This is a genomic window from Streptomyces sp. NPDC046716 (assembly GCF_040645755.1).
In the GTDB taxonomy this organism is placed as follows: Bacteria; Actinomycetota; Actinomycetes; order Streptomycetales; family Streptomycetaceae; genus Streptomyces.
On the sequence record NZ_JBEYYU010000023.1, the window covers coordinates 1 to 57337 of the forward strand.

Here is a 57337-nt window from a genome sequence, read left to right on the forward strand (position 1 = left end):
CCTCCGCCTTGCATCTCGACGCACCAGACCCCGCTCACCAGCACAGAAATGCGCGGGCCGCCCGGCTGCGACCTGATCCGCCGGACAGGCCCTAGTTGCGACTCAGGGTGCGGGTCACCCCGGCCACCACCGCCGTGGTCAGGACCCAGCCGATCACCACGAGCGCGTACGCGAGCGACTGGGGCCCGACGGTGGCCCAGTGCCAGGCGTCGCGCTGGCCGAACCCGCCGATCGGGACGAGCAGGTCGAGGGTGTAGACGAGCGCGTGGAACGGCGGCCCCTCGCCCGCCTTGTTCGGCACCGGACGGTGGGTGCGGAAGACGAACCAGCCCGCGGCCGTGAGCAGCGCCAGCCAGAGCCCGGCGAGCCAGGGCCGGTAGCCGTAGCCGACGGTCGCGTCGAGGAGGTACCCCCACAGCCGGCCCGCCGGGCCGAGCGTCGCGCGGCGCTGCCGCTGCCGGTGCAGCAGCACCCGGCGTGCCTCGTCGTCATGGCCCAACCGGCGGTAGTTGACGCCCAGTTGCTCGTACGGCTGCGGGCAGTAGCCGTCGTCGCGGCGCAGCCAGGCCAGCCGGTTCGTCACGTCGTCGCGGCGGCGGGGCGCGGTGGACTCCAGCCAGTCGTACGTCAGCCCGTCCAGGCCGAGCGAGGGGGGCCAGGTCCCCGGGGTGTCCTGGATGCGGGTGAAGTGGGCGTTGCGGAGATTCACCGTGCCGCGCGGGGCGGTCGCGAAGCGCAGGTCGAGCGCCTCGGCGCGGGCGCCCACGCACATCAACGAGGAGCCCGTGCCGGTGAGTTCGGCTCCGTTGAGGGTCAGCAGGTCGTCTATCTGGGCGCCGCGCAGCCGTATCCGGCCGTCGGTGCTGAAGCCGTGCGACAGCCGAACCGTGGAGGCGGTCAGATTGTCCCCGTTGAACGCGACCGCGCCCGGCTCCCCGACCGTGATCCGCGCCCCGCGCATCCACAGCCCGCCCGGCAACTGCGCTCCGGGGAAGCCGACGGACCCCTCGGCCTCGAACCCGCCGTCGCAGAACACCCCGCCCTCCATCACCAGCCCGCCGGCCTCCAGCGCGACGCCCTCCGGGTGGATCAGACGGGCGCCGTCGAGCCGCAGTCCGCCCCCGATGTGCGCGTGCACCAGGTTCAGGGCGCCGTCGACCGTGGTGCCGCGCAGATCGACCCGCCCGCCGAAGCGGGCCGTCGGCGCCCGCAGTCCGGGCAGCCTGCTCCGGGTGATCGAGAGGGCGAGGGTGGACGCCGCCTCCAGGCTGACGGGTCCCTCGAACTCGCACTCCTCGAACCGCACGAGGGCCTTGATCTCGGTGCCGTCGAGGTTCAACGGGCCGGTGATGCGGGCCCGTTCGATCCGGACGGTGCCCGTCGCCTCCAGCAGTCTGTCCCGCAGGACGCCCGGATCAAGCCGCATGGCTGCCGGTGGGGCCGGTGCCCCCGGTGCGGTGGTGCCGTCGTGCCGCGATGGTCATGAGGGCCATCCTTCCAGCGGCGTCAGCTGCCGGGGGCCCCGACCGGCACGATCGCCCGCGCCCGGGGATGCGTGAGCGCCAGCACGCTCAGCCCGAACATCAGGACGCCCAGCGGGACATGGACCGACGGCACGTGCGCGACGCCGAGCACCACCTGCGCCGAGGCGAGCACGAGGAAGCCCGACGCGTGCAGGATCGGCCGGGGCGAACCGCCGCCCGGTCTCCAGGCGAGGACCGCGGCGAGGACGTAGAGCATCGACGCGGCGTACATCACGCGCGCCCCGACGCTGTGGATCACCTCGCCGTAGTGGGCGGTGAGCAGCAGTCCGGCGCTGACGGCCTGGACGAAGACCGTCGCGGTCTGCAGCGCGACGGCGACCCTGAGGAACGTGGTGCTGCGGCGGGCCGCCACCGGCCGGCTGCTCCGGCCGGCCTGGCCGACCCGGCTGATCTCGCTGACCATCACGCGTCCTTCTCTCTCCGGTTTCCCGGACTCCTGCCGCACGGCAGTCGATCTTCTGTACGGTCTCGATACGTCGACGACGCGGGTCCGTGAAAGGTCAGGCCAGGAGGGGGCGGTCGGGGTGGATGTGACACAGAGCACGGTCCTGGGGGAGCGGCGCCACCTGACGAATCTCACCTATCGGTTGCTCGGCTCGCTGACCGAGGCCGAGGACGCCGTGCAGGAGACGTACGCCCGCTGGTACGGGCTGTCGGAACAGCGGCGGGCGGCCGTCGAGAACCCCGGCGCGTGGCTGACGACGGTGGCCGGCCGGATCTGCCTCGATCAGCTGGGTTCGGCGCGGGTGCGGCGGGAGCGCTACGTCGGCGAGTGGATCCCCGAGCCGCTGCCGGACCGCGCCCACGCCACCGGCGCGGCCGGGGACGGCGACCCGGCGGACCGGATCACCCTCGACGAGTCGGTGAGCATGGCGTTCCTCGTCGTCCTGGAGTCGATGACCCCGGCCGAGCGGGTCGCGTTCGTGCTGCACGACGTCTTCCGGTACGCGTTCGCCGAGATCGCCGAGATCCTCGGGCGGACCCCGGCGGCCTGCCGGCAGCTGGCGTCCTCGGGGCGCGGCAGGATCCGGGCGGCCCGCACCGCGACCACCGGCCCCGACCGGCAGGCCGTACTCGTAGGGGACTTCAAACGGGCCTGGCAGGCCAAGGACATCGCCGCCCTCGTTGCACTCCTCGACCCCGACGCCACGATGGCCGCCGACGGCGGGGGTGTGGTCGCCGCCGCGCGGCACCCGGTCGTCGGCGGCGAGGAGATCGCCCGCTACCTGGCCCTCTTCGCGCGCAAGGCCACCGGACTCGTCCTGCGGGAGCGGACGGTCAACGGCACGCCGGGGCTGGTCGCCGAGGTCGACGGAGTCCCGGCGACGGTGGCCGCGTTCGACTGCGCGGACGGCCGGGTCACCCGCATCTGGGCGGTGCGCAACCCCGAGAAGCTGGGGGCGTGGGCCCGGCAGGCACAAAACGGATTGCCCGGATCCGACCCGGCCGGATAGGAAACTCCCATGCTGAAGGGCGACAAGATCGGGCTCAGGGCCCGGCACGAGGACGACATCCCGGTCCTGGAGGCCGAGCTCTACGCCCGGGTGGCCACCACGGCGCGGGCCGACACCCAACCGTGGCGCCCGCTCACGCCCGGCTCACCGCAGAGCCGGTTCCGGGTGGACGACGAGGATCCGCGGCACCTCGTGTTCTCCGTGGTGGAGCTGGACGGCGGCGCCCTCGTCGGCGGCGCGAACCTGTGGGGCATCGACCTACACCACCGGTCCGCGCACATCGGCCTCGGCCTGCTCCCGGCCGCCCGCGGCAAGGGCTACGGCACCGACGTGGTCGCGGCGCTGTGCCACTACGCGTTCGTCGTCCGCGGACTGCACCGGCTCCAGATCGAGACCCTGTCGGACAACACCCCGATGCTGCGCGCCGCCGAGCGCAACGGCTTCGTCCACGAGGGCGTCCTGCGCTCCTCGGCCTGGGTGATGGGCACGTTCCAGGACGACGTGGTGCTGGGCCTGCTCGCGGGGGAGTGGCGGGACAGCCCTCGGCGGTAGGGGTCACGGCCGCAACGACGGACGTCGCGGCGCCTCCTCCGCCTCGGGCGCCCCGGCCTTCGGCACCTGCGCCCCCGCCCCGAACATCCACCGCGACAGCGCCACCCGGAGCCGCTGCACGGCCCGCACCCGACGGCGTACTCCGTGCTCGTCCGTGTCGGGGAGGGCCTCCAGCGCGGCGGGCTGCTCGTGCTGGGTCAGGCGGTGCAACTCGCCCCGGGACAGCGGCTCGTGGACCTCCACGTACTCCCCGTGCGGCAGCCGCTTGATCCGGCCCGTCTCACGGCCGTGCAGCACCTTGTCCCGGTCCCGCCGCTGCAGCCCGAGACAGATCCGCCGGGTCACGACGTAGGCGAGGACCGGACCGGCGAACAGCGCCACCCGCGCGGTCCAGGTGATGGCGTTCACCGAGAGATGGAAGTGCGTGGCCCACAGGTCGTTGCCGCCGGCCGCCATCGCGACGAGGAAACCGGTCAGCCAGGCCACCCCGAGCGCGGTCCGCACCGGACGGTTGCGCGGCCGGTCCAGCAGATGGTGCTCGCGGCGGTCGCCCGTGATCCACGCCTCCACGAACGGATACACCCCGATGAGGACCAGCCACAGCGGGAACGCGAGGAACGGGACGAGGACGCCGAGGGCGAGGGTGTGCCCGCCGAGCACGATCTCCCACCCCGGCATCACCCGCACGAGCCCCTCGGCGAACCCCAGGTACCAGTCGGGCTGCGCGCCCGTCGACACCTGGTCGGGGCGGTAGGGCCCGTACACCCAGACAGGGTTGACGGTCGCGACGGCGGCGATCGCCGCCACCACACCGAAGACCAGGAAGAAGAAGCCGCCCGCCTTGGCCACGTAGACCGGGAAGAACGGCTGGCCCACCACATTGCGCTCGGTCTTTCCCGGGCCGGGGAACTGGGTGTGCTTGTGGTAGAAGACCAGGATCAGATGGGTGACGACGAGCGCCGCCATGATGCCCGGCAGCAGCAGCACGTGGATCGAGTAGAAGCGGGCCACGATGTCATGGCCCGGGAACTCGCCGCCGAAGAGGAAGAACGACAGATACGTCCCGACGACCGGGACGGCCAGGGTCATGCCCTCGATGAGCCGCATCCCCGCCCCGGACAGCAGATCGTCGGGCAGCGAGTACCCCAGCAGCCCCTCGAACAGCGCGAGGAACAGCAGCAGCCAGCCGAACAGCCAGTTCAGCTCGCGCGGCTTGCGGAACGACCCCGTGAAGAAGTGCCGCATCATGTGCACGAACATCGCCGCCACGAAGATCAGCGCGGCCCAGTGGTGGATCTGCCGGATCAGCAGCCCGCCGCGCACGTCGAAGCTGATGTCGAGCGTCGAGGAGTACGCCTCCGACATGCGTACGCCGCTCAGCGGCAGGTAACTCCCGTGGTACTCCACCTCGTTCATCGACGGATGGAAGAACAGGGTCAGATAGACGCCGGTCAGAATCAGGATGACGAAGGTGTAGAGGCAGACCTCGCCCAGCAGGAACGACCAGTGGTCGGGGAAGACCTTGCGCAGATACTTGCGGCCGAGACCGTAGACGCCGAGCCGGCCGTCGGCCCAGTCCGCGACGCGCTCGCCCGCCGCCGTGTCCCTCGTGTCCCTGCTTCCGCTCATCGTGAACCTCCCATGGGTGCTCACGAGAACGACGGGACGGCCGCTCCGTTCGTGACATCGCGGCGGCCTCCTGTGACGTGTCACACAGGGAGCCGGTCGAGGTCACGGACGGAGCGGCCGTCCGGGCCCGCCGTACAGGTGGTTCAGGCGCTCTTGATGGCGGAGATGTCGAAGTTCAGCTTGATCTTGTCGGAGACGAGGACGCCGCCGGTCTCCAGCGCCGCGTTCCAGGTCAGGCCCCACTCCGAGCGCAGGATCTCGGCCTTGCCCTCGAAGCCGACGCGCTCGTTGCCGAACGGGTCCTTCGCCGAGCCGTTGAACTCCAGGTCGATGGAGAGCGGCTTCGTGGTGCCGAGGATCGTGAGGTCGCCGGTGATGCGGTAGTCGTCGCCGCCCAGCGACTCGGCGGACGTCGAGCGGAACGTCATCGTCGGGAACTCGTCGATCTTGAAGAAGTCGGCGCTCTTCAGGTGGCCGTCGCGGTCGGCGCTGCCGGTGTCGATGCTGGCCATCTGCACGTCGAAGTTCGCGGTGGACTTGGCCGGGTCCGAGCCGTCGAGGTGCAGCTCGCCGGTGAAGTCGGTGAAGCTGCCCTTCACGTTCGTCACCATCGCGTGCCGGGCGACGAAGCCGAGCGTGGTGTGCGCGGGGTCGACCGTGTAGTCGCCCGTGACGGCGCTCAGGTCCGGGCCGGCCGGCGCGGCGGCAGCGGTGGTGTCGGTGGTCTCGTTCTTGCGGCCGAAGATGCCCATGACGTGCTCCTTGGGGACGGGCGGCACGGGGTGCCGACGTGATGTTGAAGGTTGAACTATCAACTGAGGACGACTGTAGCGCGATGATGTTCAACTTTCAACATCAAACGCAGTGTGTCGCTCCGGTGACACACGGGTGAGTGACCGATAGGAAAGTCCCGTTGACGCTTTGTGCCACCTTGTAGAGCCAAACGTCTCCATTGTGCGAGAAAGGCGGGGTTTGCGCGTGCTGCGGACGGGCGAGGCGACGGAACTCCAGGGCGGACTGCGGGTCGGGCCCGTCGAGGCCGGACGGTGGAGTTCCGGGAAGCCGCCGGGTGTGCTGCGCGCCCTCGCCGTCTTCGCGGCGGTCCGCGCCACCGGAGTCGTCCTGCTGGTCCTCACCGACCTGAACGGCGGACGCCCGGCCACCCGGACGCTCGCCCACGCCTGGGACGCCGTCTGGTACCTGCACATCGCCGAACACGGTTACGGCACCCGCGAATACCTCTCCACGTTCGGGACCGTGCAGACCGACTTCGCGTTCTTCCCGCTCTTCCCGCTGCTGACCCGAGGAGCGGACGCCGTCCTGCCGGGCGGCGCGGGGCCGGCCGCACTCCTCGTCGCCTGGGCCGCCGCCCTCGCCGCGGCCTGGGGCGTCTACGCCGTCGGCCACCGTCTGTACGGCACGGCGACGGCCACATTCCTCGTCGTCCTGTGGGCGCTGCTGCCCCAGGCGGTCGTCCTCACCCTCGCCTACAGCGAATCGCTGTTCGCCGCGCTCGCCGCCTGGGCGCTGTACGCCCTGCTCGCCCGGAACTGGTGGCTCGCCGGCGCCCTGGCCGTCCTCGCGGGCCTGACCCGGCCCACCGGGCTCGCCGTCGCCGCCGCGGTCGTGGTCACCGCCGCGTGCGAACTCGTCCGGAGCCGCGGGCGCGGGCGCGGTCCCTGGGTCGCGGCGCTGCTCGCCCCCGCGGGGTGGCTCGGCTACGTGCTGTGGGTCGGGGCGCGCACGGGGGACCTGCTGCACGGCTATTTCACCGTGCAGGACGCCTGGAAGTCGGGGCTCGACCTCGGTGTGAGCTCGCTGCGCTTTCTGCGGGTGCTGTTCCTGTACGGCGGCAAGGTCGTCTATCCGGTGTCCGTGCTGCTCGTCGCCGCCGCCGTGGTGCTGTTCTGCCTGCTCTGTCTCGACCGCTCGCCCCGGGCGGCCCTGCCGCTGCTGGTCTTCAGCGGGGTCCTGGTCCTGATGGTGCTGCTGCTCGGCGGCCCCTTCGCCTCCAAGCCGCGCTTCGTGCTGCCCGCCTTTCCGCTGCTCATTCCGGTGGCCCGGACCATGGCGCGGGGCTGGCGGCGGCGCCGGGCGCAGGTTCTTGTGGTGGCGAGCGCGCTGGCCTGTGCGGCGCTGCCGTACGGGGTGTGGGTGGCGGCGGTGGTGAAAACCCCGCTGTGAGCTGCGGCGGCGCGTCCTTCGTCTGCGGCTTCCGTCGTGGCTGGCCGCGCAGTTCCCCGCGCCCCTGAGCCATGCGCTGACGCGCAGCCTCCCCTGGAGACTGCGGCCCCGCCGCACCTCCCCGACGGGCGCCACACGAGACGCACCTCTCTCGATGAGGTCCGGACGGGGCGCGCTTCTCTGCCGGGGTCCGGACGGGGCGCGCTTCTCTGCCGGGGTCCGGACGGGGCGCGCTTCTCTGCCGGGGTCCGGACGGGGCGCGCTTCTCTGCCCGGGTCCGGACGGGGCGCGCCTCTCTGTCGAGGTCCGCACGGGGCGCGCCTCTCTCGATGAGATGGCGCACGAAGTGCGCATCTCAGGGGCGCGGGGAACTGCGCGACCAGCCACGACGGTGGCGCGCGTGACGTACGACCCGGGGGCGCGGGGAACTGCGCGAGAAGCGGCCGCCGGCCGTCAGCCGGCGTACGACCCAGGGGCGCGGGGAACTGCGCGACCAGCCACGACGAAAGCCGCGCCCGACCGCGGATCAGCGCCCGGCGAGCCGCTCCATCAGGGCCGCACCCCGGGACAACAACTCCCGCTCATCGGCGCTGAGTTCAGCCTCGATCGCCTGCGCGAGCCACCCCGCCCGACGCCCCCGCTCCGCATCCAGCGCGGCGCGCCCCGCCTCGGTCAGCTCCACCAGTGACTTGCGTCCGTCGGTGGGGTGCGCGCGGCGGGTGACGAGCCCCTGCTCCGTCAGCAGCCCGACGGCACGGGCCATCGACTGCGGCCTGACCCGCTGATCGGCGGCGAGATCGCTGGTGGTCATGGCGCCGTCGCGGTCCAGCACGCCGAGCACGGCGACCTGGCCGTGCGGAATCAGGTCCTCGTGCTTCACGCGCCGGGTGAGCCGGCCCATCGCGGTACGCAGATCGGCGGCGACGGCGGCGGATTCCGGGGCAGACATGAGCGCACTTTACCCGGCGGTATCCAGCGAAACTGCGCACCTCACCTGCGCAGCGCAGCTGTTCAGCACAACTGTTCAGCACGGCTGTGCAGCAGAACTGAACAGCAAGGCTGTATAGTTTTGCTCCGTCGCGGCACGCGCCACCGTCGTCGCAGCAGGGCCGCGGCACGCAGCAACGGGAAGGACCTCCCATGCCCGAGATCGTCTCCGTCACCGCCCTCGCCGTCCTCGACAGCCGCGGCAACCCCACCGTCGAGGCCGACGTCACCCTGGCCGACGGATCGAGCGGACGCGCGACCGTCCCCTCCGGCGCCTCCACCGGCGCCCGCGAAGCCGTCGAACTGCGCGACGGCGACCCGCACCGCTGGCACGGCAAGGGCGTCGACCGCGCCGTCTCCCACGTCGAGGGCGAGATCGCCCGGGCCGTCGTCGGCCGGGACGCCGACGACCAGGCGGGCCTGGACGCCGCCCTGATCGCCCTCGACGGCACCCCCGCCAAGTCCCGGCTCGGCGCCAACGCCCTGCTGGGCGTCTCCCTCGCCGCCGCCAAGGCCGCCGCGGCCGCGCACCGGCTGCCGCTCTACCGCCACCTCGGCGGCGCCGACGCCCACCTGCTCCCGCTGCCGATGATGAACATCGTCAACGGCGGTGCCCACGCCGACAATCCGCTGGACTTCCAGGAGTTCATGATCGCGCCGATCGGCGCCCCGACCTTCGCCGAAGCCGTCCGGATGGGCTCCGAGGTCTTCCACACCCTGCGCCGCGACCTGCTCGCCGCCGGGCACTCCACGGGCGTCGGCGACGAGGGCGGTTTCGCGCCCGCGCTGCGCACCGCCGAGGAGGCGCTCGACTTCGTCATGGCGGCGATCGAGCGCAGCGGGTACCGGCCCGGCACGGACCTCGGCCTGATCATGGACCCGGCGTCGTCGGAGTTCCACCGCGACGGCGTCTACGCCTACCGGGGCGAGGGCGTCGACCGCACCACGGCCCAGCAGGTCGACTACCTGACCGGACTCATCGACGCGTACCCGATCCTGTCCATCGAGGACCCGATGGCCGAGGACGACCTCGACGGCTGGCGCGAGCTGACCGCCCGCGTGGGCGACCGCTGCCAGCTCACCGGCGACGACGTGTTCTGCACCAACCCCGAGCTGCTGCGCGAGGGCATCCGTACCGGGGTCGGCAACGCCGTCCTGGTCAAGGTCAATCAGATCGGGACGTTGACGGAGGCGCTGGAGACGGTGGACATCGCCCACCGGGCGGGCTGGAAGGCCGTGATGTCGCACCGCTCCGGCGAGACCGAGGACACGACCATCGCCGATCTGGCGGTGGCGACGGGCTGCGGCCAGATCAAGACCGGTTCCCTGTCCCGCTCCGACCGCACGGCCAAGTACAACCGCCTGATCCGCATCGAACGCGAACTGGGCGACGCCGCCAAGTACTGAAGCCCCGCCAGGGGCGCGGGGAACCGCGCGAGAAGCCCCACCGGGCCGCGGGCAAGCCTCCTACGGGGCTTGGACTAAAGGAGTCGGACAGTTGGACTCTCAACTCCGATACCCCATGGACCCGTTGACCCGGAGGGCACCCCGCGGATACCCAGAACGACATGCCCCCAAGATCCCGAGCCCCCTACGCCCTGGCCCTCGCGGCCGTACTCGGAGCCACCCTCACCCCGGTGGCGAGCGCCACCGCGGCGGAGCCGAACGGCACCGTCCTCACCAGCGCCCGGCTCAAAGTGACCGTCGCCGAGGACTTCCCCCGCGTCCTGTCCTACGAGAACCGGGCCGACGGCGCCCGCCTCCTCGGCAGCACCCGGCCCGTCACCGAGGTCACCCTCAACGGCAAGGCGTACGCCACCGAGGTCCGGGCCGCGCCGAAGGTCACCGGGTCCACGGCCGCGTACACGCTCGCCTTCCCCGACCTGCCCGGCGTGGAGATCGACGCCACCCTCGGGGTCTCCGGCCGGACGACGACCTTCCGGATCACGGCGGTCCGCGACACGGCAGGCTTCCGGGTCGGGACCATCGACATCCCGGGGCAGGACCTCGTCTCGGTCGGCAGCGCGGACGGCGGCGCCGAGACGGCGTTCACCAAGCTGGACGCGGACTCCACCCGCACTGCGGACGTCTTCGGCGAGGTCGGTGCAGACACCCCGGCCGAGACCTCCGCGACGGGCGCCTCCTACGCGATCGTCAACACCGGGCGGCTGGCCGCCGCGGTCGAGTCGAACTCCGCGTACGACAAGCCGAGCGGCGCGACCGGCGGCGACGACGCCCGGTTCTGGCACCAGGCCCGCAAGGACGCCGACGGCTCCACCCGCGTCGGCGTCTGGTCCGGGCAGTGGACGTACCGGGGCGCCGGGTCGCCGACCCACGCCACCGGCGACGACCTCCCCTGGGCGAAGGTCGTCGTCACCCCCGACGCCAACGGCGACGACACCGTCGACTGGCAGGACGGCGCCGTCGCCTTCCGCTCCATCGGCATCGAGCCGCAGGGTGGCGAGGACACCGCGGACCGGGTCATCACCCACATCCCCTTCAACTTCGCCAGCCAGGCCCAGCACCCCTTCCTGCGCACCCTCGACGACGTCAAGCGGATCTCCCTCGCCACCGACGACCTGGGCCAGTTCGCCCTGCTCAAGGGGTACGCGTCCGAGGGCCACGACTCCGCGCACCCCGACTACGGCGGCAACACCAACCAGCGCGCGGGCGGCCTGAAGGACCTCAACAAGCTGCTCAAGGCGGGCAAGAAGTACGGCGCCGAGTTCGGCGTCCACGTCAACGCCACCGAGGCGTACCCGGTGGCCAAGCACTTCAAGGACGACCTGATCGACCCGAAGTCGCCCGGCTGGAACTGGCTCGACCAGAGCTACTACATCGACCAGCGCCGCGACATCGACAGCGGCGACCTCGCCGCCCGCTTCCAGCAACTGCGCGACGAGACCGACAAGAACCTCACCACGGTCTACGTCGACGTGTACTACACCCACGGCTGGATCGCCGAGCAGACCGCGAAGGCGATCAACGGCCAGGGCTGGAACCTGGCCACCGAGTGGGCCGACAAGTTCGAGCGGCAGTCCCTGTGGTCGCACTGGGCCAACGACCTCGACTACGGCGGAGCCACCAACAAGGGCCTCAACTCGAAGATCATCCGGTTCATCCGCAACAGCGAGAAGGACGTCTGGAACAACGACCCCGTCCTCGGCCAGAGCGCGCTGGTCGACTTCGAGGGCTGGACCGGCGAGAACGACTGGAACGACTTCTACGCCAACGTCTGGCAGCGCGACCTGCCCGCCAAGTACCTCCAGCACCAGCAGATCACCCGCTGGGACGGCGACGACATCACCTTCACCGGCGGCCTGCGCGGCACGGTGGAGGACGGCCGGCGCACCTTCTACGACCACGGCCGCAAGGTCCTCGACGGCGACCGTTATCTGCTCCCGTGGAGTGGCGGGAAGAAGCTGTACCACTACAACAAGCAGGGCGGCAGCAGCAGTTGGGCCGTGGCTCCCGGCACGTACACCGTCTACAAGCTCACCGACAACGGCCGGGTGAAGACCGGCACCGTCCGCACCGGCACGGACGGAAAGCTCACCCTCGAGGCGGAAGCGGGACAGCCGTACGTCCTCTATCCGGCCAAGGACACCCCGCGCGCCGCCGACCCCGCCTGGGGCGAGGGCACCGGCATCACCGACCCCGGCTTCAACGACGCCCGCCTCCGCGGCTGGGACACGACCGGTTCCGTCGCCCGCGACACCGACGGCAACGGCCGCAACAGCGCCGCCCTCACCGGCAAGGGCGCCGCGTCCGTCGCCCAGCGGATCACCGGACTCGCCCCCGGCGAGCGCTACACGGCCTCCGCCTGGACCGAGATCGAGCCGGGCGCCTCCCGGCACACGACCCTGAGCGCGGGCGGCGCGTCCACCGCGCTCGACCGGTCCACCCTGCCGAACACCATGGCGGCCAGCGACTGGCACGGCACGAACATGCAGCGGATGAAGGTCAACTTCACGGCGGACCGCAAGGGTTCGGCGACCCTGCGCGTCGCCGCGGCCGCCGACGACGGCGCCGCCACGGTCCGCGTCGACGACGTACGGGTCGTGCGCAACGCCCCGACGACCGAGCCCGGCACCGTCGTGCACGAGGACTTCGAGGACGTCGACCAGGGCTGGGGTCCCTTCGACAAGGGCGACGCGGGCGGCGTCACCGACCCGCGCACCCACATCGCCCAGGAGAACGCCCCGTACACCCAGGCCGGCTGGAACGGAAAGCTCGTCGACGACGTCATCGGCGGCGGCGAGTCCCTGAAGTCGCACGAGGAGAACGACGGCGTCGTCTACCGCACCTCACCGGCGTCCGTGCCCATGAAGGACGGGCACGCCTACAAGGTCGACTTCGCCTACCAGTCCAGCCACGCCGGCGCCTACCGGTGGATCAGCGGCTACGACCGGGGCGACGACGCCGTCGAGACCGCCGCCGAACCGATCGGGCAGCAGCGCACCACCGGCCGCTTCACCACCACGGTCACCGCCGGCTGCGGCGACACCTGGACCGGACTGCGCAAGCTGCCCGGCGCCCCGGAAGGCGCCGACTTCGTCCTCGACGACTTCACCGTGACCGACCTCGGCCCGGCGAAGGAACCGGCCGCCTGCGGCACCCTCGCGCTCAAGGCGGGGGACACCCTCGAACCGGGCCGGGCGAACAAGGTCCAGGCCACCCTCACCAACTACGAGAAGGACCGGATCGAGGACGCGTCCGTCACCCTCGACCTGCCGGAGGGCTGGAAGGCCGAACCCGCGGGGAAGATCACCCTCGACCCGGTCGCCCCCGGCGCCCGCGCCACCGCGACCTGGCAGGTGACGCCGCCGGTCGACGCCGAGTACCGGCCGTACGAGCTGACGGCGCGGGCGGCGTACTCGGTCGCGGGTACCGCCAGAAAGCTCACCGCGGGCACCTCGGTCCGCACCCTTCCGCCGCCGCCCACCACGGACACGTACGCGAGCGACCTGGACTGGACCTCGGCGGAGAACGGCTGGGGGCCGGTCGAGAAGGACCAGTCCGTCGGTGAACAGGGCCAGGGCGACGGCACCCCGCTGAAGATCGGCGGCACCGCGTACGCCAAGGGCCTCGGCACCCACGCACCCGCCGAGGTCCGCTACTACCTCGGCGGGCGGTGCGGCTCCTTCACGGCCGAGGTCGGCGTCGACGACGTACAGACCACCCGCGGAAGTGTGAAATTCTCGGTGGCGGCCGACGGCACGGAGAAGGTCGCCTCACCCGTCCTCAAGGCCGCCGACCCGGCCTGGTCCCTGTCGGCCGACGTCACCGGCGCCCAGTACGTCGACCTGATCGTCTCCGACGGCGGCGACGGCAACGGCAACGACCACGCCGACTGGGGAGCCGCCCGCTTCCATTGCGACGGGTGAAAACCTGGGTGAACAGTTGAGACGGTCCCGCCCGCCCGCACGGCGACGTGACCGGTCTCTCACCGCACCCCTTTGTGTGATCTCTACAACGGGACGGGGCCCTGAGCAGTAACTTCGGCTGCATCGAGGTCAGGTTCTGTTCGGGGCTACCAGGAAAACGGGCCGGAGACTGTACAGAGTCGACGGCCCGTTTCCTTGGTCGGCTTCGTATGGTCACTACATGACCGTTTTGGACGACACCGCCTCGAACCCCGGGGACGAGCCCACCGACGCCCGCGGGCGCACGGCCGAGCTGCACGCGATCCGCGCACAGGCCCTGGCCGGTCCCAGCGACAAGGCGACCGAGGCCCAGCACGCGAAGGGCAAGCTGACCGCGCGCGAGCGCATCGAGCTGCTCCTGGACGAGGGTTCGTTCAACGAGGTCGAGCAGCTGCGCCGGCACCGCGCGGTCGGCTTCGGCCTGGAGGCCAAGAAGCCCTACACCGACGGTGTCATCACCGGCTGGGGCACGGTCGAGGGCCGTACGGTCTTCGTCTACGCGCACGACTTCCGGATCTTCGGCGGCGCCCTGGGCGAGGCCCACGCCACCAAGATCCACAAGATCATGGACATGGCCATCGCGGCCGGCGCCCCGCTGGTCTCCCTGAACGACGGCGCGGGCGCCCGTATCCAGGAGGGCGTCTCCGCGCTCGCCGGGTACGGCGGCATCTTCCAGCGCAACACCAAGGCGTCCGGTGTCATCCCGCAGATCAGCGTGATGCTCGGCCCGTGCGCGGGCGGCGCGGCCTACAGCCCCGCCCTCACCGACTTCGTGTTCATGGTCCGCGAGACCTCGCAGATGTTCATCACCGGCCCGGACGTCGTCAAGGCGGTCACCGGTGAGGAGATCACCCAGAACGGGCTCGGCGGCGCCGACGTCCACGCCGAGACCTCCGGTGTGTGCCACTTCGCCTACGACGACGAAGAGACCTGCATCGCCGAGGTCCGCTACCTGATCTCGATGCTCCCGCAGAACAACCGGGAGAACCCGCCGACCGTGGAGTCCGACGACCCGGCGGACCGCCGCTCGGACGTCCTGCTCGACCTGGTCCCGGCCGACGGCAACCGCCCGTACGACATGACCAAGGTCATCGAGGAGCTCGTCGACGACGGCGACTACCTGGAGGTCCACGAGCGCTGGGCGCGCAACATCATCTGCGCCCTGGCCCGGCTCGACGGCCAGGTCGTCGGCATCGTCGCCAACCAGCCGCAGGCGCTCGCGGGCGTCCTGGACATCGAGGCGTCGGAAAAAGCTGCCCGATTCGTGCAGATGTGCGACGCTTTCAATATCCCGATCGTGACCCTCCTCGACGTCCCGGGGTTCCTCCCCGGTGTCGACCAGGAGCACGGCGGGATCATCCGCCACGGCGCGAAGCTGCTGTACGCGTACTGCAACGCCACCGTCCCGAGGATCTCGCTGATTCTCCGCAAGGCGTACGGAGGTGCCTACATCGTCATGGACTCCCAGTCCATCGGCGCCGACCTCACCTACGCCTGGCCCACGAACGAGATCGCGGTCATGGGCGCCGAGGGCGCGGCCAACGTGATCTTCCGTCGGCAGATCGCCGACGCCGAGGACCCCGAGGCCATGCGCCAGAAGATGGTCAAGGAGTACAAGGCCGAGCTGATGCACCCGTACTACGCGGCCGAGCGCGGTCTGGTCGACGACGTCATCGACCCCGCCGAGACCCGCGAGGTGCTCGTCAAGTCCCTGGCCATGCTGCGCACCAAGCACGCCGACCTGCCGTCCCGCAAGCACGGCAACCCGCCGCAGTAGCGGCCCCCAGCCCTAGGAGACCTGCCCCATGTCCATGCCCGACATCCGCGTAGAGAAGGGCAACGCCGCGCCCGAAGAGGTCGCGGCCATCACCGCCCTCCTGGTCGCCCGCGCCGCCGCCCAGCCGTCCGCGCCGGAGGCGGCCCGCCAGTCGCGCGCCGGCTGGCGCCGTCTGGAGCGCCAGCACGGCTTCCGCGCCCCGCACTCCTGGCAGGGCTGACCGGCTCTTCCGGTCCGCAGACAAGGCGTGAGCCCCGTCCTTCGAGGACGGGGCTCACGCCTTTGCCGTGTCGTACCCGGGATCAGTCGAACTCGCCCTGCAGCGCCCCGAGTTTGAAGGCCTCCCACTCATGGGCGGTGAAGCGCAGGACGGGCCCGTGCGGGGCCGCCGGGTTGCGCATGGCCACCGCGCCGTCCCCGAGGGAGGCGACCTCCACCGGGGCGCGGGAGGCGTCTCCAGGAGCTCTCAGCCATGTGGCGCCGGAGAGATCGAGAGCATAGAGACGTTTTTTCTCGATATCCAGATCCACCCGAGTACTCACAGCGGCAGAACTCCTGAGTTGACGCTTGAAATGAATGCGTCCCAGGAAGGTGAATCGAAGACGATCGCGCCGAACTCGCGGTGTTTCGTGTCGCGGACCGCGCGGCGGTCCCCGGTGAGTTTCGCGTGCTCCACGCAGCCGTTGGACGCGCCGCTGAACGTGCTTTTGTGCCAGGCCGCCGACCCGATCTCGCGGAGCGAGGCGGTGGGTGCGGAAGTGGGGGACATCATGATTCGCTCTCTTGCTTGATTCGGTCACTGAGGTACCGGCGGGACTGTGCCGGAGAAAGCGCGGCCGCCGTCAGGTCGTCCCACGCCTTGGTGTAAGTCTCCACGTCAGGTCGCTGCTCAAGGAGCGTGCCGCCGGTCATGTGCTCCAGCCATGCCACTTGTACGGGCGGTTCGCCGCGCATGGTGAAGAGCGTGTAAGGAGCGTACTGGGAGAGCGGAAGAGTGATGTCCAATGGCAGGATCTGAATGGTGACATTGGGCGACTCACCGGTCTCCATGAGGTGTTCGAACTGCTCACGGATCAGGGCCCGCGGACCGGGTATGCGGTGCAGCGCGGGCATGTCTATGACCACCCTCAAACGGAATTCATTGGTTCCGCCGAGCAGATCCTTGCGTCTCATCCGAGTCTTCACAAGGGGTTCCACGTAATCCGTGTCGGCCGCCGCGGTGAATATCTCGCGCATATATGCCTCGGTCTGCAGGAGACCTGGGATAACCGAAGGCTCGAAGGAGCGGACCAGCGAGGAATCAGCCTCCAGGGTGAGGTAGTCGCGCAGGTCGTCACTCAACAGGGGCCCCTGGCCGGACCACCAGTCGACCTTGTGAATGTCCCGGGCCAGCCGCTTGAGGTTGGTCCGCTGGTGCTCGTCCGTGACGGCGTACAGGTTGAGCAGGGTCGTCAGGTCGAGCTGGCGGATGCCGCGTTTGCCGGTCTCGATCTGGCTGATCTTCGGCTGCCCGCACTCCAGTGCCTGGGCGGCGTCGTTGACCTTCAGGCCGGCTTCAGTGCGCAGCCGCCGCAGTTCGGCTCCGAGCCGGCGGCTGCGCATCGTGGGCATCTCGCTCTGGGACATGGCCACATGATGTCCCGCCCCCTCGGGCCACACAACTGTCATATGCAATCCCATCGCATCGGCAAGGTACTCGCACGTAATACTTGCCTAGGGCATAGTTTCGGCGCCATGCTGGACACGCAACGCCCTTTGTCCGCAAGCGAGTTGACCGCCGATGAACCCCCGGAGGGGTAATGCCGGACCAGCCGACGGATGAGATCGAGCTGATGGACATGCTCGATCGGCCGTGCGCGATCCGTATGGAGTACAGCCCGCACCGTCTGGAGCAGATCCGCAGAATCGTGGGCGCCCGCCTGCGCTGCTGGGGTCTGCACAAGCTCGTGCACGACACCTCGTTCGTGGCGACGGAGCTGTGCAGCAATGTGCGGCACTGCGACGACAGCACCTTCGACTTCGTCATCAGCCGGACCGCCGACGGCGTGCGTGTCGAGGTGGCGGACACGTCCCCGGAGATGGTTCCGGTGCCCACGGAGCCCCCGGACTTCTTCCAGACCGGAGGGCGGGGCCTGTTCCTGGTCGCCGCCCACGCCTCGGCCTTCGGCATGACGCCGACGTCCACCGGCAAGGTGGTCTGGGCCGAGCTGGGCCTCGGGGACGTGGACGCGGGCGGCTGCGACTGACGCGGGGGCCGGTTCGCCGGACCCCCGCAGGAGACCGGGTGTCGCCCTGGCCGTCGTCCTCACGGACGGCGGTGAGGGTGGCACCCTTCTGCATCTGTGCGTGGTCATTCGTATCCTCTGTGTGGTCGGTCGCGGACGTGCGTGGGTGCCGCCTCCGGCGCGGACCGCGGGGGCGGCCGGGACGGACGGGCGGGCACGGACGGGCGGGACCCGACGGGCGGGACCGGAACGGGGCGCAGGCGGCCCGCTGAGCGGGCGGCGCGGGGCCACGGTGCTGTCCCGCACGGAAGGCGGCCGTGGAACGGGCCCTGCTCCGCGAGGGGTTCACGGTGGCGGGGGCCGGCGGCGGCTGCCGTGCTGCGCCGGGGGCCTGGGCGCCGGGTCCGCGCGGGGCGGACGTCGTAGAAGGGGCTCGGCGCACCGGTTGGGCGGCCTGGGAGCCCGGAGGGCGGTCGGGGGCGTCGCCGGGGCAGGGGCGGCGCGGGACCGTGCGGTGCGCGGGCGAGGAGTGGGGTCCGGCCGCGCGGGAAGCGCTAGGTGTGCGCGGTCTCCGTCACGAGACCGGAGAGCTTGCGGATGCCGCGATGGGCGGCGGTGCGGACGGCGCCGACGCGCTTGCCGAGGATGTCGGCCGCGCGCTTGGCGTCGAGTCCGACGACGGCCAGCAGGATCACCGCCTCGGCCTGCTGCCGGGGCAGCTGGGCCACGAGGGCGAGGGCGCGCTCGGTGCCCAGGGTGTCCAGGGCCTGCGTCGGGGTGTCGTCGGGCGCGGGTCGCTCCTGGACCGTGCTCAGGTCGTTCGGGGCCTCCGGCCGGCGCTTGTGCCAGCGGACGTGGTCCAGCGCCCTGTTGCGCACGATCCGGCTGCACCAGCCGTGGAAGCCGGCTCCGTCACCCCGGAACTTGTGCAGGTCCCGGGCGATCTGCAGCCAGCTGTCCGACAGGACGTCCTCGGCCTCCGTCGCGCCCACCAGGGCCCGTGCGTAGGCGAGGAGCCGTGGATGCAGCGTCTGGTAAACGGTGCGAAAGGCCCGTTCGTCCCCCTTCTGCGCCTGCTGGACCGCGTCGTGCAGGAGGCAGCACTCCGCTTCGCGGATGGTCTGCGCCGCCCCCTGCCCGGTACTCGGAGGCCGTTCGGATCGCGCGACCGCGGCACCTGATCTGGTGACCGCGACGCCCGAATAGGACAAGCTCATCGGATGGCTCCGCTTCCTGCTCAGTTCGCCCTGAGGCGGGCGGGCGCCATACATCGTCCCGCCCCCATGAGGTGAGCGCGAGAGCGCGCGAAAACATCACAGCGGCAGGTATGTAGATTCGGTCAGTTGTGCGCTGGGGACATCTCGACTGAACTCCACCTATAACCAAAGGTGTTACTGCGTGTACTCAGTGCTATCAGGGGCGAGACGCATGTGACGACCGCACGGAAGAGGCTGTGAACGCTCGTGCAGCATGGCCGAGAAGCAGAGGAAAGCCTCCGAAAAGCCGCAACGCCCCGCTGGGGACGAACCCAGCGGGGCGAAGGTACCGGCGTGGTCGCCGTCGGGCTAGCGCAGCCGCGCCATGAGCGCGTGCTCGACGAGCGTGATCAGCGTCGACTTGGCGTCCGCGCGGTGCCGGGCGTCCGTCGTGATGATCGGGGTGTCCGGGCCGATCTGCAGCGCCTCGCGCACCTCGTCCGGGTTGTACGGCTGACTGCCGTCGAAGCCGTTGAGGGCGATGACGAAGGGCAGGCCGGAGTTCTCGAAGTAGTCGACGGCGGGGAAGCAGTCGGCGAGGCGGCGGGTGTCGACGAGGACGACGGCGCCGATGGCGCCGCGGACCAGGTCGTCCCACATGAACCAGAAGCGGTCCTGGCCCGGGGTGCCGAACAGGTACAGGATCAGGTCCTGGTCGAGCGTGATGCGGCCGAAGTCCATGGCGACCGTGGTGGTCGTCTTGCCGCCGGTGTGTGTCAGGTCGTCGATCCCCGCACTCGCCGAGGTCATCACGGCTTCGGTGCGCAGCGGGTTGATCTCCGACACGGCGCCGACGAAGGTCGTCTTGCCGACGCCGAATCCGCCCGCCACCACGATCTTCGCGGACGTGGTGGAACGACTTGGAGTTGCCGGCCCTCCGCTAGAGCTTGCGAAGTCCACTGAGCACCCTTTCGAGCAATGTCACGTCTGGCTGACCGCCGGCGCTCTCGTCGCCGCCGGGCTGATGGATGGCGACCAGGCCCGCCTCCGCGAGGTCCGCGACGAGAATCCTGGCCACGCCGAGAGGGATCGTGAGGAGGGCCGAGATTTCGGCCACCGACTTGATCTCCCGGCACAGGGTGCAGATCCGCTGATGCTCGGGCAGTTGGCCCTGCAACTGGTGCGGCTGCGCGGTGGTGTGCACCAGCGCCTCGATGGCGAGCTGGTATCGCGGCCTGGTGCGGCCGCCCGTCATGGCGTACGGGCGCACCAGGGGGTTGTTCTTCGCAGGGGGTGCGGGATTCGCGTCGGGGCGCGGCTGCGGCTGCACGGGCTGGATGCGCGGCGCCGACGGCTGGTCGTAGGGACCGGGCTGTCGGGTCGGCCGGGCGTTGCTCGGCGCAGAGGGGAAGTTGTACCGGTTCTGCGACCCGTCGCCACGGTCAGCGCCGCGACCGTGGCCGCGCCCGCCCGTGCCGGCCTGGCCCTGGGCAGGGCCGTAGGGCGGCCAGTTGGCCGACGAACCGCTCGGCGGTGTTGCTGAACCAGACACGTACTTCCTCCTCCGACTGCGCTGGGCACCATCACTGTGGAGCCGCGTCCCGAAACCTTACGGCCACGAGGCGCGAAAACGCACCGCCTGTCTGTTAGTTGAGAAGGCTTCCCTGAAGCTCCGCACGCAGGTCGGGCGTGAGAACCGTGCCCGCGCGGTCGACAAGAAGGGCCATTTCGTACCCGACGAGGCCGATGTCCGCCTCCGGGTGTGCGAGGACGGCGAGCGAGGAACCATCGGAAATGGACATGAGGAAGAGGAATCCTCGCTCCATCTCCACAACTGTCTGGTTCACCGCGCCGCCCTCGAAGATGCGGGACGCGCCCGCGGTCAACGAGGTCAGACCCGACGCGACCGCCGCCAGCTGGTCGGCACGGTCGCGGGGGAACCCTTCGGACATCGCCAGAAGGAGTCCGTCGGCGGAGACCACCACCGTGTGGGACACCCCGGGGGTGTTGTCCACGAAGTTGGTGATCAACCAGTTCAGGTTCTGTGCCGCCTGGCTCATCGGGCTCACACTAACGCTCCTGGTTGTAGGTGCTGTCAGGCCCATCGGGATACCCGCTGACCTGGCCGTTCGTATCACTGTTGCCTTCACTGCGGCCCCGCTGCACACCACGGCGCAGGTTGCTCAGCCTGCCCCGTACGTCCTCGGGGGCGCGGGAGATCTGGGGACCGCCCTGGGGTGTCGCCTCCGCGGTTCCCTCGACCAGGTTGGCCTTGGGTACCCGGCGCGGAAGACCGGAGGAGGTGACTCCGCCCGCCTTCGGACGCTTCAGCGCCTCCGCCCGCTCCCACCGCTCGTCGTTGGACGAGCGCCAGGTGTCACTGTCGCCGTCACCGGTGTCCGGTGCCGGGGTTTCCTCGCGCTGGGGGGCGCTGGATCCGCGGCGCGGCAGACCGGCGTCGGTCATGTCGTGCGCGACGGAGGGGGAGGGACCGGCCTGGGTCGCGGGAGTGTGCGGGTCGAAGCCTACGCTGTCCCGCTCCGCCGCGGCAGGGTCCTGCGCGGATTCCGCTTCCGGGGCGTAGGAGGCGTGGAAACCGTCCTGGTAGCCCTCCTGGACCGGCCATTCGGGCTGCCGCTGCTGCTCCTGGAAGGCGCTGAAGGTGCTCGGCTGCGCCTCCGCATAGCCGCCCTGCGAGCCGTAGTCCGGCTCGTAGCCGCCCTGCTGGGCGGTGGGGTGGCCGGGCTGGCCCGGTGCGGAGTAGTCGTAGCCGGACTGCTGCACATCGTCGTACCCGCCCTGCGGCTGGCCGTCGTAGCCCGTCTGGTGCGGCTCGTCGTACGGGACCTGCTGCTGGTTGTCGTACCCGAACTGCTGACCGTCGTACGAGTTCTGTTCGGGATAGCCGGGCTGCCGCTGGTCCTGCTGCGGCTGTACCTCGTCGCGGAACAGCGGGCGTTCGGTGTCCTCGGCGTACTCGGTGCCCTGCGTCTGGGCCTCGAGCGCCGCCCGGCGCTCCTCGCGCATCAGGGAGCGGCCGACCGGGTCCAGCTCGCGGGCGTCGTCCGGGACGTCGTAACGGCTGTCGTCGAAGCCGAGTTCGGCGGCGGTGCGCAGCGGCGCCTTCTCGAAGGCCGGCTGCTGCGGGATCATCGTGGAGACGGTGAAGTCGCCGCCGCCGTTCTGCTGGTGGTCGCCGCCACCGCCGTGCGTGATCACGTCCGGGAGCATCACCAGCGAGGTGGTGCCCGCCTGCTCGCCCGAGGGGCGCAGCTGGACGCGGATGCTGTGCCGGTCGGACAGCCGGCCGACCACGAAGAGGCCCATGCGCTGGGAGATCGCGGCGTCCACGGTCGGCGGGTTGGCCAGCTTGTGGTTGATGTCCGCGAAGTCCTCGGCGGTGAGGCCGATGCCCTTGTCGTGGATCTCGATCATGATGCGGCCGTCGGGGAGACGGGTCGCGGTGACGCGGACCTTCGTCTGCGGGGAGGAGAACGAGGTCGCGTTCTCCAGCAGCTCGGCGAGCAGGTGCACGAGGTCGGTGACCGCGCGGCCGTGGATGTCGGCCTCCGGCACGCCCTGGAGCTCGATGCGCTCGTACTGCTCCACCTCGGAGGTGGCGGCGCGCAGCACGTCGACCAGCGGGACCGGCTGGTCCCAGCGGCGGCCGGGCTCCTCGCCGGCGAGGACCAGGAGGTTCTCGCCGTTGCGGCGCATACGGGTCGCGAGGTGGTCCAGGCGGAAGAGGCTCTCCAGCTGGTCCGGGTCGGCCTCGTTGTTCTCCAGGTCGGTGATGAGGGTCAGCTGGCCCTCGATGAGCGACTGGTTGCGGCGCGACAGGTTGGTGAAGATCGCGTTGATGTTGCCGCGCAGGAGGGCCTGCTCGGCGGCCAGCCGGACCGCCTCGCGGTGCACCTGGTCGAAGGCGCGGGCGACCTCGCCGATCTCGTCGGTGGTGGTGATCGGGATCGGCTGGACGCGGGTGTCCACGCGGCCCGGCTCGGTGCGCGACAGCTGGTCGACGAGCGACGGCAGCCGCTGCTCGGCCACGTCGAAGGCGGCGGAGCGCAGCCGGCGCATCGAGCGGGACATCTGGCGGGCCATGAGCCCGGCGATGAGGAACGCGGCGAGGACGGCGAGCACGGTGGCGCCCGCGGTGATGTACGCGTCGCGCTGGGCGTCGTCGGCGATGCCGGAGGCGTCGGTCACGGCCCGGTCGATCAGCTCGTTCTCGACCTGGGTGTAGCCGTCGAACTTGCTGGTGGTGGCGAACTGCCAGGTCTCGGGGGTCACGCCCTTCGCGGCGAGCGCCGACGGGGTCTGGCCCTGGGCGACCGCGGCGACCATGCCGTCGTAGACGCTGCCGTCCTTGCTGGGCAGCTTCGTCGGCAGCTTCTTGCCGGCGGCGGCCGCCTTCTGGACGAGCGCCGGGTACTCCTTGACGCCCTCGGCGGCCTTCTCCTTGAAGACCTGCTTCAGCTTGGCCACGTCCGCGGGCTCGGCGCCGGAGACGAACTCCTGCGTCGCGATGCCCTCGAGGTACGTGTACGAGTTGAAGGAGACGACCTGGCGCTGGAAGGTCGCCCTGTCGGTGCTGGGGCGCACCAGCAGGTGCATGCCGATGGAGCGGTTGAGCGACTCGGCGGCCTTGGCCAGCTGGATCGCGTAGACGGTCCGGCCGTACGCGGTCACGTTGCTGTTGCCGAGGTTCAGCTCGTTGGCGACTTCCATGAGGTAGTGCTGGACGGAGACATAGCCCTCCTCCGTCTTCACCGGGTCCATGTCGCGGCCGTACGCCTTCTTGCGCAGGACGGCGAGCTGCGGCTCGGCCTTCTCGATGAGACCGAGGCGCCGCTGGAGACCGGCGTTGTCGGGGGCGCCCCTGACCTCCTCGGCGAACGCGTTCTTGGCGTCGTCCGTGGCGGCGTAGAGCTTCTTCACGGTCGCGGAGTCGCGCTCGCCCGAGAGGATGGGCTCGGCCGACAGGTCGCGCTCGTTGAGCAGGGCCTGTCCGTACGCGGCGGCGGCCTTGACGATCTTGGCCGTCTTCTCCGCGTCCTGTGCCTCGTTCAGGGTGTCGATCTTGCCCTTGACCTGGAAGCCGCCCATGACGAGGGCGACCAGTACGGGTATGAGCAGAATCGCGTTCAGCTTGGTGGGCACCCGCCAGTTGCGCGGGGACATCCGGCCGCCGGACGGGGCCGGCGCCACGGTCTCGGCCACGGGGGCGGCCGGCGCCGCTGTGCGCGGCGGCGGGGTGAAGTTGCCCCGTGCCCCCGACGTGGGCTCGGGACTGCTCTTGCTTCGCCTCACTCGACCAACAACCTCTCGGCGTCGGCACCTACGTTGTGCCGCGGTATGTCTCCAGGCCCGTTCCTACTGGGCAGTTCAGCGCATTCCAGCACGTCAGGAGGCGCACTTCCAAACAGTCGGAAGCGGAACCTCCACGTGATGCATGCCCCAGATAAAACGGTCATAAAGAGCGAGCCCCGCCAAAAGGCGGGGCTCTTGTGAGCGCAGTGGAACCGGGTGTGCGCGACCCGTGTCGGGACCCCTGGAATTCTCTGTCGAAACGTTATGAACGCAGAGGCCCCGCGTGTCAAAGGCCACAGGGGCCTCTGGAGGGCCTACGACAACTACCGTATGGATCCAGTCACTTGATGGCTGGTTTTCGGCCGTTCCCGGCTACTTCAGCCGGGCCATCAGCGCGTGCTCCACGAGCGTGATCAGCGCACTCTTTGCATCCGCACGGTGTCGCGCGTCGGTGGTGATGATCGGGGAGTCGGGCCCGATCTGCAGCGCCTCACGGACCTCGTCGGGCGTGTAGGGCTGGTGTCCGTCGAAGCCGTTGAGGGCGATGACGAAGGGCAGGCCGGAGTTCTCGAAGTAGTCGACGGCGGGGAAGCAGTCGGCGAGGCGGCGGGTGTCGACGAGGACGACGGCGCCGATGGCGCCGCGGACCAGGTCGTCCCACATGAACCAGAAGCGGTCCTGGCCCGGGGTGCCGAACAGGTACAGGATCAGGTCCTGGTCGAGCGTGATGCGGCCGAAGTCCATGGCGACCGTGGTGGTCGTCTTGCCGCCGGTGTGCGTCAGATCGTCGATACCGGCGCTGGCCGAGGTCATCACGGCCTCGGTGCGCAGCGGATTGATCTCGGAGACCGCACCCACGAAGGTGGTCTTGCCGACGCCGAAGCCGCCCGCCACCACGATCTTCGCCGATGTGGTGGGACGGGGGTCCGCGCCGAGCGCGCCGTCAGAGCTTGCGAAGTCCACTGAGCACCCTTTCGAGCAGAGTCACGTCCGGCGCACCGCCGTTGGCCTCGTCGCCACCCGGCTGGTGGATGGCGACGAGCCCGGCCTCCGCGAGGTCCGCGACGAGGATCCGGGCCACACCGAGCGGCATCGACAGCAGGGCCGACACCTCGGCCACCGACTTGACCTCGCGGCACAGGTGGCAGATGCGCTGGTGCTCGGGGAGCAGGGTCACCAGCTGCGCCGGGTCGGCGCTGGTGGAGACGAGCGCCTCGATGGCGAGCTGGTAGCGCGGCCTGGTCCGGCCGCCGGTCATCGCGTAGGGGCGGACCAGCGGCTGGTCGCCCTCATGTCCGTATCCGGCATGTGCGGCACTGCCGTACGGATCGTGAGGAGCGGTGGGCGGGGTCATGGATCCTCCGGGCGGGACGGCGGGGTCGGGGCCTGCCGTCTGAGGGTGGGCCGGTGGGGGAGTTGTGACGGCCGGACGGGGGTTACGTAACTGCTGTGGCATTCGGGGCTGGTGGTGCGTAAGACTTGGTGCGTGGCCGGGGTTACCGGCCGTCACACGGGCCCTGGGTCGGTCAGTGCAGCAGGGTGCCCTGCAGCTCGGCGCGGAGGTCCGGGGTGAGGACGGCGCCCGCGCGGTCGACGAGGAGCGCCATCTCGTACCCGACGAGGCCGATGTCGCACTCGGGATGCGCGAGCACGGCCAGCGACGAGCCGTCCGAGACGGACATGATGAAGAGAAAGCCGCGCTCCATCTCCACGACCGTCTGATTCACAGGCCCGCCCTCGAAGATTCTCGAGGCCCCGGCCGTCAGCGAGGTCAACCCCGATGCGACGGCCGCCAGTTGGTCCGCGCGGTCGCGCGGGAACCCTTCCGACATCGCGAGCAGCAGACCGTCCGCGGACACCACCACCGTGTGCGAGACACCCGGGGTGTTGTCCACGAAGTTGGTGATCAACCAGTTCAGGTTCTGTGCCGCCTGGCTCATCTGGCTCAACTAACGCTCCTGCTGGTGAGTGGGGCGAGGGTAGCTGCCGGTCTGGCCGCTGTTTCCGGCCTGCCGGCCCTGCTGGATGCCCCGACGGAGATTGGTCAGCCGTCCGCGCACGTCGTCGGGCGCGCGAGAGACCTGGGGTCCGGCCTGGTGCTGCTGCTGTTCCTGGGCCGTGCCCGCCACGAGGTTCGCCCGCGGGACACGACGCGGCAGACCCGAGACGGTGACGCCGCCCGCCGCGGGCTTGCGGACCCGCTCGGCCTGACGCATCAGTTCGTCGTTCGGGGACTGACGCCAGTTCGCCTGGTCCTGTCCGGCGTCGGGCGCGACCGGCGCGGCCGACGTGGGCTCGGGGGCCCGCGCCCGCAGGCGCTGCGGCTCGGCGGGGGCCTGCGGCTGGGACGGCGCGGCGGACTGCTGCGGACCACCGCGCTGCGGGAGCTGCTGCCCCTGCCGCGGCTGCTGGTCCTGCGGCCTGGACTGCTGCGGCGCCTGCTGTGCTTGCTGGGCCTGCTGCTGGCCGTGGAACCAGTTGGTCTCCAGGGTGTCGTACAGCGGCGTACGACCGTCGCCCGGCTGGTCCGCCGGCGGCAGGTAACCCTGCTGCTGCGCGGGCTGCGCCGGGACGCCCTGGTTGCCGAGGTCCTGGTTGCCGTAGTCGCCGCGCTGGCGCGGGGCGGCCGGGCGCTCGAACTGGCCGGTGCTCGCGGGGTCCTGCGGACGCTCGTACTGGCCGGTGTCGTACTGACCCGTCCGGCCGGTGTCGTACTGGCCCGTCTCGAACTGACCCGGCTGGAACTGGCCGGTCTGGAACTGGCCCGTCGGTGCCGGCTGGTCCTGACGTCCCTGCCGGCCGTTGTCGCGGAAGGCGCCGAAGTCCTGGCCGTTGTCGTACGAGCCGCCGTTGTACGAGCCGCCGTTGTTCTGCGGGGCGCCACCGTTCGGGGCGCCGCCGAACACGTCCGCGCGGACGAACTGGCCGGTGCCCTGGCCCGGGTGCTGGTCCTGGCCCTGCGGCTCGTCCTGGATCCGGGGGAACTGCGTGGTCGAGTCGACGGAGCCGATGGAGTCGGTCTCCTCGTGCCCACGGGGCGCGTCGAGGTTCGGCTGCGCGTTCTCGTCGCTCCAGCTCGGCACGCGGGGCTGCGGGTTGCCACCCGGCAGCTCGGCGCGCGGGCCGCCGCGCGGGGGCAGCACGGGGCGTCCGCCCCGGCCCTGGCCCTGACCGCGGCCCTGGTCGCCGGGGGCGCTGTGGGTGCGCTGCTGCGGCGGGACGGGAGCCGGCGCGTTGAAGGCTCCGGTGTTCTGCGGGTCGTTCTGCTGGGCGCGCACGGGCTGCGGGGCCTGGGGCGACTGGGGTGCCTGAGGCATCTGCGGGGCCTGGGGAGCCTGGGGACCGCCGTCGCGCGCGGGCAGCGCCGCACGTGGACCGCCCTGGCCCGCGCCGACCTGCGGCCGCGACGCACCGGGGCCGGCACCGAGCCGGCCCGCGGCGCCACCGCCGGGACCGCCCGCACCGGGACCACCGGGACCACCGGAACCGCCCGGACCGACACCGCGGCGCGCGGCGGCGACACCGGCCGCGGCCTGCGCGGCGGCGGGACCGCCGGAGACACCCGGGCCACCGGGCTTGCCGGGAAGCTTCTTGCCGCCCTGGGCGACGTCGACGGGCAGCATGACCAGCGCGGTCGTACCGCCGGAGTCCGACGGACGGAGCTGGATGCGGATGCCGTGACGCTGCGACAGACGGCCGACCACGAACAGACCCATGCGGCGCGAGACCGAGACGTCCACGGTGGGCGGCGACGCGAGCCGCTCGTTGATCGCGGCGAGGTCCTCGGGGGAGAGGCCGATGCCGGTGTCGTGGATCTCGATCAGGACGCGGCCGTCGGGCAGCGCGTGACCGGTGACCTTGACCTTGGTCTGCGGCGACGAGAACGACGTCGCGTTCTCCAGCAGCTCGGCGAGCAGGTGCACGAGGTCGTTGACGACGCGGCCGGCGACGTCCGTGGCGGGCACGGAGGCCAGCTCGATGCGCTCGTACTGCTCCACCTCGGACGCGGCGGCACGCAGCACGTCGACGAGCGGCACGGGCCGCGTCCACCGGCGCCCCGGCTCCTCACCGGCGAGAACGAGGAGGTTCTCACCGTTACGGCGCATGCGGGTCGCGAGGTGGTCGAGCTTGAAGAGCGAGGAGAGCTGGTCCGGGTCGGCCTCGCGCGACTCCAGCTCGGAGATGAGCGAGAGCTGGCGCTGGATAAGACCCTGGGACCGGCGCGAGAGGTTGGTGAACATCGCGTTGACGTTGCCCCGCAGGAGGGCCTGCTCGGCGGCCAGACGCACGGCCTCGCGGTGCACGTCGTCGAAGGCCGCGGCCACCTGGCCGATCTCGTCCCGGGAGTGCACACCGACCGACTCGACGGAGGTGTCGACGTCCTGCGGGTCCGCCTCGGACAGCTGCGCGACCAGCTCGGGCAGCCGCTCCTGGGCCACCTTGGTCGCGGTGTCCTGGAGCCGGCGCAGCGAGCGGATCATGGACCGGGCCACGACGAACGCGCCGACGAGCGAGACGCCGAGCACGAGCAGGATCAGCGCACCGTTGATGATCGCCTGGCGCTCGGAGGCGCTGCGCAGCTCGCGGGCCTGCTGCTCCATCTCGTTGAGCAGCGTCGTCTCGATGGTCGACATCTTCGTGATGCGCGAGGAGTCCGCGTCGTACCAGTCCTTGTACGACCGCTTGTCCTGCGTCTTGATGCCGTCGGTACGGGTGAAGACCCGCTCCGCGTAGTTGTCCGCCGCCTTGATGGTGGCGTCGCTGTCCGTGAGCGGCTTGAGCAGCTCCTCCGCGGCGACCTCGCCGTACACCGTGCGGAAGGAGACGAGCGCGTTGTCCTGGTCGTCCATCGCGGCCTGACCGTAGAGCCGGTCGGTGTCGGTCAGGGTGCCGAACGTCTTGCCGTTCTCCGGCAGGGCGGCCGCGATGATGGCGCGCTGCTCGGAGGCGTACTCCTTGGCGTTGGAGAACGCGGCCAGCGAACGCGTGCGGTCGATCATCTCCGGGCTGCTGGTCGCCTGGGCCATGTCGGTGGAGAGCGAGAGCAGGTTGTCGATGATGCGGCTGTAAGCCTCGACGGTCTGCGAGGTCGGCCGCCCCTTGGCGAAGGCGTCGGCGCGGATCTCCTTCAGCCCGTTGAGCTGCTTGGCGATCTGCACCGCGTGGTCGCGGACGCCCTTGAGGCTCGACTCGTCGTCGCCGTCGACGGCGTACGTCCCGTCGAGGAAGGCGGTCCTGGAGCGGTCGGTCTCCTGACGCGCCTGCTTGACGTCGTAGTTGGTCGAGGCGGCCTTGGGGTCGTTGGCCAGCGGGCCCGCCGACTGGTCGCGCTCGGTCTGCAGCGCGGAGGCCAGGTCGGAGGCCTGCTTCGTCATCTCGGTCAACAACTTCATGTTGTCGAGCTGATCGATGTCGTTCAGGGACTCGGCGATACGCAGCGCGCCGAGCGAGGTGGCCGCGACCACGGGCAGGGCCAGCAGCGACACAAGGCGGGTCGAGATGCGCCAGTTGCGCAGTGCCACCCGGGAGCCGGGTCCCGTGGGCGCCTTGGGCTTGGCCTGCGGCTCCGTGGGCGCGGCGGGCTTGCCCGTCGTGGCGGAGCGCGTCTCGCGCTCACCGACGTCGACGGACGCCGTGCGTCCCGGGTTCTGGGCGTGCGGGGGCTGGGAACCGCCGGCTATCGGGCCGGTCCCGCCGCGCGGCTCCGGCTCCGCCGCAGCGCTGCCATCCCTGTTCTTACGTCCCTGCACTAGCGTCGCAACCTCTGGACCAGGCGCCTCGCCCGCGAGGACGGACAAGACGGTGTCGGCGTAGTTCGAGGGGCGACCTGAACGCCCCCCAGTTGGTCGTGAGTGACCGGCGCTGGTTCCCCCTACCCCGCCGCAGTCCGGCGCGGTCTCGCGCCCGGTGCGCCGGTTCGATCCCGCGACGGTCCCGGGAATTCCAGCACAGTGCAGGATCTCCAACAAGGCCCGAGGGAACCGGCCTACCCGCAGTGACCGCATGTGCAGGGAGGATCACCAGATGTAGAAGATGATCTAGGAGAAACCGGGCATCATCGGGCGTTTCACTTACGGCCGGGGGGTGTCCCAGTCGCCATGATCGGCAGCGGAATGGTGGCTTCAGGCACGCAATGTCCGTTTCCCATACAAGGATTGACGGGTCGAAGTGTCCCTTTTGCCTACCTGCTCGTGAGCAAACTCACACGAGCTCGATCGCAACTTCCCGGCTTTCGACGGGAATCAGATGTTTAGCCTGACGCTTTACAGGGATGGCCCGCCCGACAACCGAGAAGGTTCCTGAGCACAGTCATGAAGACGACGATGATCTCCCTCAACCTCGCCAACCCGCGCCGCACGACGCTGGCGCACCTCAAGGACGCCGACGAGATCCAGGCAGCGCCGGCCGTCCCGGAACACTCGGCGACGCTCCCCACGAACACGGCGAACCCCCGGCGCACGATCCTGATGGTCGCCCCGGAGATCACCCCGGCCGCCTGACGCGCCCCGCGGGGCCCCACCGCGTTAGCCTGGACCGGTCACATCCCACCCGGGCCCAACGCAAGCAAAAGGGGCGCAGCCACCCGTGCGCATCGCCAGATTCTCCATCGACGGGAACGTCGCCTTCGGCGCGGTCGAAGGCGACAGTCCACCCGGGACGACCGAGGGGCTCGTCCTCGACATCATCAAGGGCATCCCGTTCGCGGACTTCGAGCTCTCCGGCACGAAGGTCCCGGTCAGCAAGGTCCGGCTGCTGCCCCCGGTGCTCCCGAACAAGGTGATCGCCTTCGGCCGCAACTACGCGGAGCACGCGAAGGAACTGGGCAACGAGGTCCCGGACGCACCCTTCGCCTTCTTCAAGCCGTCGACCTCGGTCATCGGCCCGGGCGACGAGATCCAGTACCCGGGCTTCTCCCAGGAACTGCACCACGAGGCCGAGCTGGCCGTGGTCATCGGCCGGATGTGCCGCGAGGTCCCGCGCGAGCGCGTGAAGGACGTCGTCTTCGGCTACACGGCCGCCAACGACGTGACCGCGCGCGACGTCCAGAAGCGCGAGAAGCAGTGGGCCCGCGCCAAGGGCTTCGACACGTCCTGCCCGCTGGGCCCCTGGGTCGAGACGGACCTCTCCCTCGCCCAGGCCTCCGACCTCACGATCCAGTGCACGGTCAACGGCACGCAGCGCCAGCTCGGACGTACCTCCGACATGATCACGTCCATCGAGGACCTGATCGTCAACATCTCCGAGGCCATGACGCTCCTGCCGGGCGACGTCATCCTCACGGGCACCCCGGAAGGGGTCGGCCCCCTGAACGTCGGCGACGAGGTCGCCGTCACCATCGAAGGCATCGGCACTCTCACCAACAAGGTTGTCAAGCGTGGCTAGCGCAGCAGCGTCTCCCGTTCGTGTCCGTTTCTGTCCCTCGCCCACCGGTAACCCGCACGTGGGCCTGGTCCGCACCGCCCTGTTCAACTGGGCCTTCGCGCGCCACAACCAGGGCACCCTGGTCTTCCGCATCGAGGACACCGACGCGGCCCGCGACAGCGAGGAGTCGTACGAGCAGCTGCTCGAGGCGATGCGCTGGCTCGGCTTCGACTGGGACGAGGGCCCCGAGGTCGGCGGCCCGCACGCCCCGTACCGGCAGTCGCAGCGCATGGACATCTACAAGGACGTCGCCGACAAGCTGCTCGCCGCCGGCAAGGCCTACCCCTGCTACTGCTCCACGGAGGAGCTGGACGCCCGCCGCGACGCCGCCCGCGCCGCCGGCAAGCCGTCCGGCTACGACGGCCACTGCCGCGACCTCTCGGCCGAGCAGAAGGCGGCCTACGAGGCGGAGGGCCGCAAGCCGATCGTCCGCTTCCGGATGCCCGACAAGACGATCACGTTCACGGACCTGGTCCGCGGCGACATCTCGTACGAGCCGGAGAACGTGCCGGACTACGGCATCGTCCGCGCGAACGGCGCGCCGCTGTACACGCTCGTCAACCCGGTCGACGACGCCCTGATGGAGATCACCCACGTCCTGCGCGGCGAGGACCTGCTCTCCTCCACCCCGCGGCAGATCGCCCTCTTCGAGGCGCTGACCGAGCTGGGCCTGGCGAAGGCCACGCCGCTCTTCGGTCACCTGCCGTACGTGATGGGCGAGGGCAACAAGAAGCTCAGCAAGCGCGACCCGCAGAGCTCCCTGAACCTCTACCGTGAGCGCGGCTTCCTCCCCGAGGGCCTGCTCAACTACCTCTCGCTGCTCGGCTGGTCCCTCTCGGCGGACCGCGACATCTTCTCGATCGACGAGATGGTGGCGGCCTTCGACGTGAAGGACGTCCAGCCGAACCCGGCCCGCTTCGACCTCAAGAAGTGCGAGTCGATCAACGGCGACCACATCCGCCTGCTCGACCCCAAGGAATTCGCGGCGCGCTGCGAGCCGTGGCTGAAGGCGCCGTTCGCGCCGTGGGCCCCCGAGGACTTCGACGAGGCGAAGTGGGCGGCGATCGCCCCCCACGCCCAGACCCGCCTCAAGGTCCTCTCCGAGATCACGGACAACGTCGACTTCCTCTTCCTCGCCGAGCCCGCCACGGACGAGGCGAGCTGGACGAAGGCGATGAAGGAGGGCTCCGACGCCCTGCTCGTCACCGCCCGCGAGAAGCTCGAGGCGGCCGACTGGACGTCCCCCGAGTCCCTCAAGGAGGCGGTCCTGGCCGCCGGCGAGGCCCACGGCCTCAAGCTCGGCAAGGCCCAGGCCCCGGTCCGCGTCGCCGTCACCGGCCGCACCGTCGGCCTGCCCCTCTTCGAGTCCCTGGAGATCCTGGGCAAGGACACCACGCTGACCCGCATCGACGCGGCGCTGGCCAAGCTCACCGCGTAAGCGTCTGCACGTCCGAGGGGCGGCACCCGGTCGATCCGGGGCCGCCCCTCCGGCGTTGTCGGTACCGGGCACTACGGTGCAGACGTCACCCGTCACCTCCTGCCACGCCATCCCGGAGAGCCGCCACCATGCCGATGCCCGCTCGCGACTACGCGCGCTACTTCACCGCCGGTCACACCTTCACCCTGACGTCGGGCCTGGTCGGCACGGTCGACGTGCGGACCGCCGGAGAGCTGTGGCTGCCCTCGGGGCGGGTCGTCGCGGGCGATCCGTTCATCGCGCTCGGCTCCGGCGAGTGCGAGCCCTTCGCGGTCTCGGTGGCACCCGGCCGCTACCGGGTCGACGCGGCGGTCGCCACCCTCGTCACCCCCGGCGAGCCGCCGTCCGACCGGCCGCACGAGCGGGTGGCCGCGGCCCGCCTCGTCATACGCGACGAGCCCGCCGTGACCTGGGAGCACGCCCTGCAGCCCGGCCAGGACACGTCCGACCTCGCCGACGACGAGTACTTCGGCTACGGAGTGGACGCCGGCACCGGCTGCTTCTACGACGTCGAGTCCGACGCCTCGTTCCCCGAGTGCGAGGGCGACGAGGGTCCGCTCTGGGACGCCTTCGAGGAGTGCGATCACGCGCCCGGGCCCTACCTGGTCACCTCGCCCTCCACAGGCCACACGGTGGCCGCGTTCGGCTCCGGCTGGGGCGACGGCGCCTACCCCACCTGGATCGGCCGCACCGCGAGCGGTGAGGTGGCCTGCTTCGTCACGGACTTCTTCGTGATCGAGGAGCCGAACGGCGACTGATCGACGTACGTTCGTCCCATGCCGCTGACTGCGCCCTCGCCCTCACCGATCAAGGCGGTCGTCTGGGACATCGACGACACGATCTTCGACTACGCGACCGCCGACACGGTCGGTATGCGCGGCCACCTCACCGCCGAGGGCCTGCTGGCCGACCACGGCAGCGCCGAGCAGGCCCTCACCCGCTGGAAGGCCCTGACGCGCGAGCACTGGGCGCGCTTCGAGGCGGGCGAGACGGACTGGGAGAGCCAGCGCAGGGACCGGGTGCGCGCCTTCGTGGGGCGCACGCTGACGGACCCGGAGGCGGACGCCTGGTTCACCCGCTACCTGGGCCACTACGAGGCGGCCTGGGCGCTCTTCCCCGACACCGTGCCGGCCCTCGACGCCCTCGCCGGCACCCACCGCCACGCGGTGCTCTCCAACTCCTCGCTGCACAACCAGGACCGCAAGCTCCGCGTCCTCGGCGTCCGCGACCGCTTCGAGGCGGTGCTCTGCGCGGCAGAACTGGGCGTCGCGAAACCGGAGCCCGCCGCCTTCCACGCCGTCTGCGCGGAGCTGTCCCTGGACCCGCACGAGGTCGCGTACGTCGGCGACCAGCCGGACACCGACGCCAGGGGAGCGGTCGAGGCGGGCCTCACCGGCATCTGGTTGGACCGCGCGGAACAGGGCGGCCGACCCGAACTCACCCGCATCACCGGCCTCGACCAGCTGGCTCCGCTGCTGGTCGGCGATACCCGTTTTGGAGCGCCGGACACCTTCGGGTAATGTTCTTCCTGCGCCGAGGGGAGCGGGCCGAAAGCCCCGAACCCCACAAGCGCAAGCCGAGCAAAGTCCCCCAGGGGATGGCGTCACGGTGGCCTATGGTGTAATTGGCAGCACGACGGTTTCTGGTTCCGTTAGTCTAGGTTCGAGTCCTGGTAGGCCAGCTCGCAGAGCTCATCTGCAACCGTGGATTCCAGATCCACAAAGCCCCCGTTGTGTAGCGGCCTAGCACGCTGCCCTCTCAAGGCAGTAGCGCCGGTTCGAATCCGGTCGGGGGTACAGATCCTTCCCGCGAGGACGGCTATGGGTAGCTCCCGCCGACCTTGATGCAGGATCGCTAGGGCCCCCGTTGTGTAGCGGCCTAGCACGCCGCCCTCTCAAGGCGGTAGCGCCGGTTCGAATCCGGTCGGGGGTACTGGTCTAAACCAATATGGTCTAAACCACCATGGCCTATGGTGTAATTGGCAACACTACGGTTTCTGGTACCGTCATTCTAGGTTCGAGTCCTGGTAGGCCAGCTCGCAGAGCTCATCTGCACCCGCGGATCTGATCCGCAAGGCCCCCGTTGTGTAGCGGCCTAGCACGCCGCCCTCTCAAGGCGGTAGCGCCGGTTCGAATCCGGTCGGGGGTACAAGACGAAGAGGCCCTTCCCGAGTGCGGGAAGGGCCTCTTGTCGTTCGACCGTCGTACCGCCCGGGGGAGTTGGGGCCCCGTGGACACAACTCCGGCCGGTCGCTGCGGCGTTGAAGCGACCGGCCGGGGATGAGCGGAAGGGGCGGGGGAGTCGGGGATCAGCCCGTGCGGCGCAGGGCCTCGGAGAGGCGGCCCGCGGCGTCGATGACGGCCTGGGCGTGCATCCGGCCCGGATGGCGCGTCAGGCGCTCGATCGGACCGGAGACCGAGACGGCGGCCACCACCCGGTTCGACGGGCCGCGCACCGGCGCCGAGACGGACGCGACGCCCGGCTCGCGCTCGCCGATCGACTGGGCCCAGCCACGGCGTCGTACGCCCGACAGGGCCGTCGCCGTGAAGCGGGCTCCCTGGAGGCCCCGGTGCAGACGCTCCGGCTCCTCCCAGGCCATCAGGATCTGCGCGGAGGACCCTGCCTTCATGGTGAGGGTCGAGCCGACCGGCACCGTGTCCCGCAGGCCGGACAGCCGCTCCGCCGCGGCGACGCAGATGCGCATGTCGCCCTGGCGGCGATAGAGCTGGGCGCTCTCGCCCGTCACGTCCCGCAGATGTGTGAGCACCGGACCCGCCGTCGCCAGCAGGCGGTCCTCGCCGGCCGCCGCCGCGAGCTCCGCGAGGCGCGGGCCGAGAATGAAACGGCCCTGCATGTCGCGCGCCACCATGCGGTGGTGCTCCAGGGCCACCGCCAGGCGATGGGCTGTGGGTCTTGCCAATCCGGTGGCCGCGACAAGGCCAGCTAGGGTCGCGGGTCCGGACTCCAGGGCGCCCAGGACAAGGGCTGCCTTGTCCAGAACGCCGACGCCGCTACTGTTGTCCATGCGTCGATACTCCCGTCTCACTCTGTGAAACGCAAGTTCAATTTCCCGTGGAACTTGCCACTCTGGATGTCACACCGGCCCGCTGACCAAGTGGGCCCGGCCGCTGACGTCCGGTACGAGGGGTACGGATGTCGGCGATCCCCGAATCTCTAGTTGGGCCGGCTCACACTCGCCGGCCGGAGGGAAAGCGATGGGTAGGACACTCGCGGAGAAGGTCTGGGACGACCACGTCGTCCGGCGCGCCGAGGGCGAGCCCGACCTCCTCTTCATCGATCTGCACCTGCTGCACGAGGTGACCAGCCCGCAGGCCTTCGACGGTCTGCGCAAGACCGGTCGCCAGGTGCGGCGGCTCGACCTCACCATCGCCACCGAGGATCACAACACCCCGACCCTCGACATCGACAAGCCGATCGCCGACCCGGTCTCGCGCGTGCAGCTGGAGACGCTGCGCAAGAACGCCGCCGAGTTCGGGGTGCGCCTGCACTCCCTGGGCGACGTCGAGCAGGGCGTCGTGCACGTCGTGGGCCCGCAGCTGGGCCTGACGCAGCCGGGTATGACGGTCGTCTGCGGCGACTCGCACACGTCCACGCACGGCGCCTTCGGCGGCCTGGCGTTCGGCATCGGCACCTCGCAGGTCGAGCACGTGCTCGCCACGCAGACGCTGCCGATGGCGCGCCCGAAGACCATGGCCATCACGGTCGACGGCGAACTGCCCGAGGGCGTCACCGCCAAGGACCTGATCCTCGCCATCATCGCGAAGATCGGCACGGGCGGCGGCCAGGGCTACGTCCTGGAGTACCGCGGCTCCGCCATCGAGAAGCTGTCGATGGAAGCCCGCATGACCATCTGCAACATGTCGATCGAGGCCGGCGCCCGCGCGGGCATGATCGCCCCGGACGCGACCACGTTCGCCTATCTGGAGGGCCGCGAGCACGCCCCCAAGGGCGAGGACTGGGACGCCGCGGTCGCGTACTGGAAGACGCTGCGCACGGACGACGACGCGGTCTTCGACGCCGAGGTCTTCATCAAGGCCGACGAGCTGTCCCCGTTCGTCACCTGGGGCACCAACCCGGGCCAGGGCGCGCCCCTTTCGGCGAACGTCCCCGACCCGGCTTCGTACGAAGACGCTTCGGAGCGCCTCGCCGCCGAAAAGGCCCTGGAGTACATGGGGTTGGAGGCCGGGCAGGCGCTGCGCGACGTCAAGGTCGACACCGTCTTCGTAGGCTCGTGCACCAATGGCCGTATCGAGGACCTGCGGGCCGTCGCCGACATCGTCAAGGGCCGCAAAGTCGCCGACGGCGTACGGATGCTGGTCGTCCCGGGCTCGGCCCGGGTCGGTCTCGAGGCCGCTGCCGAGGGCCTGGACCAGGTCTTCAAGGACGCCGGCGCCGAATGGCGGTACGCGGGCTGTTCCATGTGCCTGGGCATGAACCCGGACCAACTCGCCCCCGGCGAGCGCTCCGCGTCCACCTCCAACCGCAACTTCGAGGGCCGGCAGGGCAAGGGCGGCCGCACCCACCTGGTCTCGCCCCAGGTCGCCGCCGCCACCGCCGTGCTGGGCCACCTCGCCTCCCCGGCGGACCTCTCGGATGCGCCCGCCGACCGTACGCCCGCTGGAGTCTGATCAGTCATGGAAGCATTCACCAAGCACACCGGCCGGGCCGTCCCGCTGCGCCGCTCGAACGTCGACACCGACCAGATCATCCCTGCTCACTGGCTCAAGAAGGTGACGCGGGACGGGTTCGAGGACGGGCTGTTCGAGGCCTGGCGCAAGGACTCGGAGTTCGTGCTCAACAAACCGGAGCGCGAGGGCGCCACGGTGCTGGTCGCCGGTCCCGACTTCGGTACGGGTTCGTCGCGTGAGCACGCCGTGTGGGCGCTGCAGAACTACGGCTTCAAGACCGTGATCTCCGCCCGGTTCGCGGACATCTTCCGCGGCAACTCCCTCAAGAACGGTCTGCTCACCGTCGTTCTGGACCAGAAGGTCGTGGACGCGCTGTGGGAGCTCGTGGAGAGCGACCCGCAGGCCGAGATCACGGTCGACCTGGAGGAGCGGGAAGTTCGGGCGGAGGGCATCACCGCCTCCTTCGAGCTGGACGAGAATTCCCGCTGGCGGCTGCTGAACGGGCTCGACGACATCAGCATCACCCTGAAGAACGAGTCGGACATCGCCGCTTACGAGCAGAAGCGCCCCTCTTTCAAGCCGCGGACGCTCCAGGTCTGACCCTCGGCCGGACAAGGCTTATTCAGGCCACTTCGACAGGCCTCGTACCCCCAATCGTGCACCGGTTGGGGGTACTTCTGTGTCCGGCCCCGGGAGCCGTCGGCTGACCTGAACGGGTGGTCTTCCCGCGTCCCCAACTCCCGCGAATGCCAAGGTCGTTACCGGGGTAAGCGGGTTTCGGCGCCGCTTCCGGCGGGCGCGTCGCGGAAGGGCTCAGGAGGCCCTTGTGGGGCGGGAGTTACCCCCTGCGGAGGCGACAACTCGCCCCAGATGGCACAATCTGTGCATGGAACACGACGGCCAACTCCAGCTGTACGCGGCGGTCGCGGACCAACTCAAAGAAGCGCACGCCCGAGTGCGCTCACTGCAAGTCCCGGAGGGCGTACGGATGGCGCTGACCCGGAAGCTGCTGGCCATTACGGCCGTGGCCAAACACGATCTCGCCGCCGCGGCGAGGCGTCTGGAGCGATTCATGGCGGACCTCGACGACTTCGACGAGGGCTCCCGCTCTGAAGAGGAACTCTGAGACCGCCCAGTTCGTTGCGGCACAAGGGTGATTAGCCCGTTTCGCGTTTGATTTGCGGTATATATCTGCCTAACGTGCGAAAAAGCCGGATCGAAAGAGATTCGCTCCGGCAATGTCTCCGAAGGGGAAGACGTGAACAAGGCGCAGCTCGTAGAAGCGATTGCCGACAAGGTCGGCGGCCGTCAGCAGGCCGCGGAGGCCGTTGACGCGGTCCTCGACGCCATCGTCCGTGCCGTGGTCAGCGGTGACCGCGTCTCGGTCACCGGCTTCGGTTCGTTCGAGAAGGTCGACCGTCCGGCCCGTTACGCCCGTAACCCGCAGACGGGTGAGCGCGTGCGGGTCAAGAAGACCTCGGTGCCGCGCTTCCGTGCGGGCCAGGGCTTCAAGGACCTCGTCGCGGGTTCGAAGAAGCTCCCGAAGAACGATGTCGCGGTCAAGAAGGCGCCCAAGGGCAGCCTGACCGGCGGCGCTTCGGCGACGGTCAAGAAGGCCGCGGCCAAGAAGACGACGGCCAAGAAGGCCGCCGCCAAGAAGGCCACCCCGGCGAAGAAGACCACCGCCACGAAGAAGACCACGGCGGCCGCCGCGAAGAAGGCCACCGCGAAGAAGGCCACCGCCACCGCCAAGAAGACCTCGGCGGCCGCGAAGAAGACCACCGCCGCGGCCAAGAAGGCGGCTCCGGCGAAGAAGGCGGCCACCGCCAAGAAGGCCACCGCGAAGAAGACGGCGCCCGCCAAGAAGGCCACGGCCAAGAAGGCGCCCGCCAAGAAGTCGACTGCGCGCAAGACCACCGCCAAGAAGGCCACCGCGCGCAAGAAGTAGGACCTCCTCTCCGAGGTCGCCTTCTTGGGCGTACGCCACAAGGCAGCTCACGCGCCGGGCCGGGCTCCCCTCGGGGAGCCCGGCCCGCGGTGTTTCAGGGGCTCAGAAGGTCTGCAGGGTGATGAGTGTGATGGTCGGCGTGTCCTTCGTGGGCTGCACCTCGATGCGGACCCGCTGGCCGGGGCGGAGCAGACGCAGCCCGCCCGCGTCGAAGGCGTCGGTACCGAAGGGCACCGGGGTGCCGTCGTCCAGAAGGACGCTGCCGGAGCGGGTCTCGGGGTCGTACGTGTACGCGGTGGCCTGCATGCAGGCAGCGTACTCAGTCGACCAGGAGGAGCCCCGCCGCGGCCTTCGCCGTGTACGGACCGACCCCCAGGGCCAGCGCCGCCCGCAGGTCGTCGCCGGTGTCCACGTCCTGGCGGACCGAGCCGACGCCGTCGAGCGGGAGTTCCGCGGCGCCGGACGCCCGGTGGCGGGCGCGGGAGGCCGCGCCGAAAGCGGGGAGCAATTCCGTGCCGGGTGCCGCGGACAACAGAGTGGTGCCGATTCCCGCCGCGTCGGGCAGAAATGCCCGGGGGAATGCGGCGGCCGCGGTGAGAACGCGGGCCAATTCCGTGGGGCGCAGCGACGGCAGATCGGCGTTCAGGGCCGCCAGGGGCGCCCGGGGACGCGTGGCACGTACAACCGTCTCTCCGTGCGCGAGAGCGGCATTGAGGCCCGCCTGGGGCGTGTCGGGCACGACCACGGCGCCGAGGGCCGCCAGTTCGTGCCCGGCGCGGGCGTCGTCCGTGACGACCACCACATCGCGCACCGCCGCGCAGGCCGTTGCGGCGGCCACGGTGTCCTGGGCGAATGCCAGGGCGAGACCGGGCCGCAGGGCGTCGCCGGCCGCGGGCGCGAGCCTGCTTTTGGCACGCACCAACGGTTTCAGCGGTATCACCAGGGTCCACTGCACGCGCCTATTGTGACCTGTGCATGAGGTGCGCCCGTTCGGGCGGGCGTACGGTGTTCTCGACAGACCAGTGGTCCGGGGCGACACTTGTGCGGCCCCGCCAGGCCCTGCCTGCATGGTCCTAGAGGAAGGTGTCCGAGTGTCCCGCCGCAGAATCGGCTTCTGGTACCGCTTCGCTGCGGTCCTGTGCAAACCGCCGCTGGTGGTTCTGTTCAAGCGGGACTGGCGCGGAATGGAGAACATTCCTGCCGACGGCGGATTTATCACCGCGGTGAACCACAATTCGCATCTGGACCCGTTCCTCTACGCGCACTATCAGTACAACACCGGACGAGTCCCGCGTTTCCTCGCCAAGCACGGCCTCTTCAAGAAGGGGTTCGTGGGCGCCGCGATGCGGGGCACCGGCCAGATTCCCGTCTATCGAGAGTCCACGAACGCGCTGAGCGCGTTCCGTGCCGCGATCGACGCCGTGGAGCGCGGAGAGTGCGTCGCCTTCTATCCGGAGGGAACGCTCACCCGCGATCCGGAACTGTGGCCGATGACCGGTAAGACCGGTGTCGCCCGCGTGGCCCTGCAGACAAAATGCCCGGTGATTCCCGTCGGTCAGTGGGGGGCCACCGACGCACTGGCGCCCTATGCGAAGAAGCCCGACTTCTTCCCCCGTAAGACCCACCATGTCCTCGCCGGCGAACCCGTCGATCTGACGGCTTTCTACGACAAAGAGATCACGCCGGAACTGCTCAAGGAGGCGACCGAGGTCATCATGACCGCGATCACCGCCGAGGTGGAGCGGTTGCGCGGCGAGAATGCTCCGCAGAAGCGCTACGACCCGCGTGAAGCGCGCATCGCGCAGCGCCGCAAGCTGCAGGACGGCGCGGCGCAGGAGCGCGACAAGTCGCAGGCGAGCAGCGGGAGTTCGGCATCAGGCGGTACGACGGAGGAGAGCAGCAAGTGACCCGACCCGTGAAGGCCGCCGTCTTCGGGACCGGTTCCTGGGGCACGGCGTTCGGCATGGTGCTGGCGGACGCGGGGTGCGATGTCACACTGTGGGGCCGCCGCGCCGAGCTCGCCGAGGCCATCAACTCCACCCGTACGAACCCGGATTACCTGCCCGGCGTGGAACTCCCGGCGAACGTCCGGGCGACGTCGGACGCCGCCGAGGCCGCCGCCGACGCCGATTTCACGGTGCTCGCGGTGCCCTCGCAGACCCTGCGCGAGAACCTCGCGGACTGGGCGCCGCTCCTCGCCCCCGACACCGTGCTCGTCTCGCTCATGAAGGGCGTCGAGCTCGGCTCGGCGATGCGCATGAGCGAGGTCATCGCCGATGTCGCGAAGGTGCCGCAGGAGCGGATCGCGATCGTGACCGGGCCGAACCTCGCCCGCGAGATCGCCGCCCGCCAGCCCGCCGCCGCGGTGGTCGCCTGCCGCGACGAGGCCGTCGCCCAGCGCCTCCAAGTCGCCTGCCACACCCCGTACTTCAGGCCCTACACCAACACCGACGTGGTCGGCTGCGAGCTCGGCGGCGCGGTCAAGAACGTCATCGGGCTCGCCGTCGGCATCGCGGACGGAATGGGCCTGGGCGACAACACCAAGGGCTCGCTCATCACGCGCGGGCTCGCGGAGACGACGCGGCTCGGCCTGGCCATGGGCGCGGACCCGCTCACCTTCTCCGGTCTCGCCGGACTCGGTGACCTGGTGGCCACCTGTTCCTCCCCGCTGTCGCGCAACCACACCTTCGGCACCAACCTCGGCAAGGGCATGACGCTGGAGGAGACCATCGCGGTCACCAAGCAGACCGCCGAGGGCGTCAAGTCCTGCGAGTCCGTGCTGGAACTGGCACGCCGTCACGGTGTCGACATGCCGATCACGGAGACCGTCGTCGCGATCGTCCACGAGGGCAAGCCCCCGGTGGTCGCCGTGAAGGAGCTGATGTCGCGCTCCGCCAAGCCCGAACGACGCTGAGCGACGGCCCGCGGGCCGCGGCACGACGGGGGCTCCGGGGGCGCTGACTCTCGTACTACCAGCAGGTACGCTCAACGCGATATGAGCAGCGAGAACCTTCCCCAGAGCCCTGCGTCCACCGCGTCCTCGGGCGCCTCGTCGGACGCTTCGTCGAGCGGGCAGAAGCCGCGGGTGGCCGTCGTCTTCGGCGGCCGCAGCTCCGAGCACGGGGTCTCCGTCGTCACGGCGGGCGCCGTGCTCCGCGCGATCGACCGCTCCAAGTACGACGTCCTGCCGATCGGCATCACGCGCGAGGGGCGTTGGGCGCTGACGTCCGACGACCCCGAGCGGATGGCCATCAGCGACCGCCGGGTCCCGGACGTGGCGGACCTCGCGGAGTCGCCCGAGGGCGGCGTGGTGCTCCCGGTCGACCCGTCGTCGCGCGAGGTCGTCTACACCGAGCCCGGCTCCGTGCCCAAGGCGCTCGGCGACGTGGACGTGGTCTTCCCGGTGCTGCACGGCCCGTACGGCGAGGACGGCACGATCCAGGGACTCCTGGACCTGTCCGGGACGCCCTACGTCGGCTGCGGTGTGCTCTCCTCGGCCGTCGGCCAGGACAAGGAGTACATGAAGCGGATCTTCACCTCCTTCGGGCTGAAGGTCGGCCCGTATCTGGTGATCCGGCCGCGCGAGTGGGAGCGCGAGCAGGAGGGCGCCCGCCGCCGCGTCGCCGACTTCGTCGGTGAGCACGGGTGGCCGCTGTTCGTGAAGCCCGCCCGGGCCGGCTCGTCGTTCGGCATCACCAAGGTCGAGTCCTTCGACGGCCTCGACGAGGCGATGGAGACGGCGCGCGCCCACGACCCGAAGGTCATCATCGAGGCGGGCATCGTCGGCCGCGAGATCGAGTGCGGTGTCCTCGAGTTCGAGGACGGGCCGCGCGCCTCCGTCCCCGCCGAGATCCCGCCGGTGCAGGCCCACGACTTCTACGACTTCGAGGCCAAGTACATCGACTCCGCGACCGGGATCGTGCCCGCGCCGCTGACCGACGAGGAGACGGCCGAGGTGCGCCGGCTCGCCGTCGAGGCGTTCGAGGCGGTGTCCTGCGAGGGGATCGTCCGCGCGGACTTCTTCCTCACGGAGGACGGGGAGTTCGTGATCAACGAGATCAACACCCTGCCCGGCTTCACCCCGATCTCCATGTACCCGCGCATGTGGCAGGAGACCGGCGTCAGCTACCCGGAGCTCGTGGACCGCCTCCTCCAGGCCGCGCTGCGCCGCTCGACGGGCCTGCGGTAACCGGATCCCGCGTGACCGGCTAGTCGGCGATCCCCTTGGGGATCGCCTTCTTGATGGGCTTGGCCAGGTCGACCAGGGGCCCCGCGCCGACCCGGGAGACCTGGTCCTCGGGGATCGTCACCTCTATGTAGGCGAGACGGCTGCCCGTCGTCATCCGCTGCGCGCCGCTGTCGAGTTCCTCCACGATCCACTCCACGCCGTTGACGGTCGCCGGGTTGCTCTTGCTGTCGGCTGCCGCGTCGGGCCAGGGCACACCGCAGCGCAGTATGATCGCGGGGCTTCCCCACGCCGCGGTGAGCTCGGAACTCGGTTCGGGATCGTTGCGCTCGAATCCGTCGAGTTCCTGCGGCAGCACCTTGTCCAGGTTCCGGCACAGCTTCGCGACCGACGCCTCCGGCGTGGGAACCGCGGCCTCGGGAGCATCGTCCGTCGTGGAGCACCCGGCGACGGCGGCGACCAGCAACGACAGTGCCGACGCCCCGACAAGAACGCGGCGGACACGGCCAGGACGAACACGGCCAAGACGGCGCCGGTGACGGAAAGAGTTCACCGGCTCAGGGTAGACGGGGGCTACAGGTGGACGACCGGGCAGGTCAGTGTGCGTGTGATGCCGTCCACTTGCTGGACCTTGGCGACCACCATGCGACCCAGTTCGTCGACCGTGTCCGCTTGTGCGCGCACGATCACGTCGTAGGGGCCGGTGACGTCCTCGGCCTGGATGACTCCCGGAATCTTTCCGATCAGCTCGGCGACGGTCGACGCCTTGCCAACTTCGGTCTGGATCAGGATGTACGCCTGTACCACGGAACCTCCAGGGCGGCCACGAGGATCATGTGGGGAGAAGGGACGCCACGGTATCGCGTCACCGCTCGTCGCGGGGAGACCCGGGGCGGCTGTGGCGCACTCGCCGGATACGGGCCGGGAGGACGCGGGATCGCAGCCGGTCGCCGGGGCGGCCCCTCGGGACGAGCTGAGGAAGCGGAAGGCATGGCCGTGAGGGACTCTACGGGCGTGACCGTGGATGCCGCGGCGGACGCCGCCCGAGTCGGCGGGGCCGCGGATTCGTCCGCGGGCGCACCCCTGATCTCCACGGTACCCAGGACGCGTACCCGCCGCGACCGCTCGACCGCCGGGGGAGCGGTGAACTCCGGGGGAGCGCTGGTCCCCGCCGGGGGCGCGCCGGCCCCCGCGGGCGCCGCGGCGTGTGTCGCGGGAGTGAGGGGCTTTGGGGGCAGCGTCGTGGAGGCGGGTGCTTCGGCGGCCGGGGTCGTGGAGGCTGGGGTCGTGGAGGCTGGAGACCCAGTGCTCCACCGGTCCTTCCGACCCCGACGTCCCGAAACCTCGAACCCCCGGCAGCCCGGCACAGAGGTGGCGTTGAAGGGGGCGGGCGGCGCACGAATGGCCTGCCCTGGGATGGTTCGGGATTGTGAGTGGGTCGGGGCGGAGCCGGCAGCGGGCCGGGAACCGGTCGGAACAGAAAGGGCAGCACGCACATGAAGGGCACCGTCGGCGAACTGGGGGAGTTCGGCCTCATCAGAGAGCTGACCTCACGGCTCACCACCACTCCGGCCGTACGGATCGGCCCCGGCGACGACGCCGCCGTGGTCGCGGCACCGGACCGCAGGGTCGTCGCCAGCACCGACGTCCTGCTGGAGAACCGGCATTTCAGGCGCGACTGGTCCACGGCGTACGACGTCGGCCGCAAGGCCGCCGCCCAGAACCTCGCCGACATCGCCGCCATGGGCGCCGTGCCCACCGCGCTGCTCCTCGGCCTGGTGGTCCCCGCCGAACTGCCGGCGTCCTGGCCCTCGGAACTGATGGACGGACTGCGCGACGAGTGCCAGGTGGCCGGCGCCGCCGTCGTCGGCGGTGACGTGGTCCGCGGCGACACCATCACCATCGCCATCACCGCCCTCGGCGATCTGCGCAACCACGACCCGGTGACCCGGGCCGGCGCCCAGCCCGGCGACGTCGTCGCCGTCACCGGCTGGCTCGGCTGGTCCGCGGCCGGATACGCCGTGCTCTCCCGGGGCTTCCGCTCCCCGCGCGCCTTCGTCGAGGCACACCGCAGGCCCGAGCCCCCGTACGACGCCGGCCCCGCCGCGGCCGGGCTCGGCGCCACCGCCATGTGCGACGTGAGCGACGGCCTCATCGCCGACCTGGGCCACATCGCCGAGGCCAGCAAGTGCCGCATCGACCTCGTGTCCGCCAACGTGGACGTGCCGTCCCAGATGAAGGACATCGGCCAGGCCGTCGGTGTGGACCCGCTCCAGTGGGTGCTCACCGGAGGTGAGGACCACGCGATCGTGGCCACCTTCCCGCCGGACGTGAAGCTGCCTGCCCGCTGGAAGGTGATCGGCGAGGTCCTCAACCCCTCGGCCCTGCCCCAGGTGACCGTCGACGGTGCGCCCTGGACCAGCACGGGCGGCTGGGACCACTTCGGCGACGGCCTCTCCGGCGGCTTCGGCGGGGAGATCGAGTCGTGAGCGCCGATGTCACGGGGCCGGTGCGGGTACTGACCGTCGCCGGGTCCGACTCCGGCGGCGGCGCCGGGATCCAGGCCGACCTCAAGACCATGCTGGCGCTCGGCACCCACGGCATGAGTGTCATCGCCGCCGTCACCGCGCAGAACTCCCTCGGTGTACAGGGAGCGTGGGAGCTTCCCGTGGAAGCCGTGCGTGCCCAGTACCGCAGTGTCGTCGACGACATCGGGGTGCAGGCCGTCAAGACCGGGATGCTCGCCTCTCCCGAACTCGTGGAATGCGTCGCCGAGTTGCTGGCCGGCACCGATGCCCCGGTCGTCGTCGACCCGGTCGGCGTGTCCAAGCACGGGGACGCGCTGCTCGCCGCCTCCGCGCTGGACGCCGTCCGCACCAAGCTGCTGCCGACCGCCACCGTGGCGACGCCCAACCTCGACGAGGTCGCCCAACTCACCGGCATCCAGGTGGAGTCGGAGAAGGAGATGCGCGTGGCGGCTGCCGCAGTGCTGGCTTTCGGGCCGCGATGGGTGGTCATCAAGGGTGGTCATCTGGGCTCCGGTGGGTCGGGGACGGAAGGATCGGGGGTCGGCGGTTCGGCGGCCGGCGGTTCGGTGGGCAGTGGTTCGGCGGCCGGTGGTCCAGGGGCCGGCTCGGCGGAGGCCGTGGATCTGCTGACCGACGGGTCCGAGGAGCACTGGCTGCGCGCACCGCGCCACGACAACCGCCACACGCACGGCACGGGCTGCACCCTCGCCTCCGCGATCGCGGCCCAGCTGGCCAAGGGGCAGTCGGTGCCCGAGGCCGTGCGCGCGGCCAAGGAGTACGTGACCGGGGCGATCGCCGCAGGGTTCGCGCTGGGCGACGGCATCGGTCCCGTGGATCACGGCTGGCGGTTCAAGGCGGTGGCCGGGGCCGATTCGCCCGCCAGGCCGTAGTCCTTCAGGACCAGGGCGCTCGCGGCCTTCTCGGTCAGTCGTTTGAAGAAGCCCGCCAGGACGCGTGAGCCGAGCATCCGGTACACCCGGTCTCGACTGCGGATCTTCTTCTCGGTCGGCGGGGCGAGGAACGGGCCCGCGTTCCCGGATATCTTCTGGCAGCCCTTCGCGTACTTCGTGATCTCAGCCTCGAACGCGGCGAACGCGGTGCGATGATCGCCCCGGGCCGCCACCAGCTCGCCCGCCAGGACGTACGCCGACACCAGCGCCGTGCCGGTACCGATGCCGCCCATCGTGGCGCCGTGCCCCGCGTCGCCGAGCAGGACCACGCGGCCGTGGGAGAGCCGGTCGATGTGTATCTGGGCGATCGCGTCGAAGTACAGATCGTCCGCGGTCTCGAGCGCGGCGATCATCTCCGCCACGTGCGGCCAGGCCATGCCGCGCAGCTTGCCGGCCACGATCTGCTTGATCCGGGCGGTGTCCCGCCGGTCGTAGGTGAGCTGCTCCGACGTGAAGACGACGGCTGCGCCGGCCCGGTCGGGATCGCCGTCGTAGTTGTTGATCATCGCGGTGCGCCCGGGCTCGCTGTACAGGCGGGCCGTGCGGTCGAGACCCAGGTGGTTGGGCATGTCGAACCCGGCGACGTAGTAATCGAAGAAGCGCAGGTACCGCGCCTCGTCGCCGAAGACGAGCCGACGGGTGTGCGAGTGCAGGCCGTCCGCGCCGACGACCAGGTCGAAGGTGCGGGGAGCGCCGTGGTCGAAGGTGATGTCGACCCCCGAGGCGGACTCGGTGAGCGAGGCGATCGAGTCGCCGAAGACGTACTCGACCGTGTCCTTCGTGCGCTCGTACAGGAGCCGGGAGAGGTCGCCGCGGAACACCTCGACGTCGCCGCTCATCAGATGCGCGGGCAGGTCCACCCGGTCGGTGTCGTCCGCGTTCACGATCGTCTGGCGGCCCATCGCGGTCTGGATGCGGTGCAGGTCGTCCCAGATGCCCATGCGGGTGAGGACGGTGCGGTGGACGGCGCCGCGGAAGTCGACCGCGAAGCCGCCCTCGCGCAGCGCCGCCGCCTTCTCGACGACCGTGACGCGAGCGCCCTGGCGGGAGAGCCAGAAGGCGATCGCGGGCCCGGCGATGCTGGCGCCGGAGACCAGCACGTCGAGGTGGGCCAGGGCGTCGGTGGTGCGGGGTTCGTCTGTGCGGAGTTCACCGGTGCGGGGATCGCCGGGGCCGGGGGCGCCGGTGTGGAGTCCGCCGGTGTGGGCATCGCCGGTGTGGGAGCTGTCCGTGTGAGCTGCGGTGTCGTGCGTCTGCTTCGTCATGGCAGTGAGCTTGCGGCCCGGCGCTTACCGTTCGCTGACCGCCGGCTGACCGTGCCTTACCGGCGCGGAACCAAGGCGGTCCGAGGGCGTCGGGACCGTCACAGGTCCACGACGGCGGCTTCCCGCAGGCTCCCGCCCAGCTCGAATGCCTTTTTGAACACCTCGGGGGCCAGCATCCGCCGGAGCCGCTGTTCGAGCGGGGTCACGTCCGGGTCGTCGACGATCAGACGGCCGCGCAGCGCCGACGCCGCGCCGAGCAGGGTCGCGGCCCGCTCGGGCTCCTCCGCGCGGGCGGCCAACGCCTCCGCCACCACCGCGAGTTCGAGGCCCTGCGCCACACCGTCGGTGGACAGCGCGCGGGCCTGCCGGAACCAGTCGTCGGCCTCTTCCGGGCGCCCCTCGGCAAGAGCGGTGCGGCCGAGCCCCAGGAAGACGTGCACCGTCTGGCCCACGCTGTACCAGGACCTCGCGTGCATCCCCAGCGCGGTCTCGTAGTGCTCACGCGCACGGGCCCGGTCCCCGGCCAGCCGTGCCGCGTCCCCCATGCCCCAGTGGGCGCCCGCCACCTTCTCCGGAGCACCTGCGGAGCGCGCGAGGTCGGCCGCCCGCGCGAAGTCGGCGATCGCCTCCTCGAAGCGGGCACTGCGCAGCAGGACGGCGCCGCGCCGGCACAACAGGTCGGCGGTCTCCTCCGGCGCCGCCAGGTCCCGGGCACAGCGGAGCGCTTCGTCGAGCAGGGCCAGGGCGCGCGTACGCTCACCGCGCCAGTCCGCGAACATCCCCAGCTGATCGAGGGAGTTGGCCATGCCCCACCGGTCCCCGGTCTCCCGGAACCCCTCGAGCGCCTGCGCGAACAACGCCTCGGACGCGGCGGGACGTCCCGCGAACTGCTCCTGGAAGCCGAGCCCGACGGACAGCAGCGCCCGGCCCCACGGGTCGTCCCCGACCTGTGCCCTGACCCGCTCGTCCCGTGATCTCTCGGGGCCGACCGCGAGGGTCCACAGGACCACGGTGAAGGGCAGTCTCAGCTGCCGGTCGATGGTGGCCAGGACCTGATCGGCACGCTCGAGCCGCTGCTCGTCCTCCTCGCCGGTCACGGACATCACCGCGTTCAGACCGCACAGCGCGTACTCCTCCTCCAGGCCGCGCGGGGGAGTCGGCCCCACCGCGTCGACCAGGGCGCGGGCGAGCGGCACCCGCTCGCCCGCCAGGCCGTGCAGCCGCCAGAACCACGACAGGGCCGCCATGAGACGCAGCCCGTCGAGCGGAGCTGCCCCGACGAGATGAAGCAGGGCCGCGTCCAGATTGCCCTGCTCGGCGGAGAGTCTGGCCAGCCAGGGCAGCTGATCGTGCCCGCGCAGCCGCGGCTCGGCCTCCTCCGCGAGGCGCAGGTAGTACCCGGCGTGCGCGTCCCGCAGCTCCCCGAGCGTGCCGTCCTGAAGCTGCTCGGCGCAGAAGGCGCGGATCGTCTCCAGCATCCGATAGCGGCCGTCGGTCGCCTCCAGGAACGACTTCTCGGCGAGGGAGGCGAGGAGATCCTCCGGGTACGCAACGCCGCACACCTCCTCCACCGCGTCCAAGGTCGCGCCTCCGGACAGGCCGCCGCCGGCGAAGACGGTCATCCGGCACGCCAGGTCCCGCTCCTCCTCGTCGAGGAGCTCCCAGCTCCACTCCACGACGGCCCGCAGGGTGCGGTGCCGCGGCGCCTTGGTGCGATCGCCCCGGGACAGAACGCGGAACCGGTCGTCCAGCCGCTCCGCGAGTTCGGCCACCGTGAGCGTGCGCAACCGGGCCGCGGCCAGCTCGATCGCGAGCGGCAACCCGTCCAGGGCGGCGCAGATGTCGTCGATGGCCGCCACGCGCGCGTGCCCGTGTGCCTCGAAGTCGGGGCGGACCGCCGCGGCCCGGTCCCGGAACAGCTGGGCCGCCGGGCCCGAGGCGAGCGGCGGCACCGGACACAGCGCCTCTCCGGTGAGTCCCAGCGCTTCCCGGCTCGTCGCCAGGACGCGCAACCCCGGACAGGCGCCCAGGAGGAGGCCCGCCACCTTGGCGGCGTCCGCGATCACGTGCTCGCAGTTGTCGAGCACGAGCAGCAGCTCCCGGTCCTCCAGGGCGGCCGTGAGGCGGTCCGTGGCGTCCGTGCCGTGTGGTCCGCGCAGCCCCTCGCGTACCCCGAGCGCGGTGAGGATCGCGTACGGGATCCTGGTCCCTTCGGTCAGAGGCGCCAGCTCCACGTAACAGACGTCCGCGTGGGAGCGGGCCGCCTCGCAGGCCAGCCGGGTCTTGCCCGCGCCGCCGGGACCGGTCAGCGTCACCAGACGTGTCCCAGCAAGCAGCTCGTCGATTCTGGACAGCTCGTCCGCCCGCCCCACGAACCGCGTCAGCTGCGCGGGCACCCCACGCACGCGAACGGGCTCCTGCCCCCGCAACAGCTCCAGGTGAAGTGCCGCGAGCTCCGCGGACGGATCGGCCCCCAGCTCGTCGGTGAGCGTGCGCCGCGCCTCCTCGTAGACCCGCAGTGCCTCCGCGGAACGGCCCGCCGCGTGCAGTGTGCGCATCAGCAGCCCGTACAGGCGCTCGCTGAGGGGATGCAGAGCCAGCAGTTCGCGGACCTCGGCGACCAGGTCGGCGCCGCCGCCCAGGGCGAGGTCCGCCTCGATCCGGTCCTGCGTCGCGCCGAGCCGCAACTCGTCCAGGCGCGGCAGATCGAACGGGGCCGGACCGCGCCACAGGCCCAGGCCCTCGCGCAGCAGCGCCGCGGCGCGCGCGGCGTCCCCTGCGGCCAGCGCCTGCCCGCCCTCGCGCGCAAGCCGCTCGAAGCGATGCAGGTCCACGGCGTCCGGGGCCACCGTGAGCCGGTACCCGGCCGGACCCGACTCGATCTCCAGGTCCAGGCGCTTGCGCAGCCGTGAGACCTGCGACTGCAGAGCGTTCGCCGCTCCGGCCGGTGGGTTCTCGCCGTACAGGCCGTCGATCAGGCGATCCGCCGAGACGGTGCGGCCCGCGTCCAGGAGGAGCAGGGTCAGCAGGGCGCGCGGCCGCGGCCCGCCGGGGTCCAGGGGGCTGCCGTCAGAGGCCCGCACGTCGAGGGGGCCGAGGATGCCGAACCGCATGCGCAGAGTCTGGCAGCCGCCACTGACAGTCGCGGTCGCGATCACGGATCCCCCGGCGGCGCGCACGGGGAAAACGAAGAAGCCGGTCCCCGAGGGGACCGGCTTCTTCAAGCAACCAGCGAGGTGGCCGCGCTACGCGTAACGTCAGCGCGAGACCTTGCCGGCCTTGATGCACGAGGTGCAGACGTTGAGCCGCTTCGGCGTCCGCCCGACCACTGCACGCACACGCTGGATGTTCGGGTTCCAGCGGCGAGACGTACGGCGGTGCGAGTGCGAAATGTTGTTGCCGAAGCCCGGCCCCTTGCCGCAGACGTCGCAGTTGGCAGCCACGGGTCACTCCAAAGACTTCAGATGCACTTACGGTTAATCCCGGCATGCCGGGATCGAGATCGGAAAGGATCTGAGTGGCGGTGCCAGGGGGATGGCCCGATGGTTATCGGGCAACCGGAGCAGCATACAACGGCTGCTTCGATACAACGAAACTACCATGGTTGCCCGGGCCGCTGTCCCCGGGCCTCGGACCAGGCCCTCTTCCCGGGCGGCTCCGCGCCGGGGTCTACTCTGCGTGCCAGTCCCGCCGCTCGAAGGAGGCGTAGGTGCCGCAGGTGCCGCAGGTGCGACACGTACTCGACGTAGCCGCGGTACGCGCCTGGTGCTCACTCGCTCTGGAAGCGCTCGGCAGAGAGCGCGCGGAGATCGACGCGATCAATGTGTACCCCGTCGCGGACGGCGACACCGGCACCAACCTGTATCTGACCGTGGAGTCCGCCCATCAGGCGGTCGAGGCGGTCTTCACCGGGCTCGAACCCGCCGCTCCCGCGCTGCCCGACGTGATGCGCGCCATGGCGCACGGCGCCCTCATCGGCGCCCGGGGCAATTCGGGGACGATCCTCGCCCAGCTGCTGCGCGGCATGTCCCAGGTACTCGCCGACGGGCACCTGCGTGAGGGAGATCACGGGGATCCGGCCGACGGAGCGGCGCTGCGGCTGGCGCTCCGGCGGGCCGCGGAGTCCGCGCGCGAGGCGGTCGCCCACCCCGTGGAGGGCACGGTCCTCACGGTCGCGACGGCGGCCGCGGACGCGGCCGCCGGCACGGACGGCGACTGCGGGGCCGTGGCGCGGGTCGCCTACGAAGGCGCCTGCGCGGCGCTCGACGCGACACCGGGACAGCTCGCCGCCCTCGGCAGCGCCGGGGTCGTGGACGCCGGCGGGAGAGGACTCGTCGCCGTACTGGGAGCGCTGAGCCAGGCCGTCTCCGGCAACGCCGTGCCGGTGTGGCGGCAGCGGCAGGTGGAAGCGCACGCGCGCGTGGACGCCGTTTCCGCCGACGCCGAACTGGAGTGCCCCGATGAGCACGCCGTCGCCGGACCCGCCTTCGAGGTCGTCTACCTCCTGGAGGCCGACGACCGGGCCGTGGCCCGGCTGCGGACCCGGCTCGACGCCCTCGGCGACTCTCTGGTCGTCGTCGGCGGGGAGGGGCTGTGGAACGTGCATGTGCACGTCGACGACGCGGGCGCGGCCGTGGAGGCGGGCGTCGAGGCCGGGCGGCCGTACCGCATCCGCATCACACACTTCGGCCTCGGCGACGTCCACGCCGACCGCGCCGCCGCACCGCCGCGCGAGCGCGCGCAGCGGGCCGTGGTCGCCGTCGTGCCGGGGGACGGGCTCGCGGGGCTGTACGCGGAGGCCGGCGCGACCACCGTGCCCGACCGGCCCGGTGAGCCGCCCGCCAGCGGTGAACTGGTCGAGGCGATCCGGCGCGCACACGCGCGCGAGGTGGTGCTGCTGCCCAACGACGCCGAACTGCGGCACACCGCCGCGGCGGCCGCCGAGCAGGCCCGCTCCGAAGGCGTACGGGTCGCCCTGATCCCCACCCGGTCCGCGGTCCAGGGCATCGCCGCGCTCGCCGTGCACGAGCCCGACCGCCGCTTCGACGAGGACGTCGTCGCCATGACCTCGGCCGCGGGCGCCACCCGCTACGCCGAACTGGCCGTCGCCGAGCGCCAGTCCTGGACCATGGCCGGCATCTGCCAGGCCGGGGACGTGCTGGGGCTCATCGACGGGGACGTGGCCGTCATCGGCCACGAGGTCCCGACGACCGCCCGCACGGTGCTCGACCGGATGCTCGCGGCGGGCGGCGAACTCGTCACGCTCGTCCTGGGCGACGACGTGCCGGACGAGGTCGCGGACGCGCTGGAACGGCACGTCCGCGAGGCTCATCTGGCCGTCGACACCGTGGTCTACCGGGGCGGACGGCAGTCGGCGCTGCTGCTCATCGGGGTCGAGTAGGCGCCCGGCGGCCGCTCAGCGCGCCCGCAGCGCGGCCAGGGCCCCTTCCGCCTCGGCACGGCGCTCCTCGTCCCCTGCCTCGCCGAACGCCGCGGCGGCGGACTCCAGATGCGCCGCGGTGTCCGCGGTCTCGTCGCGCCGCTCGAGCAGTTCCGCGAACTGTCGGTGCGTATGGCCCAGGTCGGACAGCACGGCGAGCCGGACGTCCCCGTCGGACGACCGCAGCGCTTCCTCGCAGGTGTGGATCGCCGCGCCCATCAGCTCCCGCTCGTCGTCCGCGGACGCGGAGTCCAGCCAGGCACGCGCGCGCAGGCACCGCACCACGGCGGGCACCTGCCCCAAGGAGGCCCACAGCTCGCCCGCGCGCACGTAGGCCCGGTCCGCCTCCTCCGGACGGCCCGCCCGGTCCAGGGCGTCCGCCGCCAGGTTGGCGAGCATCGCGTGATCGCGCTGCTCGGGCCAGTGCTGGGCGATCTCCGCCGCCCTCAGCCATGCCTGCGCGGCCTGCACATGCTCGCCGAGCGCGCGGGCACAGTCGCCGAGCCACCAGTGGGCCTGCACGATCGTGCCGTCGCCGTGGTCGTCGGCGGACAGGTCGAGCAGCGCCGACTCCAGGACCTCCGCGGCCTCGGCCATGCGCTCCGCGCGCAGCAGATGGCCCCCCAGCTGGAACCGGGCCCAGGCGCCGAGCCCCGCGCTCTCACCGGCCTCGTCGGCCCAGTGCGTGGCCTCCAGGGCGTGGTCGGCCGCGGACGCGAACTGCCCGCCCGCCGCGAGGACGTCGGCCAGCTGGAGGTGGAGCTGGGCCGCCCCCATCGGTTCCAGATATCCGGCACCGTGCTCCAGGGCGGCCCGCAGCGCGCGCTCGGCTCCCTGGGCGTCCTCCCGGTCGCGGGCCAGCCCCGCGAGACGCACCTCGCTGTCGACGGCCAGCCAGGGCCGTCCCGTCGCCACATGCTCGGCGGTCGCCCGCTCGTACAGCTCCGTGGCCGCTTCCGTGTCGCCCCGGTGCAGTGCGATGTCCCCGAGCATCGAGCGGGCCGCGGCCGCCTGCGAGGCGAGCCGCGGCACGTCCGCGAACGGCTCGACGAGCGTGAGCAGCTGACGTACGCACGCCTCTGCCTCGCCGATCTCGGCGTCCGCCGCGTCTCCGGAGTGTGCCTGGAGCAGGATGCGCGCGCGGCAGGCCAGGACGGCCGCCGCCGGACGGGCCGTCGTGGCGTCCAGACCGGGGAGGGCCGCGAGCACCTGCTCGTACGGCTCCCGGATCGCCGCCAGCGCCTCGTCCGTGCGGCCCGCGTGGGACAGCGCGTACGCGCCCCGCGCGCGTGCCGCCCTGGCTTCCTCCGGATCGCCGGCGGTCTCGTACAACTCGGCCGCGCGGGCGAACAGTTCGACGCCGTCGTCGGCGGTGCCCATCGCGCCGTAGTCGGCTATCTCGGCCCGGTCGTGGACGGTGAGCTCCAGGCCCTCCGCCTCCGCGGCCCGCGCGGCCCGCTCCCAGGCGAGACCGGCGTCCGGGCCGCCCTGCTCGGCGGAGAGCCGGCGCGCCTCGGCGACCAGCGCCGAGGCGTCGGCGGGCTGCTCGACGGGCGCGGCCACCGCTGTGACCGGCCGCGGGGCCACCGGCCGCACGACCCGTACGCCCAGCGGGAGCCTGTCGAGCAGCGGCCGCTGATCCATCCGCTCCCGCACCCGCCGGCCCACCCGGTCGGTGCCGTTGCGCTCGTCGAACCGGGACGCGAGGGACTGCGCCTCCACGCGCGCGTGCACCGCGAGACCGGCCGCGGTCCAGGTCCGCCCCGAGGGGCCCGGAACGCTCTGCTCACCCAGACCGAGCGCGACCAGCCGGTCCATCACCAGAGTCGTCACGGACAGGAAGTCCATCAGGCCGTCCGGATTGCCGCTGTCGGTGAAGTAGGCGGGGCGTTCGGAGAGCAGTTCGATGGCGCGGGCCTCGTTGCCGGTCAGGGCGCAGAACTCCACGTGCGAGGCGAACGCGCCCCGCATGGACTCCATCTGCCGGACCAGGCGGTAGCCGCGCAGATGGTTCGCGCGGGCCTCCGCCGGGCGGTCCAGACGCAGCAGGGGCAGCAGTGAGGCCGCGAGCGTGGCGTGCGGCTCGTGGGCGCACTTGTGCTCGCCCTCCAGGACGGGCCGCCACAGCTCCAGGGCCCGCTCGTCGTCGCGCAGGTCCGACTGGCGGGCACCCTGGCCGTTCAGCTCACAGGCGTGGCAGTCCGCCATCTCGTCGCGGTCGGCGGCCAGCCACGCCTCGTACGCGCGCGTGGCCCGCTCCTCGTCGCCGATGTGGTCGGCGACGTAGAACTCGCTCATCCGCACGGCCCGTTCGGAGTGCCCGGCCACCCGGTAGCGGTGCTCCATCTCGCCGAGCCACTTCTCCATGGAGGCGAGCGGGATGTGCGGCTGGTTGAGCATGCCGCCCGACATCCACTTGAAGACCCAGTGCAGCGAGTGCGCCTCGTAGGCGTCGAACTCCTCGGGGTGCTCGTCCCACATGCGCAGCAGGCGCGCGAAGGGGACGAACATCTTGTCCTTCTCGGAGCTGTAGTTGTACATCTGCAGCTGGTGGCCGAGCGCCTCGACGACCGCGAGGGGCTCGGAGAGCTTCTCCGCCCCGGCGAGCAGCTGCTCCGCGCGGGCGCCGCGGGCCGGGCCCTCGGGCTGCGCGGCGTTCTCCGCCATCGCGCGCCGCAGGGAGTCCAGGTCGATGATCTCCTCGGTCCCGTTCATCGGGTGTCTTCCTTTCCGGTGCCGGGGTGCGTGGCCCACTCAAGGAGGCCGATGAACGAGCGGTTGAGGAGCGCCGAGTCGGCGGGGCGCAGTGGACGCTGGGCCATCAGCAGGGCCTGCCCGTAGAGGGCCTCGGCGGCCGTTCCGATCAGCTCCGCGTCCCCCAGGGAACTCACCCTGCGGATCAGTGGGTTGAGGTGGTTGAGGACGAGACGCGCGCGTGGGGCGCTGCCGCGCAGCGAACCCAGGATGCCCGCCCACAGGTCGTCGGCCTGCGCCTCGGCCTCCGCGCGCGCCTGCTCGTGGCGGGCCGACCGGTCGTCCAGATGCAGCGCGGGCACCGTCAGCGGATGGAAGGCCCGCAGGACGACGTCGCAGCCCAGCGGGTCGAGCCGGGTCCTGGCCGCCGCGAGGAACGCCGACAGGGCCAGCTCCTCGGCCGGATCGATCGAGTCCAGGTGCGCGGTCAC

The 57337-nt window shown here is 71.1% G+C and carries 50 protein-coding genes and 5 tRNA genes (1 of these 55 cut by a window edge); 28 read left to right on the forward strand and 27 right to left on the reverse strand.

Going from position 1 to position 57337, the window contains the following annotated elements:
• Positions 1 to 91: 91 nt before the first annotated feature.
• A complete protein-coding gene (locus ABZ930_RS18745; RefSeq protein WP_361549037.1) occupies positions 92 to 1426 on the reverse strand; it encodes an oxidoreductase in 1335 nt (444 codons plus the stop codon).
• 80 nt (positions 1427 to 1506) lie between these two features.
• On the reverse strand, positions 1507 to 1947 hold the full coding sequence (locus tag ABZ930_RS18750) for a hypothetical protein (RefSeq protein ID WP_361549039.1): 441 nt from the start codon (positions 1945 to 1947) through the stop codon (positions 1507 to 1509).
• A gap of 121 nt (positions 1948 to 2068) precedes the next feature.
• Here ABZ930_RS18750 and sigJ point away from each other — a divergent pair, with 121 nt between their 5' ends.
• Positions 2069 to 2998, forward strand: a complete 930-nt coding sequence (gene sigJ / locus ABZ930_RS18755) for an RNA polymerase sigma factor SigJ (protein WP_361549041.1) — start codon at positions 2069 to 2071, stop codon at positions 2996 to 2998.
• A 9-nt stretch (positions 2999 to 3007) separates the two neighbouring features.
• Positions 3008 to 3550, forward strand: coding sequence for a GNAT family protein (locus ABZ930_RS18760; RefSeq protein ID WP_361549043.1), 543 nt, complete (start codon positions 3008 to 3010; stop codon positions 3548 to 3550).
• Positions 3551 to 3553: 3 nt separating this feature from the next.
• Here the strand turns inward: ABZ930_RS18760 and ABZ930_RS18765 are convergent, their stop codons facing one another.
• Positions 3554 to 5179 carry a cytochrome bc complex cytochrome b subunit gene (locus ABZ930_RS18765; RefSeq protein ID WP_361549044.1) on the reverse strand — a complete coding sequence of 542 codons (1626 nt, stop codon included), beginning with the start codon at positions 5177 to 5179 and terminating at the stop codon, positions 3554 to 3556.
• A gap of 143 nt (positions 5180 to 5322) precedes the next feature.
• Positions 5323 to 5931: a YceI family protein gene (locus ABZ930_RS18770; protein WP_361549046.1), complete on the reverse strand. Its 609-nt coding sequence runs from the start codon at positions 5929 to 5931 to the stop codon at positions 5323 to 5325.
• 226 nt (positions 5932 to 6157) lie between these two features.
• Here ABZ930_RS18770 and ABZ930_RS18775 point away from each other — a divergent pair, with 226 nt between their 5' ends.
• On the forward strand, positions 6158 to 7363 hold the full coding sequence (locus ABZ930_RS18775; RefSeq protein ID WP_361549048.1) for a hypothetical protein: 1206 nt from the start codon (positions 6158 to 6160) through the stop codon (positions 7361 to 7363).
• Positions 7364 to 7889: 526 nt separating this feature from the next.
• Here the strand turns inward: ABZ930_RS18775 and ABZ930_RS18780 are convergent.
• A complete protein-coding gene (locus ABZ930_RS18780) occupies positions 7890 to 8312 on the reverse strand; it encodes a MarR family transcriptional regulator (protein WP_361549049.1) in 423 nt (140 codons plus the stop codon).
• Between the two features lie 191 nt (positions 8313 to 8503).
• Between ABZ930_RS18780 and eno the strand changes: the two genes are divergently transcribed.
• The 4 genes from eno to ABZ930_RS18800 all read left to right on the forward strand — a co-directional run bounded on the left by eno (position 8504) and on the right by ABZ930_RS18800 (position 15773).
• Positions 8504 to 9757 carry a phosphopyruvate hydratase gene (gene eno / locus ABZ930_RS18785; protein ID WP_361549051.1) on the forward strand — a complete coding sequence of 418 codons (1254 nt, stop codon included), beginning with the start codon at positions 8504 to 8506 and terminating at the stop codon, positions 9755 to 9757.
• Between the two features lie 161 nt (positions 9758 to 9918).
• On the forward strand, positions 9919 to 13737 hold the full coding sequence (locus ABZ930_RS18790; protein WP_361549053.1) for an endo-alpha-N-acetylgalactosaminidase family protein: 3819 nt from the start codon (positions 9919 to 9921) through the stop codon (positions 13735 to 13737).
• 220 nt (positions 13738 to 13957) lie between these two features.
• On the forward strand, positions 13958 to 15553 hold the full coding sequence (locus tag ABZ930_RS18795) for an acyl-CoA carboxylase subunit beta (RefSeq protein ID WP_361549055.1): 1596 nt from the start codon (positions 13958 to 13960) through the stop codon (positions 15551 to 15553).
• A gap of 28 nt (positions 15554 to 15581) precedes the next feature.
• The gene (locus ABZ930_RS18800) at positions 15582 to 15773 is read left to right on the forward strand and encodes an acyl-CoA carboxylase subunit epsilon (RefSeq protein WP_361549057.1); all 192 of its coding nucleotides are present in this window, start codon (positions 15582 to 15584) and stop codon (positions 15771 to 15773) included.
• An 82-nt stretch (positions 15774 to 15855) separates the two neighbouring features.
• On the opposite strand, the gene ABZ930_RS18805 is transcribed toward ABZ930_RS18800, so the two are convergent.
• Genes ABZ930_RS18805 through ABZ930_RS18815 form a run of 3 tightly spaced genes read right to left on the reverse strand, consistent with a single transcriptional unit; the run spans position 15856 to position 17179 of the window.
• Positions 15856 to 16095, reverse strand: coding sequence for a DUF397 domain-containing protein (locus ABZ930_RS18805; protein WP_361549059.1), 240 nt, complete (start codon positions 16093 to 16095; stop codon positions 15856 to 15858).
• A complete protein-coding gene (locus ABZ930_RS18810; protein ID WP_361549061.1) occupies positions 16092 to 16325 on the reverse strand; it encodes a DUF397 domain-containing protein in 234 nt (77 codons plus the stop codon). The genes ABZ930_RS18805 and ABZ930_RS18810 overlap by 4 nt, the downstream gene beginning before the upstream one ends.
• Positions 16322 to 17179, reverse strand: a complete 858-nt coding sequence (locus ABZ930_RS18815; protein WP_361549063.1) for a helix-turn-helix transcriptional regulator — start codon at positions 17177 to 17179, stop codon at positions 16322 to 16324. Before ABZ930_RS18815 ends, ABZ930_RS18810 begins: the two co-directional genes overlap by 4 nt.
• Positions 17180 to 17352: 173 nt before the next feature.
• On the opposite strand from ABZ930_RS18815, the gene ABZ930_RS18820 reads away from it, so the two are divergent.
• On the forward strand, positions 17353 to 17799 hold the full coding sequence (locus tag ABZ930_RS18820; RefSeq protein ID WP_361549065.1) for an ATP-binding protein: 447 nt from the start codon (positions 17353 to 17355) through the stop codon (positions 17797 to 17799).
• A 533-nt stretch (positions 17800 to 18332) separates the two neighbouring features.
• Here ABZ930_RS18820 and ABZ930_RS18825 read toward each other — a convergent pair.
• The 9 genes from ABZ930_RS18825 to ABZ930_RS18865 form a co-directional block, all read right to left on the reverse strand.
• A complete protein-coding gene (locus ABZ930_RS18825; RefSeq protein ID WP_361549067.1) occupies positions 18333 to 18995 on the reverse strand; it encodes an RNA polymerase sigma factor in 663 nt (220 codons plus the stop codon).
• A gap of 348 nt (positions 18996 to 19343) precedes the next feature.
• Entirely contained in the window at positions 19344 to 19934 is a 591-nt protein-coding gene (locus ABZ930_RS18830) for an ATP/GTP-binding protein (RefSeq protein ID WP_361549069.1), read from the reverse strand.
• Positions 19915 to 20526, reverse strand: a complete 612-nt coding sequence (locus tag ABZ930_RS18835) for a DUF742 domain-containing protein (RefSeq protein ID WP_361549071.1) — start codon at positions 20524 to 20526, stop codon at positions 19915 to 19917. The genes ABZ930_RS18830 and ABZ930_RS18835 overlap by 20 nt, the downstream gene beginning before the upstream one ends.
• 94 nt (positions 20527 to 20620) lie before the next feature.
• The gene (locus ABZ930_RS18840; RefSeq protein WP_010984131.1) at positions 20621 to 21034 is read right to left on the reverse strand and encodes a roadblock/LC7 domain-containing protein; all 414 of its coding nucleotides are present in this window, start codon (positions 21032 to 21034) and stop codon (positions 20621 to 20623) included.
• A gap of 10 nt (positions 21035 to 21044) precedes the next feature.
• Positions 21045 to 24287, reverse strand: coding sequence for a nitrate- and nitrite sensing domain-containing protein (locus ABZ930_RS18845; protein ID WP_361549073.1), 3243 nt, complete (start codon positions 24285 to 24287; stop codon positions 21045 to 21047).
• Between the two features lie 372 nt (positions 24288 to 24659).
• Complete coding sequence (locus ABZ930_RS18850) at positions 24660 to 25250, reverse strand: ATP/GTP-binding protein (protein ID WP_111668159.1); 591 nt, start codon at positions 25248 to 25250, stop codon at positions 24660 to 24662.
• A complete protein-coding gene (locus tag ABZ930_RS18855; protein ID WP_351450404.1) occupies positions 25231 to 25641 on the reverse strand; it encodes a DUF742 domain-containing protein in 411 nt (136 codons plus the stop codon). Before ABZ930_RS18855 ends, ABZ930_RS18850 begins: the two co-directional genes overlap by 20 nt.
• 172 nt (positions 25642 to 25813) lie before the next feature.
• Entirely contained in the window at positions 25814 to 26227 is a 414-nt protein-coding gene (locus ABZ930_RS18860) for a roadblock/LC7 domain-containing protein (RefSeq protein ID WP_111668161.1), read from the reverse strand.
• A 9-nt stretch (positions 26228 to 26236) separates the two neighbouring features.
• Complete coding sequence (locus ABZ930_RS18865; RefSeq protein ID WP_361549076.1) at positions 26237 to 30037, reverse strand: nitrate- and nitrite sensing domain-containing protein; 3801 nt, start codon at positions 30035 to 30037, stop codon at positions 26237 to 26239.
• Between the two features lie 561 nt (positions 30038 to 30598).
• Between ABZ930_RS18865 and ABZ930_RS18870 the strand changes: the two genes are divergently transcribed.
• The 10 genes from ABZ930_RS18870 (at position 30599) to ABZ930_RS18915 (ending at position 35334) form a co-directional block, all read left to right on the forward strand.
• Positions 30599 to 30787: a hypothetical protein gene (locus ABZ930_RS18870; RefSeq protein WP_351450398.1), complete on the forward strand. Its 189-nt coding sequence runs from the start codon at positions 30599 to 30601 to the stop codon at positions 30785 to 30787.
• A gap of 85 nt (positions 30788 to 30872) precedes the next feature.
• Positions 30873 to 31670: a fumarylacetoacetate hydrolase family protein gene (locus ABZ930_RS18875; protein WP_361549078.1), complete on the forward strand. Its 798-nt coding sequence runs from the start codon at positions 30873 to 30875 to the stop codon at positions 31668 to 31670.
• Positions 31663 to 33147, forward strand: a complete 1485-nt coding sequence (gene gltX, locus ABZ930_RS18880; protein ID WP_361549080.1) for a glutamate--tRNA ligase — start codon at positions 31663 to 31665, stop codon at positions 33145 to 33147. Before ABZ930_RS18875 ends, gltX begins: the two co-directional genes overlap by 8 nt.
• 128 nt (positions 33148 to 33275) lie before the next feature.
• Positions 33276 to 33944 carry a DUF4241 domain-containing protein gene (locus tag ABZ930_RS18885; protein ID WP_361549082.1) on the forward strand — a complete coding sequence of 223 codons (669 nt, stop codon included), beginning with the start codon at positions 33276 to 33278 and terminating at the stop codon, positions 33942 to 33944.
• Positions 33945 to 33962: 18 nt separating this feature from the next.
• Positions 33963 to 34706 carry an HAD family hydrolase gene (locus ABZ930_RS18890; protein WP_361549084.1) on the forward strand — a complete coding sequence of 248 codons (744 nt, stop codon included), beginning with the start codon at positions 33963 to 33965 and terminating at the stop codon, positions 34704 to 34706.
• 89 nt (positions 34707 to 34795) lie between these two features.
• A tRNA-Gln gene (locus tag ABZ930_RS18895) sits at positions 34796 to 34867 on the forward strand.
• Positions 34868 to 34909: 42 nt separating this feature from the next.
• Positions 34910 to 34982 (forward strand) — tRNA-Glu (locus tag ABZ930_RS18900).
• Positions 34983 to 35045: 63 nt separating this feature from the next.
• A tRNA-Glu gene (locus ABZ930_RS18905) sits at positions 35046 to 35118 on the forward strand.
• A 31-nt stretch (positions 35119 to 35149) separates the two neighbouring features.
• Positions 35150 to 35221 (forward strand) — tRNA-Gln (locus ABZ930_RS18910).
• Between the two features lie 40 nt (positions 35222 to 35261).
• Positions 35262 to 35334 (forward strand) — tRNA-Glu (locus ABZ930_RS18915).
• Between the two features lie 160 nt (positions 35335 to 35494).
• Here ABZ930_RS18915 and ndgR read toward each other — a convergent pair.
• Positions 35495 to 36211, reverse strand: coding sequence for an IclR family transcriptional regulator NdgR (ndgR, locus tag ABZ930_RS18920; protein ID WP_055552755.1), 717 nt, complete (start codon positions 36209 to 36211; stop codon positions 35495 to 35497).
• Positions 36212 to 36401: 190 nt separating this feature from the next.
• On the opposite strand from ndgR, the gene leuC reads away from it, so the two are divergent.
• The 4 genes from leuC (at position 36402) to ABZ930_RS18940 (ending at position 39783) form a co-directional block, all read left to right on the forward strand.
• Positions 36402 to 37835, forward strand: coding sequence for a 3-isopropylmalate dehydratase large subunit (gene leuC / locus ABZ930_RS18925; protein ID WP_361549086.1), 1434 nt, complete (start codon positions 36402 to 36404; stop codon positions 37833 to 37835).
• 6 nt (positions 37836 to 37841) lie between these two features.
• Complete coding sequence (leuD, locus tag ABZ930_RS18930; protein ID WP_361549088.1) at positions 37842 to 38435, forward strand: 3-isopropylmalate dehydratase small subunit; 594 nt, start codon at positions 37842 to 37844, stop codon at positions 38433 to 38435.
• A 286-nt stretch (positions 38436 to 38721) separates the two neighbouring features.
• A complete protein-coding gene (locus ABZ930_RS18935; RefSeq protein WP_361549090.1) occupies positions 38722 to 38961 on the forward strand; it encodes a hypothetical protein in 240 nt (79 codons plus the stop codon).
• 132 nt (positions 38962 to 39093) lie between these two features.
• Entirely contained in the window at positions 39094 to 39783 is a 690-nt protein-coding gene (locus ABZ930_RS18940; RefSeq protein WP_111668171.1) for an HU family DNA-binding protein, read from the forward strand.
• Positions 39784 to 39885: 102 nt separating this feature from the next.
• On the opposite strand, the gene ABZ930_RS18945 is transcribed toward ABZ930_RS18940, so the two are convergent.
• Positions 39886 to 40089, reverse strand: a complete 204-nt coding sequence (locus ABZ930_RS18945; RefSeq protein WP_361549092.1) for a hypothetical protein — start codon at positions 40087 to 40089, stop codon at positions 39886 to 39888.
• A 13-nt stretch (positions 40090 to 40102) separates the two neighbouring features.
• Positions 40103 to 40738 carry a 2-phospho-L-lactate guanylyltransferase gene (gene cofC / locus ABZ930_RS18950; protein ID WP_361549093.1) on the reverse strand — a complete coding sequence of 212 codons (636 nt, stop codon included), beginning with the start codon at positions 40736 to 40738 and terminating at the stop codon, positions 40103 to 40105.
• Positions 40739 to 40874: 136 nt separating this feature from the next.
• Between cofC and ABZ930_RS18955 the strand changes: the two genes are divergently transcribed.
• The 3 genes from ABZ930_RS18955 (at position 40875) to ABZ930_RS18965 (ending at position 43972) form a co-directional block, all read left to right on the forward strand.
• Positions 40875 to 41690, forward strand: a complete 816-nt coding sequence (locus tag ABZ930_RS18955; protein ID WP_361549094.1) for a lysophospholipid acyltransferase family protein — start codon at positions 40875 to 40877, stop codon at positions 41688 to 41690.
• Positions 41687 to 42697 (forward strand): NAD(P)H-dependent glycerol-3-phosphate dehydrogenase, encoded by a 1011-nt coding sequence (locus ABZ930_RS18960; RefSeq protein WP_361549096.1) that lies wholly within the window; start codon positions 41687 to 41689, stop codon positions 42695 to 42697. The genes ABZ930_RS18955 and ABZ930_RS18960 overlap by 4 nt, the downstream gene beginning before the upstream one ends.
• 171 nt (positions 42698 to 42868) lie before the next feature.
• Positions 42869 to 43972, forward strand: coding sequence for a D-alanine--D-alanine ligase family protein (locus ABZ930_RS18965; RefSeq protein WP_361549201.1), 1104 nt, complete (start codon positions 42869 to 42871; stop codon positions 43970 to 43972).
• Between the two features lie 19 nt (positions 43973 to 43991).
• Here ABZ930_RS18965 and ABZ930_RS18970 read toward each other — a convergent pair whose 3' ends face one another.
• Entirely contained in the window at positions 43992 to 44432 is a 441-nt protein-coding gene (locus ABZ930_RS18970; RefSeq protein ID WP_361549203.1) for a DUF3515 domain-containing protein, read from the reverse strand.
• 110 nt (positions 44433 to 44542) lie between these two features.
• On the reverse strand, positions 44543 to 44776 hold the full coding sequence (locus tag ABZ930_RS18975) for an Lrp/AsnC ligand binding domain-containing protein (RefSeq protein WP_016642988.1): 234 nt from the start codon (positions 44774 to 44776) through the stop codon (positions 44543 to 44545).
• Between the two features lie 689 nt (positions 44777 to 45465).
• Between ABZ930_RS18975 and ABZ930_RS18980 the strand changes: the two genes are divergently transcribed.
• Positions 45466 to 46458, forward strand: coding sequence for a thiamine-phosphate kinase (locus ABZ930_RS18980; RefSeq protein ID WP_361549098.1), 993 nt, complete (start codon positions 45466 to 45468; stop codon positions 46456 to 46458).
• Entirely contained in the window at positions 46455 to 47387 is a 933-nt protein-coding gene (gene thiD / locus ABZ930_RS18985; protein ID WP_361549100.1) for a bifunctional hydroxymethylpyrimidine kinase/phosphomethylpyrimidine kinase, read from the forward strand. Before ABZ930_RS18980 ends, thiD begins: the two co-directional genes overlap by 4 nt.
• Here thiD and ABZ930_RS18990 read toward each other — a convergent pair.
• The 3 genes from ABZ930_RS18990 to rpmB all read right to left on the reverse strand — a co-directional run bounded on the left by ABZ930_RS18990 (position 47333) and on the right by rpmB (position 52155).
• Positions 47333 to 48712: an FAD-dependent monooxygenase gene (locus ABZ930_RS18990; protein WP_361549102.1), complete on the reverse strand. Its 1380-nt coding sequence runs from the start codon at positions 48710 to 48712 to the stop codon at positions 47333 to 47335. The genes thiD and ABZ930_RS18990 overlap by 55 nt on opposite strands.
• Positions 48713 to 48810: 98 nt before the next feature.
• Complete coding sequence (locus ABZ930_RS18995) at positions 48811 to 51825, reverse strand: BTAD domain-containing putative transcriptional regulator (protein ID WP_361549104.1); 3015 nt, start codon at positions 51823 to 51825, stop codon at positions 48811 to 48813.
• A 144-nt stretch (positions 51826 to 51969) separates the two neighbouring features.
• Complete coding sequence (gene rpmB, locus ABZ930_RS19000; RefSeq protein ID WP_003957616.1) at positions 51970 to 52155, reverse strand: 50S ribosomal protein L28; 186 nt, start codon at positions 52153 to 52155, stop codon at positions 51970 to 51972.
• Between the two features lie 266 nt (positions 52156 to 52421).
• Here rpmB and ABZ930_RS19005 point away from each other — a divergent pair, with 266 nt between their 5' ends.
• Entirely contained in the window at positions 52422 to 54113 is a 1692-nt protein-coding gene (locus ABZ930_RS19005) for a DAK2 domain-containing protein (RefSeq protein WP_361549106.1), read from the forward strand.
• A gap of 15 nt (positions 54114 to 54128) precedes the next feature.
• Here ABZ930_RS19005 and ABZ930_RS19010 read toward each other — a convergent pair whose 3' ends face one another.
• Positions 54129 to 56867, reverse strand: coding sequence for a tetratricopeptide repeat protein (locus ABZ930_RS19010; protein WP_361549108.1), 2739 nt, complete (start codon positions 56865 to 56867; stop codon positions 54129 to 54131).
• Positions 56864 to 57337: the end of an HSP90 family protein gene (locus ABZ930_RS19015; RefSeq protein ID WP_361549109.1), read on the reverse strand. The gene runs 1365 nt beyond the window's last position; 474 of the gene's 1839 nt are visible here — the last part of the coding sequence; the start codon falls outside the window, past its right edge; the stop codon is at positions 56864 to 56866. The genes ABZ930_RS19010 and ABZ930_RS19015 overlap by 4 nt, the downstream gene beginning before the upstream one ends.

Coding starts and splice junctions, on each gene's coding strand:
- ABZ930_RS18745 (WP_361549037.1), bottom strand. CDS start 1,426: ATGCGGCTTGATCCGGGCGTCCTGCGGGACAGACTGCTGGAGGCGACG.
- ABZ930_RS18750 (WP_361549039.1), bottom strand. CDS start 1,947: ATGGTCAGCGAGATCAGCCGGGTCGGCCAGGCCGGCCGGAGCAGCCGG.
- ABZ930_RS18760 (WP_361549043.1), top strand. CDS start 3,008: ATGCTGAAGGGCGACAAGATCGGGCTCAGGGCCCGGCACGAGGACGAC.
- ABZ930_RS18765 (WP_361549044.1), bottom strand. CDS start 5,179: ATGAGCGGAAGCAGGGACACGAGGGACACGGCGGCGGGCGAGCGCGTC.
- ABZ930_RS18770 (WP_361549046.1), bottom strand. CDS start 5,931: ATGGGCATCTTCGGCCGCAAGAACGAGACCACCGACACCACCGCTGCC.
- ABZ930_RS18780 (WP_361549049.1), bottom strand. CDS start 8,312: ATGTCTGCCCCGGAATCCGCCGCCGTCGCCGCCGATCTGCGTACCGCG.
- eno (WP_361549051.1), top strand. CDS start 8,504: ATGCCCGAGATCGTCTCCGTCACCGCCCTCGCCGTCCTCGACAGCCGC.
- ABZ930_RS18790 (WP_361549053.1), top strand. CDS start 9,919: ATGCCCCCAAGATCCCGAGCCCCCTACGCCCTGGCCCTCGCGGCCGTA.
- ABZ930_RS18795 (WP_361549055.1), top strand. CDS start 13,958: ATGACCGTTTTGGACGACACCGCCTCGAACCCCGGGGACGAGCCCACC.
- ABZ930_RS18800 (WP_361549057.1), top strand. CDS start 15,582: ATGTCCATGCCCGACATCCGCGTAGAGAAGGGCAACGCCGCGCCCGAA.
- ABZ930_RS18810 (WP_361549061.1), bottom strand. CDS start 16,325: ATGATGTCCCCCACTTCCGCACCCACCGCCTCGCTCCGCGAGATCGGG.
- ABZ930_RS18815 (WP_361549063.1), bottom strand. CDS start 17,179: ATGTCCCAGAGCGAGATGCCCACGATGCGCAGCCGCCGGCTCGGAGCC.
- ABZ930_RS18820 (WP_361549065.1), top strand. CDS start 17,353: ATGCCGGACCAGCCGACGGATGAGATCGAGCTGATGGACATGCTCGAT.
- ABZ930_RS18825 (WP_361549067.1), bottom strand. CDS start 18,995: ATGAGCTTGTCCTATTCGGGCGTCGCGGTCACCAGATCAGGTGCCGCG.
- ABZ930_RS18840 (WP_010984131.1), bottom strand. CDS start 21,034: ATGAGCCAGGCGGCACAGAACCTGAACTGGTTGATCACCAACTTCGTG.
- ABZ930_RS18855 (WP_351450404.1), bottom strand. CDS start 25,641: ATGACCCCGCCCACCGCTCCTCACGATCCGTACGGCAGTGCCGCACAT.
- ABZ930_RS18860 (WP_111668161.1), bottom strand. CDS start 26,227: ATGAGCCAGGCGGCACAGAACCTGAACTGGTTGATCACCAACTTCGTG.
- ABZ930_RS18870 (WP_351450398.1), top strand. CDS start 30,599: ATGAAGACGACGATGATCTCCCTCAACCTCGCCAACCCGCGCCGCACG.
- ABZ930_RS18885 (WP_361549082.1), top strand. CDS start 33,276: ATGCCGATGCCCGCTCGCGACTACGCGCGCTACTTCACCGCCGGTCAC.
- ABZ930_RS18890 (WP_361549084.1), top strand. CDS start 33,963: ATGCCGCTGACTGCGCCCTCGCCCTCACCGATCAAGGCGGTCGTCTGG.
- ndgR (WP_055552755.1), bottom strand. CDS start 36,211: ATGGACAACAGTAGCGGCGTCGGCGTTCTGGACAAGGCAGCCCTTGTC.
- leuC (WP_361549086.1), top strand. CDS start 36,402: ATGGGTAGGACACTCGCGGAGAAGGTCTGGGACGACCACGTCGTCCGG.
- leuD (WP_361549088.1), top strand. CDS start 37,842: ATGGAAGCATTCACCAAGCACACCGGCCGGGCCGTCCCGCTGCGCCGC.
- ABZ930_RS18935 (WP_361549090.1), top strand. CDS start 38,722: ATGGAACACGACGGCCAACTCCAGCTGTACGCGGCGGTCGCGGACCAA.
- ABZ930_RS18945 (WP_361549092.1), bottom strand. CDS start 40,089: ATGCAGGCCACCGCGTACACGTACGACCCCGAGACCCGCTCCGGCAGC.
- ABZ930_RS18980 (WP_361549098.1), top strand. CDS start 45,466: ATGAAGGGCACCGTCGGCGAACTGGGGGAGTTCGGCCTCATCAGAGAG.
- ABZ930_RS18990 (WP_361549102.1), bottom strand. CDS start 48,712: ATGACGAAGCAGACGCACGACACCGCAGCTCACACGGACAGCTCCCAC.
- ABZ930_RS18995 (WP_361549104.1), bottom strand. CDS start 51,825: ATGCGGTTCGGCATCCTCGGCCCCCTCGACGTGCGGGCCTCTGACGGC.
- ABZ930_RS19010 (WP_361549108.1), bottom strand. CDS start 56,867: ATGAACGGGACCGAGGAGATCATCGACCTGGACTCCCTGCGGCGCGCG.